We start from the raw sequence: 56,255 nt of genomic DNA on the forward strand, positions 1-56,255 counted from the left end.
GACCGCCGCTCGTCGCCGGGTCACCCCCGCCGGACCGGCAGACGAGGGCCCCGACGAGCGGGGCGCGGCGACGCCGGGCCGGGCCGACCGTCCGCAGCGCCCGGCGGAGTGGCTTCGCCAGGCCGGCCGGGGCAGCCACACCGACCCCGCCATGCCGATGGTCAACCGTGCCGCCGTTCCGCCTGCGCCGCTGACCGCCGTGCCCCCGGCCGCCGTGCCCCCGGTCGGGGAACCGACCGGTGCCCGCCGGGTCGTCGGCGACGCCGGGCGGGCGTCCGTCGGCCGGGGCCGGCCGGGTGCCGCGCCCGCCACCGGGGCGGGAGACACCGGCCCGCCCACCACCGCCCGGGCCGCCGCCCCGCCCCGCCCGCTGGCGGCTCCCCGCCCCGGCGAGGTCGGGCCGCCCCGGGATCCGGGTACAGGCGAGATCCGGCCGCCGCACGAACGCGTCGCCGGTGAGGCCCGGCCGCCCCGGGAACGGGCCCCGGGCGAGCCGGGCACCGGCGAGGTCAGTGGGCCCCGCGACCCCGGGACCGGCCAGCTCCGGCCGTCGGGTCCGGCGCGGGGGGCCGCCCGTCCCGGCGTGCCCGCCGACGTACCGCACCCGGGCCGGGCGGCCGTCCCCGAGGATCGCCGGTCGTCGGCCGGCCCGACCGGGCTTGTCCCACGCCCGGGCGCGGCCCTTCCCCCGGGTGCGGCCCCCGGCGCCCTGCCGGGTGCCCGGCCCGGCGCCGCAGGTCCGCGCCCGGGCGCCGAGTCCGCCCCCGGAGCCCCGCCGGAGGCCGGGGTCCGCCCCGGTGCCCCCGCAGGTCGGGCGACTCCGCCCGACGCGCCCGCAGGTCGGGCGACTCCGCCCGGTGCCCCCGCAGGTCGGGCGACTCCGCCCGACGCGCCCGCCGGCCCCGCCGGCCGTCCCCCCAAAGCCCGGGTGGCGGCCCCCGACGGCCGGCCCGACGGCGGGCCGGAGGACCGGGTGGCCGGTCGGGCCGCCCCGCCACAGCATGAGCCCGGTCGCGGCGAGCCCGCCGCCGGCCTGTCCCCGGCCCGGCCCGAGCAGCCACCCGCCGTGGCCCGGGCCAGCGTGGCGGTGACCCCCGCCCCGGCCCTCGCCGGTCGACCCGGGCCGGGGCCCGACGACCAGACCTCGGGCCGGGTGACGCTGCGGCCCGACGGCCCTGACGCCCCCGACGGCCCTGACGACCTCACCGGGGACGCCACCGCCGGCCCCGGTGGCCTGCGGGGTGCCCGCTCGGAGCTGCGTCGGCGGATGCGGGAGCGCCGCCGGCTCCGGATGGGCGTGCTCGCTCTGGTCAGCCTGGTGCTGCTCGGCGCGATCCCGCTCTACTTCGGTCTCCGGGCGCTGAGCCACGACCCGGTCTTCGACACCCTGGACGAGCTGGACGTGCCCGGCTGGGCGGCCACGGAGAGCGTCGACAACGTCAGCGGCAGCCGCTGGTGCCTGGCGGAGTGCCGGGTGCGTGAGCGCACCGTCGAGTCCGAGCGGCCGGTGAAGGAGACCACGCAGGCGTACGAGCGTGCCCTGGCCGGGGGCGGCTGGCGGCCGTGGAAGGTGAGCCGCTGCCCGGAGCAGCAGCCAAAGGGCGTGTACACGTGCTGGCGGCGCGACGAGTTGACCCTCGACCTGTGGGTGCGCGAGCCGACCTGCGTCCCGCCGCCGGTCGACGGCGCGCCCGCGCCGACGCCACAGGCCTCGCCCGCAGCGCCGGAGTGCGCCGGCTCGTTGGTGTCGGTGAAGGTCCGCAACGCGATCGACGACGAGCGGACCCGGCCGCAGCCGAGCACCGACCCGTCACTCACCGGCGAGGACCCCTTCCCGACTTTGAGCGAGGATCCGCTCGGCGAGTCGACACCCTCACCGTCGTGAGCCGGGTTTCATAACTGACGGTAGGGTCTGGGGCTGGCAAGCCCGCCTGGTCCCGCTGACCCGCTGAGGGTCGTCGAGCGCCGGTGGGGGTATGACGGTCGCGCGTTCCGGGACGTCGGGTCCCGGAACACTGCTTGAGGAGGACATGCGTGGATGGTGGACAGATCGCTGCGCTGATCGCGGCCGGCGCGTTCCTGATGCTGGTGCTCGTGCTGGCGGTGCCGATCCTGCGCCTGCGGCACACCGTGGACGCCACGACCCGGATGATCAACGACCTCAACGACCGCACCGCGCCGCTGCTCGGTGACGTCAACACCACGGTGAAGAACGTGAACACCGCGCTGGAGCAGGTGCAGACCTCGCTGGACGGGGTGAACCTCCAACTGGCCAAGGTGGACACCATGACCACCCACGCCCAGAACGTGACGGCGAACGTGGCGAACCTGGCCACCGTGGTCTCCGCCGCCGCGGCGAACCCGCTGGTGAAGGTGGCCGCGTTCGGCTACGGCGTGCGGCGGGCCGCCTCCGCCCGGCGCAACGCCGAGACCGAGCGTGACGTGCGCGACACCATCAAGCAGCAGCGTCGCGCGGCCAAGCGCGGCAACGGCTGAGCCGGCCGGCGACGGAGGGGATGAGATCATGAAACGCCTGTTCTGGCTGGGCATCGGATTGGCGGTCGGCGTGGTGGTGGTCCGCAAGGCCACCCGTACCGCGCAGGCGTACACGCCGGCCGGCATCGCCGGAGGCCTGTCACAATCCGCTGGCGGTCTGGTGGATTCGCTGCGTAGCTTCGTGGAGGACGTCCGGATCGGGATGGCCGAGCGGGAGCAGGAGATCCACGAGGCCTTCGCCCGGGGCGAGGCGTTCGACGACCAGTTCGCCGAGCTGCGGGAGGACCCGAGCATCGGCGACCGAGAGATCTTTCCGGAGGATCACCAGCGATGAAGACGGCGGAGATCAAGCGGCGGTACCTCGCGCACTTCGAGGCGAACGGCCATGCCGTGGTGCCGTCCGCTCCGCTGCCCGCCATCAGCGACCCGAACCTGCTGTTCGTCAACGCCGGCATGGTGCAGTTCGTCCCCTATTTCCTCGGGCAGCAGGCCCCGCCCTATTCCCGGGCGGTCAGCGTGCAGAAGTGCATTCGCACCCCGGACATCGACGAGGTCGGCAAGACCAGCCGGCACGGCACGTTCTTCCAGATGAACGGCAACTTCTCCTTCGGTGACTACTTCAAGGACGGGGCGATTCCGCTCGCCTGGGACCTGGTCACCAAGCCGGTCGCGCAGGGCGGCTTCGGGCTGGACCCGGAGCGCGTCTGGCCGACGGTCTACCTCGACGACGACGAGGCGTTCCGGATCTGGCGCTCCGTGGGCGTGCCGGCCGAGCGGATCGTCCGCCGGGGCCGGAAGGACAACTTCTGGTCGATGGGCATCCCCGGTCCGGCCGGGCCGTGCTCCGAGCTGTTCTACGACCGGGGCCCGGAGTACGGGCGCGCGGGCGGGCCGGAGGTCGACGAGGACCGGTACATGGAGTTCTGGAACCTCGTCTTCATGCAGTACGAGATCGCCGACGTCACCAGCAAGGAGCACTTCCGGATCGTCGGTGAGCTGCCGGCGAAGAACATCGACACCGGCATGGGCCTGGAGCGGATGGCCTCCATCCTCCAGGGCGTCGACAACCTCTACGAGATCGACGAGGTCCGGCCGATCCTGGACCGGGCCGCCGAGCTGACCGGCAAGCGGTACGGTGCGCACTCCGGCCAGGTGGCCAGCGAGTCGCACCCCGACGACGTGCGGCTGCGGGTGATCGCCGACCACGTCCGCACCGCGCTGATGCTGATCGGCGACGGGGTCACCCCGAGCAACGAGGGGCGCGGCTACGTGCTGCGCCGGATCATGCGCCGCGCGATCCGGTCGGTGCGCCTGCTCGGCTACCAGGATCGGGCGCTGCCCGAACTGCTGCCGGTGGCCCTGGACTGCATGGCCCCGTCGTACCCGGAGCTGGCGGCCGAGTTCGACCGGATCTCCCAGTACGCGTACGCCGAGGAGGACGCCTTCCTCTCCACGCTGCGCGCCGGCACCACGATCCTGGACACGGCGATCGCCGAGACCAGGTCGGCGGGGAAGGCGGCGCTGACGGGCGACAAGGCGTTCCAGCTGCACGACACCTACGGCTTCCCGATCGACCTGACCCTGGAGATCGCGGCCGAGCAGGGCCTGACGGTGGACGCCGAGGGCTTCCGCCGGCTGATGGCCGACCAGCGCAACCGGGCCAAGGCCGACGCGCGGGCCCGCAAGACCGGGCACACCGACGTGTCGGCGTACCGGTCGGTGCTGGACGCGGGCGGGCCGGTGGAGTTCACCGGGTACACCGAGCTGAACCGGGAGTCCCGGGTCCGCGCGGTGCTGGCCGGCGGTGGCGAGGTCGGCGCGGCGGTCGAGGGCGACACGGTCGAGCTGGTGCTCGACACCACCCCGTTCTACGCCGAGGGCGGCGGCCAGCAGCCCGACCAGGGCCTGATCACCGTCGGCGGCGGGCAGGTCGAGGTCTTCGACGTGCAGCAGCCGGTGCCGGGCCTGATCGTGCACCGGGCCCGGGTGGTCCGGGGCGAGGTGCGTGCCGGCGAGACCGGGTACGCCGAGATCGACGTGACCCGGCGGCGGGCGATCTCCCGCTCGCACACCGCTACCCACCTGGTGCACCAGACGATGCGCAACTTCCTCGGCGAGTCGGCCACCCAGGCCGGTTCGCTGAACGCCCCGGGCCGGCTGCGGTTCGACTTCAACACCCCGACCGGGGTGTCGCCCAGCGTGCTGCACGACGTGGAGCAGCAGGTCAACGAGGTGCTGTTGGCCGACCTGGAGGTGCACGCCTTCATCACCAGCCAGGAGGAGGCCCGCCGGATCGGCGCGATGGCGCTGTTCGGTGAGAAGTACGGCGAGCGGGTCCGGGTCGTCGAGGTCGGCGACTACGCCCGCGAGCTGTGCGGCGGCACCCACGTGGCCCGCTCGGCGCAGCTCGGCCTCGTGAAGATCCTCTCCGAGGCGTCGGTCGGCTCCGGGGTGCGGCGGATCGAGGCCCTGGTGGGCATGGACGCCTTCGGCTTCCTGGCCCGCGAGCACCTGCTGGTCTCCCGGCTCGCCGAGATGTTCCGGGTGCCCGGCGACCAGGTCGCCGACCGGGTGGAGCAGACCGTCACCCAGCTCCGCGACGCGGAGAAGGAGTTGGAGAAGCTGCGCGCCCAGCTCGTGCTCGGCGGCGCGGCGGCCCTGGCCGGGCAGGCGAAGGACGTCCGCGGGGTGGCGTACGTCGGCACCGAGGCGCCCGAGGGCGCGGCCGGCAACGACGTGCGGACCCTGGCCCAGGAGATCCGAGGCAAGATCGACCCGGCGCGGCCGGCTGTGGTGGCCGTGGCGGCCCGTTCGAACGGCAAGGCGTCCCTGGTGGTGGCCGTGAACGCCGCCGCCCGGAGCCGGGGGCTGGCCGCGAAGGACCTGGTCAAGGCCGCCTTCTCCGGTCGGGGTGGCGGCAGCGACGAGCTCGCCCAGGGCGGTGGCCTGCCGGCCGCCGAGGCACCGAAGCTGCTCGCCACCGTTGAGAAGGCGATCGCCGACGCGTGAGCGCATCGCACGTCGAGTCAGGGCGGACCATCCCGGTTCGCCCTGACTCGTGCCAGGACAGGGTGAAGGAATGTTGACCGAATCGTGGCACGGAGTCCGACTGGGGGTGGACGTCGGGCAGGTCCGGGTCGGGGTGGCCCGCTCGGACCCGCACGGGGTGCTGGCCACCCCGCTGGTCACCCTCGCCCGGGACCTGACCGCCGCCCCCGACGCCGTCCCGAGCGACATGGCCGAGGTGGCCGCGCTGATCGCAGAGCACGAGTGCGTCGAGGTCGTCGTCGGCCTTCCGGTCAATCTCGCCGGCCAACTCGGCCCGGCGGCGCGGAACGTGAAGGCGTACGCTGACCGGTTGGCTGATGTAATTGCGCCCGTTCCGGTAACGCTCACCGACGAGAGGATGTCGACCGTGGTTGCTTCTCGTAGGCTGGCCGAGCGTGGCGTCCGGGGAAAGCGCCAACGCGCGGTGGTAGACCAGGCTGCTGCGGTCGAGATCCTGCAGAGCTGGCTGGAAGCACAGCGGAGGCGGACGCGATGATCGACGATCTGGACCTCGGGTTCGACGAGTCGGATCGGGGCGGTGACAAGGGCAAGCACCGGAGCAGCTATGTGCGCAAGCGCAACGGCGAGTCGGGCGGCGGCCGCGGCAAGACCGTCCTCGCTCTGCTCATGGCCTTCGTGCTGCTCGGGGTCATCGGCGGCGGGGCCTTCTACGGCTTCGACCGGATCCAGGGCTACTTCGTCACCCCCGACTACGACGGGTCCGGCACCGGCGAGGTGACGGTGGAGATCAAGCAGGGCGCGCTGATCGCCGACATGGCCGACGCGCTCTACACCGCCGGGGTGATCAAGAGCTCCAAGGCGTTCATCGAGGCCGCCGAGGCGAACTCGCGCAGCAAGAACATCCAGCCCGGCACCTACAAGGTGCGCAAGCAGATGAGCGGCGAGCGGGCCCTGGTCATGCTGCTGGACCTGAAGAACAAGGTCACCAACGGGCTCACCATCCCCGAGGGCACCACGGCCAAGCGCGTCTACAAGCTGCTGTCGGAGAAGACCGGGATCCCGGTCAAGGAGTTCGAGGCCGCCGCGAAGGACCCGAAGGCGCTCGGCGTGCCGGACTTCTGGTTCAAGCGCACCGACGGCAAGCCGGTCAAGAAGTCGATCGAGGGGTTCCTCTACCCGGACACCTATGAGATCCCGCCGAAGGCCACCGCCGAGAGCATCCTCACCCTGATGGTGGAGAACTTCGTCGCCGCCACCGGCGAGATGAAGTTCGCCGACCAGGTTCAGAAGGAGCGCGGCGGCATCAGCCCGTACGAGGCGCTGATCGTCGCGTCGTTGGCCCAGGCCGAGGCGGGGAACAAGGACGACCTCGGGAAGGTCGCCCGGGTCGCCTACAACCGGGTGTACGGCGAGTTCTTCTGCAACTGCCTGGAGATGGACGTCACGGTCAACTACTACTTCGAGTCGATCGGCCAGGAGGGCAAGCGGTCGAAGGACATGACCGCGGCCGAGCTGGACGACAAGAAGAACCCGTACAACCGCAAGCTGTCCGGGATGATCCCCACCCCGATCAACAACCCCGGCAAGGAAGCCCTCCAGGGGGCGATGGACCCGCCACCCGGCAAGTGGCTCTACTTCGTGGCGATCGACAAGCAGGGGCACTCGGCCTTCGCCGAGACCTTCGAGGGCCATGAGAGGAACATGGCGAAGGCCAAGGAGGCCGGGATCATCTGATGACGACGCCTCGGCGGGCGGCGGTGGTCGGCAAGCCGATCAGCCACTCCCTCTCCCCGGTGATCCACAACGCCGGCTACGCCGCGGCCGGCCTCGCCGGGTGGTCGTACACGACGATCGAGTGCGCGGAGGCGGAGCTGCCGGCCATGGTCGCCGGCCTCGGCCCCGAGTGGGCCGGGCTGTCGGTGACCATGCCGTGCAAGGAGGCGACCCTCGCCCTCGCGGCCGAGGTGTCGCCGGTCGCCGCCGCGATGGGCGCGGCGAACACCCTGGTCCACCGGCCCGACGGCTCCTGGTACGCGGACAACACCGACGCCGCCGGGATGGCCGAGCTGCTCACGGCGGCGGACGTCCGGCCCGGGGCCCGGGTGACGGTGCTCGGCGCGGGCGGCACCGGCCGGGCCGCCCTGGCCGCCGCCGCCCGCCTCGGCTCGGGCACCGTGACCGTGGTGGCCCGGCGAGCCTCGGCGATCGACGAGCTGCGCCCGGCCGCCGACGCGCTCGGCCTGCGGCTGGCCGGCGCTGACTGGGCCGACGCCCTGCGCCACACCGACGCCGACGTGGTGGTCTCCACCGTGCCGAAGGGCGTCACCGACCAACTCGCCGCCGAGGCGCGGTGGCGGCCCGGCGCGGTCTACTTCGACGCGCTCTACGACCCGTGGCCCACCCCGCTCGCCGCCTCGGCCGAGGCAGCCGGGTGCCGGGTCGTCTCCGGGCTGGACCTGCTGGTCGCCCAGGCAGTCGGCCAGTTCGAGCACTTCACCGGCGTCCGCGCCCCGGTCCCGGCGATGGCTGCCGCGCTGTCGGCCGAGGTCGGCATCGATATCCGCCCGGTCCGGTAGCCCGGTCTCGCCGGCCCGGTCGAGCCGACGCTCGGCGACCAGCAAGATCATCTGTTGTGCATCCGCGGTCGGTGCCACGCCGGGAGCGGGCCTGGCACCGCGGCTCTCAGGACGAGGTCGACATGTCTTCCAGGCCATCGGCCGCCCCCGCTGAGCAGCGGGTCACCTCCGGCGAGCAGGCGTCGTCAGTGCTCGGAATGGGACTCAAGCGCAGGCTGGCGGTCGCAGCTGACCCCGAAGCGTCGCACGTCGTGGTCGAGGTGTTGATGGCTGATCCGGCACCGGCGGTACGTCGGCGGGTCGGGGGCCGTTTCGGGGTCCCGGAGGCTGTCCTGCGCCGCCTCGCTGCCGACCCGGACGACAAGGTGCGCCAGGCGGTGGCGGAGAACCCGGGCTGTCCGCCGGAACTGCTCGTAGTGCTGGTTGACGACCCGAACTTCCACGTCCGGTTCGCGGTCCTTGACCATCCCCGCGTCGACCGTCGAGTGCACGAGGCCGTCTGCCGATCCTCTGACGAGGACCTTCGTCGCGTCCTCGCTGAGTCGGGCTCGTTCGACGACGACATCGGCGTCGAACTGCTTGCCGATCCGTCGGCGGCTGTCCGGGCCGGTCTGGCCGCCAACACCACGGCGGCGCACACTCTCGCCGTTCTGCTACGGGATTCCGAGCCGAAGGTGCGGGCAGGCGCGGCCCTCAACCCCCGGACGACCGCCGAGGACCGTCGTGGTCTCGCCCGGGACAAAGCGGCGGCCGTGCGCATGGCGCTGGTGCAGTCCGTCGAGTTGGCGGAGGAGGACCTTCAGGCTCTCGCGGCTGACCGTTCCACCAACGTCCGGTGGTGGCTGGCGACCGTACCGTGGACACCTCGGGTGATCCTGCGCGTCTTGGCCGACGACAGGTCATCGGAAGTCAGCACGCAGGCGCGGATACGACTCGGACTCGCGGAGGGCTGAGCGCAACGGCGGGCGCGGCGTCCGCAGGGCGGGACACGGCGGGCGGTGCGGTGGGACGTAACCCGGTCGTGACAGACTTGCCGACGTGTTGCGCTGGCTGACTGCAGGTGAATCGCACGGTCCCGCCCTCGTCGCGATGATGGAGGGCGTGCCCGCCGGGATCGGGGTGACCACCGGCGAGATCGCCGGTGAGCTGGCTCGCCGCCGGCTCGGCTACGGCCGGGGCGCCCGGATGGCGTTCGAGCGGGACGAGATCGAGGTGATCGGCGGGCTCCGGCACGGTGTCACCCTGGGCAGCCCGGTGGCCATCCGGGTCGGCAACTCCGAGTGGCCCAAGTGGCAGACGGTGATGGCCGCCGATCCGGTGGACCCCGACGAGCTGGCCCAGCAGGCCCGCAACGCCCCGCTGACCCGCCCGCGCCCGGGCCACGCCGACCTGGCCGGCATGCAGAAGTACGGTCACACCGACGCCCGGCCGATCCTGGAGCGGGCCAGCGCGCGGGAGACCGCCGCCCGGGTCGCCGTCGGCACCGTGGCGAAGGCGCTGATCAAGCAGGCCCTCGGCATCGAGATCGTCTCGCACGTGGTGGAGCTGGGCCCGGTCGCGGTCAAGCCGGGGCTGCGCCCGACGCCGCAGGACGCCGAGCGGATCGACGCCGACCCGCTGCGCTGCCTCGACCCGGAGGCCAGCGCCCGGATGGTCGCCGAGGTCGACGCCGCGAAGAAGGCCGCCGACACCCTCGGCGGCGTGGTCGAGGTGCTGGCGTACGGGGTGCCGCCGGGCCTGGGCAGTCACGTGCAGTGGGACCGCAAGCTCGACGCCCGGCTCGCCACGGCGCTGATGTCCATCCAGGCGATCAAGGGCGTGGAGATCGGCGACGGCTGGCAGCAGGCCCGCTCGCGCGGCTCCGAGGCGCACGACGAGATCATCCCCACCACGACCGGGGTGCGCCGGGTCACCGACCGGGCCGGTGGCCTGGAGGGCGGCATCACCACCGGCGAGCCGCTGCGGGTGAAGGCGGCCATGAAGCCGATCTCCTCGTTGAACCGGGCCCTGGCCACCGTCGACGTGACCACGGGGGAGGCGGCGACGGCGATCAACCAGCGTTCCGACGTCTGCGCCGTGCCGGCCGCCGCAGTGGTCGCCGAGGCGATGGTGGCCCTGGTGCTCGCGGAGGCCGCCACGGAGAAGTTCGGCGGCGACTCGGTGGCCGAGATCCGCCGGAACCTGGCCGGCTACCTCGACTCTCTGGTGATCCGGTGAACCAGACGCGACCGGTGGTCGTCCTCGTCGGGTCGCCGGGGTCCGGCAAGACCACCGTCGGGACGGCGCTCGCCGCGCTGCTCGGGGTGGAGTTCCGGGACACCGACGCCGACATCGAGCGGCTGGCCGGCAAGCCGATCCCGGAGATCTTCGTCGACGAGGGGGAGGCGCACTTCCGTACCCTCGAACGGGCCGCCACCGCCGCGGCGCTGGCCTCCTGCGCGGGGGTGCTCGCCCTCGGCGGCGGCGCGGTGCTCGCGGAGGAGAACCGGGCCGCCCTGATCGGGCACACCGTGGTGCACCTGAGCGTCGAGCTGCCCGACGCGGTGAAGCGGGTCGGGCTGGGCGCCGGCCGGCCGCTGCTGGCGATCAACCCGCGGGCGACGCTGAAGTACCTGATGGACCAGCGCCGCCCGCTCTACGCCGAGGTGGCGACCGCGACCGTGGTCACCGACGGGCACGGCCCGGAGGAGATTGCCGCCGAGATCGCGGCCCTGCTCAAGCCCTGACCCCGCCCAGCCCCGGGATGAGGGGGTCAGGAACGGGCCGCCACCGGTCGCGCCGGCCGCGCCGGCCTCGGGCCCTTCCGCACCGGTCGCCAGGTGGCGAGCAGCGCCAGGGCGAGCGCGATCTCGGCGAGGTCGCCCCCGTAGTACATGACCGTCGCCCCGGCCCGGAGCTGGTCGGGCGGTCCCGGCACGTCCACGGCGAGCCCGGCGTACAGGAGTTGGGCGAGGGCGGCGTGGGCGGCGACGGCGACGCCGAGCACCACTAGCCGGGCCGGCACCCGGGGCCGGTGCGGGCCCGGGTCGGGGCCGGCGACCGACCAGGTGAACAGGCAGCCGGCGAGCAGGAAGTGCAGGTGCACCAGGTGGTGCAGCGGCGGCGACGTCAGGGTGGCCCGGTACAGCGGCGTCAGGTACAGCAGGTACAGCCCGCCGGCGGTCAGCGCCAGCCCGGTGACCGGGTGGGCGAGCGCGCCCAGCGCCGGCCGGCGCAGCAGCCGGACCAGCGCCCGGCCGCGCCGCCGGTCCACGGTGCGCAGCAGCAGGGTGCCCGGCGCGCCGAGCACCAGCCCCAGCGGCGCCAGCATGCCGATCAGCAGGTGCTGCCACGCGTGCCCGGCGAAGCCGCCCGCTGGCAGGCCGAGCCCGACCGCGAGCAGGCCCGCGCCGGCGCCGAAGGCCGCCGTCCGCCGGTGCGGCCACCCGCCGCCGCCCGGGCCCCGCTGCCGCAGCGCGGCGGCGAGGTAGACCCAGAACAGCGCCAGGGGTACGAGCAGCGCCGGCCCCGGGGCGAACCCGTCGTGGCCGGCGTGGGCCGGGGTCACCGCCGGTCGGCGCAGACGTCCACGGCCGTGCCGCGCCGCTGCACCAGCCAGCCGCCGGCGACCAGCGCCGCCCCGAACGCCAGGAACCCGAGGTCCCACCAGGTCTGGTATTCGCCGCCGCGCACGTGGTGGATGCCGAGCAGGTGGTGGTCGACGACCCCCTCGACGAGGTTGAACAGCCCCCAGCCGACCAGCGCCCAGCCCCACAGCACGGGGGAGCGCCACAGCCGGCCCCGGGACCGGGTCACCCGGGAGTAGAGCAGGGCCAGCCCGGCCAGCACCGCCACCCAGGTCACCACGTGGAAGATCCCGTCCCACAGGGTGTTGATCTCCAGCCCGGGCACCGTGTCCACCGGGTACGCCCGCACCCCGACGTTGTCGCTTCCGGTGCTGCTGAGCATGTGGTGCCACTGGAGCACCTGATGCAGCACGATGCCGTCGGCGAAGCCGCCGAGGCCGACGCCGAGGATGATGGCGGGCAACCGGATGTCGGCGCCGAGGACGGTGGCGGACCCCCGGATTTCGGTGCCGCTGGTCGTGGGTGTGCTCATCGGGGGAACCTCCGCCTCGTCGACTGGTCCGTGCTGCAACGCTGCCCCCGTTCTGCCCAGCTCAACGCCGACGGGTGCCCGCCGGTCACGCCCGGCGGCCACGGAGTGGACAGTCGCCGCCGGGCCCCCGCCGGCTGGACTAGGCTGCCGGGCGATGGACGAGGTGACCCGTATTCCGGTCGGCGGCGAGCGGCCGTACGACGTGCTGGTGGGACGCGACCTGCTCGACGCGCTACCGGCGTTGCTGCCCGACGCGACCCGGGTGGCGGTGCTGCACGCGCCGCCGCTGAAAGGGCTGGCCGACGCGCTCGGCGCCCGCCTGGCCGCCGTCGGGATGACACCGCTGACCGTGGAGGTGCCGGACGCCGAGGCGGGCAAGGCCGTCGAGGTGGCCGCCGCGTGCTGGGACCGGCTCGGCGAGGCGGGCTTCACCCGTACCGATGCGGTGGTCGGGGTGGGCGGCGGCGCGGTCACCGACCTGGCCGGCTTCGTCGCGGCCTGCTGGCTGCGCGGGGTGCGCTGGGTGGCGGTGGCGACCTCGCTGCTCGGCATGGTCGACGCCGCCGTCGGCGGCAAGACCGGGATCAACACCGCGGCCGGCAAGAACCTGGTCGGCGGCTTCCACCCGCCGGTCGGGGTGCTGTGCGACCTCACGGTGCTCGACAGCCTTCCGCCGGCCGACCTGGCCGCCGGCCTGGCCGAGGTGGTCAAGTGCGGGTTCATCGTCGACCCGGTGATCCTCGACCTGGTCGAGCGGGAACGGGCCGCGGCCACCGACCCGACCTCGCCGGTGGTGCGGGAGCTGGTCGAGCGGGCGATCCGGGTCAAGGCCGACGTGGTCTCCGGCGACCTGCGCGAGTCCGGGATACGCGAGGTGCTCAACTACGGCCACACCCTGGCCCACGCGATCGAGAAGGTGGAGGGGTACCGCTGGCGGCACGGGCACGCCGTCGCCGTCGGCCTGGTCTACGCGGCCGAGCTGGCCCGGCTGGCCGGCCGGCTGGACTCCGCGACCGCGGCCCGGCACCGCACGGTGCTCACGGCGCTCGGGCTGCCGACGGGCTACCGGGCCGACGCGTGGCCGCAGCTGCTGGCCGCGATGCGGGTGGACAAGAAGGCCCGGGGCTCGCGGCTGCGGTTCGTGGTGCTCGACGGCCTGGCCCGCCCGACGATCCTGGAGGGCCCGGACGACGAGCTGCTGCACGCCGCCTACGAGGAGATCACCTCATGAGGGTGTACGTGCTGAACGGGCCGAACCTGGGCCGGCTGGGCACCCGCCAGGTCGACGTGTACGGGGCGACCAGCTACGCCGACCTGGTGACGCTGTGCGTGCGGACCGGCCGGGAACTGGGGCTGGACGTGGTGGTCCGGCAGACCGACGCCGAGCACGAGCTGGTCGGCTGGCTGCACGAGGCGGCCGACGAGGGCGCGGCGGTGGTGCTCAACCCGGCCGCCTGGTCGCACTACTCGATCGCGGTCCGGGACGCCTGCGCGATGCTGCGGGCCCCCCTCGTCGAGGTGCACATCTCCAACATCCACGCCCGGGAGGAGTTCCGCCGGCACTCGGTGGTCTCCGCCGTGGCGACCGGGGTGATCTGTGGCCTGGGTCTCGACGGCTACCGCCTCGCCCTGCACCACCTGGCGGCCCGCCCGGGCGCGGCGGCGGCCGGCGGTTGACGGCGGGGACGGCCGGCGGCGGCAGGCAGTAGACTTGCCAGGTCTGTCCGCCAATTGATGATCAAGGCAGGAAATGGCCTCCACCAACGACCTGAAGAACGGCCTGGTACTCAACCTCGACGGAGAGCTCTGGTCCGTCGTCGAGTTCCAGCACGTCAAGCCCGGTAAGGGTGGCGCGTTCGTGCGCACCACCCTGAAGAACGTGCTGTCCGGCAAGGTGGTCGACAAGACCTTCAACGCGGGCACCAAGGTCGTAACCGCGACCGTGGACAAGCGCACCATGCAGTACCTCTACGCCGACGGCGAGGACTACGTCTTCATGGATCTGGAGACGTTCGACCAGATCACCGTCCCCGACGGCACCGTGGGGGAGGCGGCCAACTACCTCCTCCCCGAGGCCGAGGCGACCGTCGCCACCCACGAGGGCGTGCCGCTGTACATCGAGCTGCCGACCTCCGTCGTGTTGGAGGTCACCTACACCGAGCCGGGCCTGCAGGGCGATCGCTCCACCGGCGGCAACAAGCCGGCGACCGTCGAGACCGGCGCGACCGTGCCCGTCCCGCTGTTCATCACCACCGGCGAGAAGATCAAGGTCGACACCCGCGACGGCCGTTACCTCGGCCGCGCCTGATGGCCGAGGGCGCCAAGCAGCAGATGCCGGCACGCCGGAAGGCGCGCAAGCGGGCGCTGGACGTGCTCTACGAGGCCGACCTGCGTAACCAGCCTCCGGTGGAGGTGCTCGCCGGCTACCTCGAGCGGATCGAGAAGCCCCACCCGGAGCACCTCGGGTACGCGGTCGGCCTCGTCGAGGGGGTGGCCGCGCACCTGGACCGGATCGACGAGCTGATCGCCAGCTACGCCGAGGGCTGGACGCTGGACCGGATGCCGGTCGTCGACCGCAACCTGGCCCGGATCGCGGTGTACGAGCTGCTCTACGTCGACGAGCTCGACGACCCGGTGGCGATCAGCGAGGCCGTCGAGCTGGCCCGGCAGATGTCGACCGACGACTCGCCGCGCTTCCTCAACGGGGTGCTCGGCCGGATCGCCGAGTACGCCACCCGCTGAGCCGGCGGCGTCGCCACACCCGTACGACGATGGAAGGGCCCGTGCCGGACGGCACGGGCCCTTCCATCTGTCGACCGGGGTCAGGACGCGAAGAACGCCCGCGGGTCGGCGACGAGCACGCCGTGCTCGGTGAGGCGCTCGATCAGCCCGGACGGCGAGGCGTCGTAGACGATCGCCAGGGCGCGCAGGTCGTCGGCGCGGATGGAGAGCACCCGGCCGTTGTAGTCGCCGCGCTGCTGCTGGATGGCGCGGGCGTACCGGGCGACGTAGGCCAGCTCCTCGGAGGCCTCGTCGTAGAGCCGCTCCAGGTCCAGCACGATCTTGCTGGTGGGCTCGTGACGCACCCCGCTGCCGTCGGGCAGCAGCTCAGAGACGGGCACCCGGTAGAAGTCGGCCAGCTCGGCCAGGCGGGACACCGTGACGGCGCGGTCACCGCGCTCGTACGAGCCGACCACCACGGCCTTCCACCGCCCGCTCGACTTCTCCTCCACCCCCTGCAGGGACAAGCCCTGCTGCTGGCGGATGGAGCGCAGGCGGGCGCCCAGCGACTTGGCGTATTCAGAGGGCATTCGGACACTCCCAGTGCTGCTCGGGGTTCTCCCAGCGATCGCTACGGAGCGTGACGGTACGGGGATTGCGACACCTGGTCAAGTGGTCGTGACCCTACCGTTGAGGAGCGCAGGGTGAGTTATCCCGATTCGCCACCCTGATCCAGGGGTCAGTGCCGGCGGCGGAAGGCCCCGTGACCGCTGGTAACGTGGCGTGAGCCCCGGCCAGGCCGTTCGCGGTCCGCCGGAGGTGCCAGACATCCTTTAACGACCCGTCCCGTGAGGCGGGGAAGGAGGTCCGCCGTGGCCTACCCATCGGCTGCCCATCCGTCGCCACCGCGACAACCCTCGGTGAAGGTGATCCTCACCGCAGCGGACGTCTCGCGCGTGGTGGACCGCATCGCCCACCAGATCCTCGAAAAGACCCAGGGCGCCGCCGACACCGTGCTGCTCGGCATCCCCACCCGGGGCGCGCCGCTGGCGAGGCGGCTCGCCGCCCGGATCAGCACCTTCGAGGACGTCGCCGTCCCGGTGGGTGTGCTCGACATCACCCTCTACCGCGACGACCTGCGCCGCAACGCCACCCGCGCGGTCGGCCCGACCCAGCTTCCGCCCGGCGGGATCGACGGCAAGCGGGTCGTCCTCGTCGACGACGTGCTGTTCTCCGGCCGCACGGTCCGGGCCGCCCTCGACGCGCTCGGCGACGTCGGCCGCCCCGCCTCGGTGCAGCTCGCCGTGCTGGTCGACCGGGGCCACCGGCAGTTGCCCATCCGCGCCGACTACGTCGGCAAGAACATCCCGACCGCGCTGGCCGAGAGCGTGCGGGTCACCCTCGCCGAGACCGACGGCGCGGACGAGGTCCGGCTGTACGGAGAGGCGCTCCCCTCATGATCCGTCACCTGCTCTCCGCCGCCGACCTGGACGCCGCCACCGCCACCCAGATCCTGGACACCGCGGCCGAGATGGCCACCGTCGCCGGGCGCGAGGTCAAGAAGCTGCCCGCGCTGCGCGGCCGGACCGTGGTGAACCTGTTCTACGAGGACTCCACCCGGACCCGGATCTCCTTCGAGGCGGCGGCGAAGCGACTCAGCGCCGACGTGATCAACTTCTCGGCCAAGGGCTCCAGCGTGACCAAGGGCGAGAGCCTGAAGGACACCGCGCTCACCCTCCAGGCGATGGGGGCCGACGCGGTGGTCGTCCGGCACCCCGCCTCCGGCGCGCCGCACCGGCTGGCCGACTGGGTGGACGGGTCGGTGGTCAACGCCGGCGACGGCACCCACGAGCACCCCACCCAGGCGCTGCTCGACGCGTACACGATGCGCTCCCGGCTGGGCCGGCTCGCCGGCCTGCACGTCGCGGTGGTCGGGGACGTGCTGCACTCCCGGGTGGCCCGCTCCAACGTGCTGCTGCTGTCCACCCTCGGCGCGAAGGTCACCCTGGTCGGCCCGCCCACCCTCATCCCCGTCGACATCGCGGCGGCCCTCGCCCCCGGCACCGACGTCTCCTACGACCTCGACGTCGTTCTCCCCGACGTGGACGTGGTGATGATGCTGCGGGTGCAGCGGGAACGGATGAAGGACTCCTACTTCCCCTCCGCCCGCGAGTACGCCCGCCGCTACGGGCTCGACGGGCCGCGGATGCGCCGGCTGCCCGAGCACGCGATCGTCATGCACCCCGGGCCGATGAACCGGGGCATGGAGATCACGCCCGAGGTCGCCGACTCGCCCCGCTCCACCATCGTCGAACAGGTCGCCAACGGGGTCTCCGTGCGGATGGCCGTCCTCTATCTCCTGCTCGGGGGGAACAAGCTGTGACCGCGTACCTGATCACCAACGTGAGCGTCGTCGGCGCCGCGCCGACCGACCTGCTGATCCGCGACGGCGTCGTCGCCGCCACCGGCGCGGGGCTGAGCGCGCCGGACGCCACGGTGGTCGACGGCACCGGGCTGGTCGCCCTGCCCGGCCTGGTCGACCTGCACACCCACCTGCGCGAGCCGGGCCGCGAGGACGCCGAGACCGTCGAGTCCGGCTCCCGGGCGGCGGCGCTGGGCGGGTACACGGCGGTCTGCGCGATGGCCAACACCTCCCCGGTCGCCGACACCGCCGGGGTGGTCGAGCAGGTCTGGCGGCTCGGCCGGGAGGCCGGCCTGGTCGACGTGCAGCCGATCGGCGCGGTCACCGTCGGCCTGGCCGGCGAGCGCCTCGCCGAGCTGGGCGCGATGGCCGACTCGGCGGCCCAGGTGCGGATCTTCTCCGACGACGGGCACTGCGTCGCCGACCCGTTGCTGATGCGCCGGGCCCTGGAGTACGTCAAGGCGTTCGACGGGATCATCGCCCAGCACGCCGAGGAGCCCCGGCTCACCGAGGGCGCGCAGATGCACGAGGGCGAGGTCTCCACCCGGCTCGGGCTGACCGGCTGGCCGGCGGTCGCCGAGGAGGCGATCATCGCCCGGGACGTGCTGCTCGCCGAGCACGTCGGCAGCCGGCTGCACGTCTGCCACGTCTCCACGGCCGGCAGCGTCGAGGTGCTGCGCCAGGCCAAGGCACGCGGCGTCCGGGTCACCGCCGAGGTCACCCCGCACCACCTGCTGCTGACCGACGTCAAGGCGACCACCTACGACCCGGTGTACAAGGTCAACCCGCCGCTGCGCACCGCCACCGACGTCGCCGCGCTGCGCGTCGCGCTCGCCGAGGGCGTGATCGACATCATCGCCACCGACCACGCCCCGCACGCCGTGGAGGACAAGGAGTGCGAATGGGCGTACGCCCGGCCGGGCATGCTCGGGCTGGAGACGGCGCTGTCGATCGCCCTGGACGTGCTCGGCCCGCAGTGGGAGCTGATCGCCGAGCGGATGTCCCGCGCCCCGGCCCGGATCGCCGGGCTCGACTCCCACGGCCTCGACCCGGCCCCCGGCGTGCCGGCCAACCTCACCCTGGTCGACCCGGCCGCCCGGTGGGTCGTCGAGCCCGCCGAGCTGGCCAGCCACAGTCGCAACACCCCGTACGCCCGCATGACGCTGCCAGGTCGCATCGTGGCGACCTTCCTGCGCGGCGAGCCGACGGTCCTGGACGGAAAGGCTGTCAAGTGATTCGAGCGAGGAGTGCAGCGGAGCGGAGCCCCGCAGTCCGGACCGAAGGAAGTGCGGCATGAGAAGGCGTCCCGCGATTCTCGTCCTTGAGGACGGGCGCACGTTCCACGGCGAGGCGTACGGCAGCGTCGGGGAGACCTTCGGCGAGGCGGTCTTCAACACCGGCATGACCGGCTACCAGGAGACCCTGACCGACCCGTCCTACCACCGGCAGGTCGTGGTGCAGACCGCGCCGCACATCGGCAACACCGGCGTCAACGGCGAGGACGACGAGTCCGGCCGGATCTGGGTCGCCGGGTACGTGGTCCGTGACCCGGCCCGGATCGGCTCGAACTGGCGGGCCACCGGCGGGCTGGAGGACCGGCTCGCCGCCGAGGGCGTCGTCGGCATCGGCGGGGTGGACACCCGGGCGCTGACCCGGCACCTGCGCGAGCGCGGCGCGATGCGGGTCGGCATCTCCAGCGTCGACGACGACCCGCGCGCCCTGCTGGCCCGGGTCCGCCAGGCGCCGCAGATGGTCGGCGCGGACCTGTCCGCCGAGGTGAGCACGGCGCAGCCGTACGTGGTCGAGGCCGAGGGCGAGCACCGGTTCACCGTGGCCGCGCTGGACCTCGGCATCAAGCGCAACGTGCCGCGCCGGCTCGCCGCGCGCGGGGTCACCACCCACGTCCTGCCCGCCTCGTCGGGCATCGACGACCTGCTCGCCACGGGCGCGGACGCGGTGTTCATCTCGCCCGGCCCGGGTGACCCGGCCACCGCCGACGGCCCGGTCGGGCTCGCCCGGGAGGTGCTGCGCCGGCGAATCCCGCTGTTCGGCATCTGCTTCGGCAGCCAGATCCTCGGCCGGGCGCTGGGCTTCGGCACGTACAAGCTCGGCTACGGCCACCGCGGCATCAACCAGCCGGTGCTCGACCGGGTCACCGGCAAGGTCGAGGTGACCAGCCACAACCACGGCTTCGCGGTCGCCTGGCCGGGCCGCGACCAGGAGCCCGGCGCCGTGCAGGTCCCGGGCGTGGTCGTCCCCGACCAGGTGATCGAGACCGAGTTCGGCGGCGTCCAGGTGTCGCACGTCTGCCTCAATGACAACGTGGTCGAGGGGCTGCGGGCGAAGGACGTGCCCGCCTTCACCGTCCAGTACCACCCGGAGGCGGCGGCCGGCCCGCACGACGCGGACTACCTCTTCGACCGCTTCGCCGAGCTCATCGAGGGCCGGACCCACACCGAGGGGCGCACGAATGCCTAAGCGGACCGATCTCAAGCACATCCTGGTGATCGGCTCCGGGCCGATCGTCATCGGGCAGGCCTGCGAGTTCGACTACTCCGGCACGCAGGCGTGTCAGGTGCTGCGCAGCGAGGGGATCCGGGTCAGCCTGGTCAACTCCAACCCGGCGACCATCATGACCGACCCGGAGTTCGCCGACGCCACATACGTCGAGCCGATCACCCCGGAGTTCGTCGAGCTGGTCATCGCCAAGGAACGCCCCGACGCCCTGCTGCCCACCCTCGGCGGGCAGACCGCGCTGAACACCGCGGTCGCCCTGCACTCCGCGGGCATCCTGGAGAAGTACGGCGTGGAGCTGATCGGCGCGAACATCGACGCCATCAACCGGGGCGAGGACCGGCAGCTCTTCAAGGACGTCGTGGCGAAGGCCGGCGCCCGGATCGGCATCGCCGACCCGACCGGCCTGGTGCCGCGCTCCCGGGTCTGCCACTCCATGGCCGAGGTCGAGGCGACCGTCGCCGAGCTGGGCCTGCCGGTGGTGATCCGGCCGTCGTTCACCATGGGCGGCCTGGGCTCCGGCATGGCGCACACGGATGCCGACCTGGCGCGGATCGCCGGGGCGGGCCTGGCCGCCAGCCCGGTGCACGAGGTGCTCATCGAGGAGAGCGTGCTCGGCTGGAAGGAGTACGAGCTCGAACTCATGCGTGACCGCAACGACAACGTGGTGGTGGTCTGCTCGATCGAGAACATCGACCCGATGGGCGTGCACACCGGCGACAGCGTCACCGTGGCCCCGGCCATGACGCTGACCGACCGGGAGTACCAGGGCCTGCGCGACCTGGGCATCGCCGTGCTGCGCGAGGTCGGGGTGGACACCGGCGGCTGCAACATCCAGTTCGCGGTGAACCCGGCCGACGGCCGGATCGTCGTGATCGAGATGAACCCCCGGGTGTCCCGCTCCTCGGCGCTGGCGTCGAAGGCGACCGGCTTCCCGATCGCGAAGATCGCCGCGAAGCTGGCCATCGGATACACCCTCGACGAGATCCCCAACGACATCACGCGCAAGACCCCGGCGGCGTTCGAGCCGACCCTGGACTACGTGGTGGTGAAGATTCCCCGGTTCGCGTTCGAGAAGTTCCCCGGCGCGGACCCGGAGCTGACCACCACCATGAAGTCGGTGGGCGAGGCGATGAGCCTCGGCCGCAACTTCACCGAGGCGCTGAACAAGGCGATGCGCTCGATGGAAACCAAATCATCGGGTTTCTGGACCACCCCGGACCCGACGGGGGCAAGCCGGGAGGACACCCTCGCCGCGCTGCGCGTCCCGCACGACGGCCGGCTGTACACCGTCGAGCGGGCGCTGCGCCTCGGCGCGTCGATCGCCGAGGTCACCGCCGCGTCCGGCGGGATGGACCCGTGGTTCCTGGACCAGATCGCCGCGCTGGTGGAGCTGCGGGCGGAGATCGTGGACGCCCCGGTCCTCGACGGCGACCTGCTGCGCCGGGCCAAGCGGGCCGGCCTGTCCGACCGGCAGCTCGCCGCGCTCCGGCCGGAGCTGGCCGCCGAGGACGGGGTACGCACGCTGCGCCACCGCCTCGACATCCGGCCCGTCTACAAGACGGTGGACACCTGCGCCGCCGAGTTCGAGGCGACCACCCCTTACCACTACTCGACGTACGACTCCGAGACCGAGGTCGCGCCGTCGGACCGGCCCAAGGTGCTCATCCTGGGCTCCGGGCCGAACCGGATCGGCCAGGGCATCGAGTTCGACTACTCGTGCGTGCACGCCGTGATGGCGCTCAGGGCGGTCGGCTACGAGACGGTGATGGTCAACTGCAATCCGGAGACCGTCTCCACCGACTACGACACCGCCGACCGGCTCTACTTCGAGCCGCTGACCTTCGAGGACGTGCTGGAGGTCTGGCACGCCGAGGACTCGTCCGGCCGGGCGGCCGGCGGGCCGGGCGTGGTCGGGGTGATCGTGCAGCTCGGCGGGCAGACCCCGCTGGGCCTGGCACAGCGGCTGAAGAACGCGGGCGTGCCGGTGGTGGGCACCTCGCCGGAGTCGATCCACCTGGCCGAGGAGCGCGGCGCCTTCGGGTCGGTGCTGGCCCGGGCCGGGCTGCGCGCCCCCGCGCACGGCATGGCCACCTCGTACGAGGAGGCCAAGGCGATCGCCGAGGAGATCGGCTACCCGGTGCTGGTCCGCCCGTCGTACGTGCTGGGCGGGCGGGGCATGGAGATCGTCTACGACGACCCGACACTGCGCGACTACATCGGCCGGGCCACCGAGATCTCCCCGGACCGCCCGGTGCTGGTCGACCGGTTCCTCGACGACGCCATCGAGATCGACGTGGACGCGCTGTGCGACGCCGACGGTGAGGTGTACCTCGGCGGGGTGATGGAGCACATCGAGGAGGCCGGCATCCACTCCGGCGACTCGTCCTGCGCGCTGCCGCCGATCACCCTGGCCGGCTCGCACCTGGCGGAGGTGCGCCGGTACACCGAGGCGATCGCCCGGGGCGTGGGGGTGCGCGGCCTGCTCAACGTCCAGTACGCGCTCAAGGACGACGTGCTGTACGTGTTGGAGGCGAACCCGCGGGCATCCCGGACGGTCCCGTTCGTGTCCAAGGCCACGGCGGTGCCGCTGGCCAAGGCGGCGGCCCGGATCGCCCTCGGCGCCACCATCGCCGAGCTGCGCGCCGAGGGGCTGCTCCCGCCGACCGGCGACGGCGGCACGATGCCGGCCGACGCGCCGATCGCGGTGAAGGAGGCGGTGCTGCCGTTCAAGCGGTTCCGCACCCCGTCGGGCAAGGGCATCGACTCGCTGCTCGGCCCGGAGATGAAGTCCACCGGCGAGGTGATGGGCATCGACACGAACTTCGGTCACGCCTTCGCCAAGAGCCAGGCCGCCGCGTACGGGTCGCTGCCGACCGCCGGGCGGATCTTCGTCTCGGTGGCCAACCGGGACAAGCGCGGCATGATCTTCCCGATCAAGCGCCTGGCCGACCTCGGCTTCGAGATCGTCGCCACCACCGGCACCGCGGAGGTGCTGCGCCGGCACGGCATCGCCTGCGAGCAGATCCGCAAGCACTACGAGTCGGGCGCGGGCGAGGACGCGGTCTCGATGATCCTCGGGGGCGACGTGGCGCTGGTGGTCAACACCCCGCAGGGCTCCGGGGCGAGCGCCCGCTCCGACGGCTACGAGATCCGCAGCGCCGCCGTGACGGCCGACATCCCGTGCATCACCACCGTCCCGGGCGCGGCGGCGGCGGTGATGGGCATCGAGGCCCACATCCGCGGCGACATGCAGGTCCGCCCCCTCCAGGACCTGCACGCCACCCTCCGAGCCACCCGATGACCCCACCCGGATCGACGCGGCGGTGTGACCCGGGGAGGGTGTGGGCGTGGTGATGTTTGAGAAGGTCGTGCGGTCCGGGTTGTTCCGGGTGGGGGGCGGGGACGCCGAGGCGGCGCATGAGTGGACGCTGCGGCGGCTGGCCGCCGTGTCCCGGTCGCCCGTGGCGCTCGCCGGGCTGCGGGCCCGGTACGCCGTGCGGGCACCCCGGACGGTGTTCGGGGTGGAGTTCCCGAACCCGGTGGGGCTGGCCGCCGGGATGGACAAGGACGGCGCGGCGCTGCCGGCGTGGCCGGCGCTCGGCTTCGGCTTCGTCGAGGTCGGCACGGTCACCGCGCACGCCCAGCCGGGCAACCCCCGGCCCCGGCTGTTCCGGCTGCGCGACAGCGAGGCCGTGGTGAACCGGATGGGCTTCAACAACGCCGGCGCGGTGGCGCTGGCGGGCCGGCTGGCCGCGCTGCCCCGCCCGATCGGGGTGCCGCTGGGGATCTCGCTGGGCAAGTCCAAGGTGACCCCGCTGGACGAGGCGGTGCAGGACTACCTCGCCTCCTACCGGGCGTTGCGTGGGCACGGCGACTACTTCGCGGTCAACGTCTCCTCGCCGAACACCCCGGGCCTGCGCGCGTTGCAGGACCGGTCGCACCTGGACGCGCTCCTGGCGGCCCTGGTGGGGGAGAAGCCGGTGCTGGTGAAGATCGCCCCGGACCTGACCGACCAGGCGATCGCCGAGCTGCTGGAGGTCTGCCTGGCCCGGGGCGCGGCCGGGGTGATCGCCACCAACACCACCCTGGCCCGCGACGGGCTCGCCCCGGCCGACCGGGCGCGGGGCGCGGAGCAGGGTGGCCTGTCCGGCCGCCCGCTGGCCGCCCGCGCCCGGGAGGTGGTCTCCTTCGTCCATCGGGAGACCGGGGGGCGGCTCCCGGTGGTCGGGGTGGGCGGCATCGTCGACCCCGACGACGCAGCCCGGATGTTCGACGCGGGCGCGTCCCTGGTCCAGCTCTACACCGGGTTCATCTATCGGGGCCCTGCCCTGGTCCGGGCGGTGGCCCGCACGGCCGGCAGGGCGACAACACCGGCCGACACCCGGTGAACGGGGACCCGGCGACATCGTCCCCCCGCCCCCTTTGCTCTGCTGCCGCGGGCGCAACGGCTGCCGTCCCGCGGCCGGGCAGCGAGTGTTGCGTCCGTGGCAGCAGCGCAAAGGGGGGCGTGGGGGTCGGGGCCGGTCCGCGCGACACGCCCGCGAGGACACGGAGGAGGGCCCTGTGACGCCCGAGGAGATCCTCGCCGCCGACCGCGAGCACGTGTGGCACCCGTACGCGGCGCTGCCGCCGGCCACGGCGCCCTACGTGGTGGAGAGCGCCCAGGGGGTGCGGCTGCGGCTGGCCGACGGCCGGGAGCTGGTGGACGGGATGTCGTCCTGGTGGGCGGCCATCCACGGCTACCGGCACCCGGCGCTGGACGCGGCGGTCACCGACCAGCTCGGCCGGATGAGCCACGTGATGTTCGGCGGGCTGACCCACGAGCCGGCGGTGCGGCTGGCCGGCACGCTGGTCGAGCTGGCCCCGGAAGGGCTGGAACGGGTCTTCCTGTGCGACTCCGGCTCGGTGAGCGTCGAGGTCGCGGTGAAGATGTGCCTGCAGTACCAGCGGGCCGTCGGGCGGCCGGAGCGGCGCCGGTTGGGCACCTGGCGGGGCGGCTATCACGGCGACACGTTCCACCCGATGAGCGTCTGCGACCCCGAGGGCGGCATGCACCACCTCTGGGGCGACGTGCTGCCCCGGCAGGTGTTCGCGCCCGTGCCGCCGGGCGGCTTCGACTCGCCCCCCGATCCGGCGTACGTGACGGCGCTGACGGACGCCGTGCGGCGGCACGCCGACGAGCTGGCCGCCGTGATCGTCGAGCCGGTGGTGCAGGGCGCCGGCGGGATGCGCTTCCACCATCCGGAGTACCTGCGGGTGCTGCGCGAGGTGACCCGGGCCCACGGCGTGCTGCTGGTCTTCGACGAGATCGCCACCGGCTTCGGCCGCACCGGGACGATGTTCGCCGCCGAGCACGCCGGGGTGAGTCCCGACGTGCTCTGCGTCGGCAAGGCGCTCACCGGCGGGTACCTGACGCTGGCCGCCGCGCTGTGCACGGCGGAGGTGGCGTGGGGCATCTCCCGCGACGGGGTGCTGGCGCACGGGCCGACGTTCATGGGCAATCCGCTCGCCTGCGCGGTCGCCAACGCCTCCATCGGGCTGCTGCGGGCCGGAGACTGGGCCGCCGAGGTGTCGAGGGTGGGCGCGGGCCTGCGGGCCGGTCTGGAGCCGCTGCGGGGCGCGCCGGGGGTGGCCGACGTGCGGGTGCTCGGCGCGATCGGCGTGGTCCAGCTCGACCATGAGGTGGACCTCACGAAGGCCACCGCCGCCGCGGTGGAGCAGGGGGTCTGGCTGCGGCCGTTCCGCGACCTGGTCTACACGATGCCCCCGTACGTCACCGGCGACGCCGACGTCGCCCGGATCGCGGCCGGGATCGCCGCCGCGGTGGCGGTCGGCTGACCCGCGTCGCGGATCCACCGGTCCGGCGTGGCATGTCCCGGATCGGTCAGCCGCGCCGGTTACGGCGCGCATCGGGGTGCGGCGGGTGCCGCGCCCCGGGGAGAGATCGAGAGAGGGAGATGTCGGATGGAGAGCTTCGGTGGCCGGTTGCACCGGGCGGTGGCGGAGCGTGGGCCGCTGTGCGTGGGCATCGACCCGCATCCGGGGTTGCTGGCCCGGTGGGGCCTGTCGGACGACGTCAACGGGCTGGAGCGCTTCTGCCGCACCGTGGTGGAGGCGCTCGGCGAGCGGGTTGCGGTCGTCAAGCCACAGTCCGCGTTCTTCGAGCGCTTCGGCTCCCGCGGCGTGTCCGTTCTGGAGTCAACTATCCGACAGTTGCGGGATTCCGGCTCGCTCGTTCTGCTTGACGTCAAGCGTGGGGACATCGGCTCGACCGTCGCGGCGTACGCCTCCGCGTACCTCGATCCATCCAGCTCGCTGTATGTCGACGCGCTCACGGCGAGCCCCTACCTGGGAGTAGGGTCGCTGGCCCCGATGTTCGAGCTCGCCGCCACGCACGGCGGCGGGGTCTTCGTCCTGGCGCTGACGTCCAACCCGGAGGGGGCCGCCGTGCAGCGCGCCCGCGCCGCCGACGGGCGCACCGTCGCGCAGACGGTGATCGACGAGATTGCGCAGCTCAACCGGGGTGCCGAGCCGCTCGGCAGCTTCGGCCTGGTGGTCGGCGCGACCATCGGTGACACGGGTCACGACCTCTCCGCCGTGCACGGTCCGCTGCTCGCCCCGGGGCTCGGCGCGCAGGGCGCCACGGCGGCCGATCTGCGTACGGTCTTCGGTTCCAGCCTGCCGTCGGTGCTCCCGTCGTACTCCCGCGAGGTGCTGCACGCCGGGCCCGACGTGGCCGCGCTGCGGGCCGCCGCGGACCGGGTCCTGACTGAGTGTCGGGCGGCCCTCGGCGGGGCCTGACTGAGTGAAGGCTCGGTCACTTTGCCGTGGTCGCCGCGCGCCCACGTTGCCGAATGCGCCCGCGACCGCTAGTTTTCCCCGCGCTGGGAACCATGGACCCCTTTGGTTTCCGGCGACTTCACGTTTCACAGCTGCGGCGTGGCGTCCCGCCCGTCGCTATAGGGACCTGAGGAGAACTGGTGCCCCTCCCGTCACTGACCCCCGAGCAACGCGCAGCCGCGCTCGAAAAGGCTGCGGAGATCCGCAAGGCCCGTGCTGAGCTGAAGGAGCAGCTCAAGCAGGGCAAGACCACTCTCGCCTCCGTCCTCGCGCGGGCCGAGGGCGACGATGTCGTCGGCAAGCTCAAGGTTTCGGCCGTCCTGCAGGCGATGCCGGGCATCGGCAAGATCCGGGCCACCCAGATCATGGAGAAGCTCAAGATCGCCGACAGCCGCCGGCTGCGGGGCCTGGGCGAGCAGCAGCGTAAGGCGCTGCTCGGCGAGTTCGCCGCCAACTGAGCACGACGGGTTCGCCGTCACCTGACCACGGCAGCGTGTAGAAACGAGCCGTGAGCACGGATGACGAGGCGCGCCCGGCGGCCCGGCTCACCGTCCTGACCGGTCCCTCCGGGGCCGGCGTGGGCAGTGTCGTCGAGCTGTTCCGGGCGCGTTCTCCGTCGGTGTGGACGCCGGTGCCGGCCACCACCCGCCCTCGCCGGGCGGGTGAGCGGGACGGCGTCGACCGGCTGTTCCTCGACCCGGCGGAGTTCGACCGGCTGGTCGCCGCCGGCCGGCTGCTGGAGTGGGCCCGGGTCGGGCCGCACGCCTGCGGCACCCCGGCCGGGCCGGTCCTCGCGCGGCTCGCCGCCGGCCAGCCGGTGCTGCTCCCGCTCGACCTACGCGGCGCGCTCGCCGTCCGCGCGGCGCACCCGGACGCCCGACTGGTCCTGCTCGCCCCGCCCGGCTGGCGGCCGGAGCCGGCCGTCGCGGCCGTCGCCGAGCACGTCGTGGCGCACGACCTGACCGGGCGGGTGGTGGACGGACTGGTAGGCTTGCTCGGTTCTTCTTTCCCGGCTCCGGCTCAACCGCGTCTGCGTGGTTGAGCGACCCACCGCGTCCGCGCGGTAACAGAGACGCAGAGGTTATTTCGTGGGATCCATCGCCAACCCCGAAGGCATCACCAACCCGCCGATCGACGAGCTCCTTGAGAAGACGACGTCGAAGTACGCCCTGGTGATCTTCGCCGCCAAGCGGGCCCGCCAGGTCAACGCCTACTACAGCCAGCTCGGCGAGGGCCTGCTGGAGTACGTCGGCCCCCTCGTGGAGACCACCCCCCAGGAGAAGCCCCTCTCCATCGCCATGCGCGAGATCAACGGGGGCCTGCTCACCGCCGAGCCCACCGACCAGCCGTAGTCTCGCCGCGCGTCGATGTCCGCCGAGATCGTCCTCGGGGTGGGCGGCGGCGTCGCCGCCTACAAGGCGTGTGAGCTGCTGCGGTTGTTCACCGAGTCGGGGCACCGGGTCCGCGTCGTGCCGACCGCGTCGGCGCTCCGCTTCGTCGGGGCGCCGACCTGGGCCGCCCTGTCCGGCCAGCCGGTCGCCGACGACGTCTGGTCCGACGTGCACGAGGTGCCGCACGTCCGGCTCGGGCAGCGGGCCGACCTGGTCGTGGTCGCCCCCGCCACCGCCGACCTGCTCGCCCGCGCCGCCCACGGGCTCGCCGACGACCTGCTCACCAACACGCTGCTCACGGCCCGTTGCCCGGTGCTGCTCGCCCCGGCGATGCACACCGAGATGTGGGAGAACGCGGCCACCGTGGCCAACGTCGCCACGCTGCGCTCCCGGGGCGTCCGGGTCATCGAGCCCGCCGTCGGCCGGCTCACCGGCGCCGACAGCGGCAAGGGGCGGCTGCCGGACCCGGCCGAGATCTTCGCCGTCGCCCGGCGGGCGCTGGCCCGCGGCGTCGACTCCCCGGCAGACCTGGCCGGCCGCCACGTGGTGGTGACCGCCGGCGGCACCCGGGAGCCGCTCGACCCGGTCCGGTTCCTGGGCAACCGCTCGTCCGGCAAGCAGGGGTACGCCTTCGCCCGCGCCGCGGTCGCCCGCGGCGCCCGGGTCACCCTGGTCTCCGCCAACGTGACGCTCGCCGACCCGGCCGGCGTCGACCTGGTCCGGGTCGGCACCACCGAGGAGCTGCGCGAGGCCACCCTGAAGGCCGCCGCGGCGGCCGATGCGGTGGTGATGGCGGCGGCGCCCGCCGACTTCCGGCCCGCCACCTATTCACCGGGCAAAATCAAGAAATCGGATGCCGGGCCACCTACGATCGAACTCGTCACGAACCCGGATATCGCCGCCGAGTTGGGCCGGCGCCGCCGACCGGAACAGGTGCTGGTGGTGTTCGCGGCCGAGACCGGCGACGCGGAGGCCAACGGCCGGGCCAAGCTCGCCCGCAAACGGGCGGACCTCGTCGTCGTCAACGAGGTCGGCCCGGACAAGGTCTTCGGTGCCGAGACCAACGCGGCGACCGTCATCGGCGCGGACGGCGCGGTGCACACCCTGCCCGAACAGTCCAAGGAGGACCTCGCCGACGGCGTCTGGGACCTCGTGGTGACGCGGCTGGTCGGAGTGTCCGCATAGTGATGGCGACCTGACCGATCGATTGCTGTGCGAGTGTGGGTGACTACACTCCACAGAACGACCTTTCACATACTTAGGAGTGCCGTGACACGCCGCCTCTTCACGTCCGAATCGGTCACGGAAGGCCACCCGGACAAGATCGCCGACCAGATCAGCGACGGCATTCTCGACGCACTGCTCGCCCAAGACGCGCACAGTCGCGTAGCCGTCGAGACCCTGATCACCACCGGCCAGGTGCACGTGGCCGGCGAGGTGACGACCAAGGCGTACGCCGACATCCCCACCATCGTCCGGGAGACGATCCTGGATATCGGCTACGACTCCTCGAAGAAGGGCTTCGACGGCGCCTCCTGCGGCGTGAGCGTGTCCATCGGGGCCCAGTCCCCGGACATCGCGCAGGGCGTGGACAACGCGATGGAGCTGCGCACCGGCTCGTCGGAGAGCGCCCTGGACGCCCAGGGCGCCGGCGACCAGGGCATGATGTTCGGCTTCGCCTGCTCGGAGACTCCCGAGCTGATGCCGCTGCCGATCGCCCTGGCGCACCGGCTGGCCCGCCGGCTGACCGCCGTGCGCAAGGACGGCACGATCCCGTACCTGCGGCCGGACGGCAAGACCCAGGTCACCATCGAGTACGAGGGGCTGCGCCCGGTCCGGCTCAACACGGTCGTCGTGTCCAGCCAGCACGCGGCCGACATCTCGCTGGACAGCCTGCTCACCCCGGACGTGCGCGACCACGTCATCGCCCCGGAGCTGGACAGCCTCGGCCTCGACACCGACGACTACCGGCTGCTGGTCAACCCGACCGGGCGGTTCGAGATCGGCGGCCCGATGGGCGACGCCGGCCTGACCGGCCGGAAGATCATCGTCGACACCTACGGCGGGTACGCCCGGCACGGTGGCGGCGCGTTCTCCGGCAAGGACCCGTCGAAGGTGGACCGCTCGGCGGCGTACGCGATGCGCTGGGTGGCCAAGAACGTGGTGGCCGCCGGCCTCGCCGAGCGCTGCGAGGCGCAGGTCGCGTACGCGATCGGCAAGGCCCACCCGGTGAGCCTGTTCATCGAGACGTTCGGCACCGAGACGGTGGCGGTCGCCGCGATCGAGAAGGCCGTGTCCGAGGTCTTCGACCTGCGCCCGGCCGCCATCATCCGGGACCTGAACCTGCTCCGCCCGATCTACCGGCAGACCGCGGCGTACGGCCACTTCGGCCGGGAACTGCCCGACCTGACCTGGGAGAGCACCGACCGGGCCGCCGACCTCAAGTCGGCCGCGGGAGCCTGACCGGCACCAGGCGCAGCGACCGGCGACCCGCGGACGGGTCGCCGGTCGCTCGTGTCTGCGTGGACGTCCCGCTGGCCCACCTCGACCGCCCCTTCGACTACCTGGTCCCCGCCGAGCTGGACGAGGCTGCGGCCCCCGGGACGCGGGTGAAGGTGCGCTTCGCCGGCCAGCTCGTCGACGGCTGGCTGCTTGAGCGGGCCGACGACTCCGGGCACACCGGCAAGCTGGCGTACCTGGAGAAGGTCGTCTCGCCGGAGCCCGTGCTGGCCCCCGAGGTCGCCCGGCTGGCCCGGGCCGTCGCCGACCGGTACGCCGGCAGCCTCGCCGACGTGCTCCGGCTGGCCGTGCCGCCCCGGCACGCCCGGGTGGAGAAGGAGCCACACACCCCGCCCGAGCCCCCGGCCCCGCTGGATCCCCCCGAGGCGGACGGCTGGCGGGCGTACCCGGCCGGGCCGGCGTTCCTGCGCGCCCTGACCGAGGGCCGGCCCGCCCGCGCGGTCTGGTCCGCCCTGCCCGGGGAGGACTGGCCCGCCCGGTACGCCGAGGCGGTCGCCGCCACCGTGGCCGGCGGCCGGGGCGCCGTCGTCGTGGTTCCCGACGCCCGGGACCTCGACCGCCTCGACGCGGCGCTGACCGTCGCCCTGGGTGACGGCCGGCACGTCGCCCTGGCCGCCGCCGCCGGCCCGGCCCGCCGTTACCGCGCGTTCCTGGCGGCCCGGCGCGGGGACGTGTCCGTGGTGATCGGCACCCGGGCCGCCATGTTCGCCCCGGTGGCCCGGCTCGGCCTGGTCGCCGTCATCGACGACGGCGACGACCTGCACGCCGAGCCGCGTGCGCCCTACCCGCACGCCCGCGAGGTGCTGCTCACCCGCGCCCAGCTCGCCGACGCGGCGGCCCTGGTCGGCGGGTACGCGCGCAGCGCCGAGGCGCAACTGCTGGTGGAGACCGGCTGGGCCCGGGAGGTGGTCGCCGACCGGGCGACCGTGCGGGCGCGTACCCCCGCCATCGCCCCGACCGGCGACGACCCGCAACTGGCCCGCGACCCCGGCGCGGCCACGGCCCGGCTGCCCAGCCTGGCCTGGACCGCCGCCCGCGACGCGGTCCGTGCCGACGCGCCGGTGCTGGTCCAGGTGCCCCGCCGCGGCTACCTGCCCTCGATCTCCTGCGCCGAGTGCCGGACCCCGGCCCGCTGCCCGCACTGCGCCGGCCCGCTCGCCCTGCCGTCGGCCGACGGCCCGCCCACCTGCCGCTGGTGCGGCCGGATCGCCGCCGCATATGCCTGCCCGGAGTGTGGGGGGCGGCGGCTGCGGGCCTCCGTCACCGGCGCCCGGCGCACCGCCGAGGAGCTGGGCCGGGCCTTCCCCGGCGTGCCCGTGCGCACCTCCGGGCGGGAGGAGGTGCTCACCACGGTGCCCGGCGGGGCCGGCCTGGTGGTGGCCACCCCCGGCGCCGAGCCGGTCGCCGAGGGCGGCTACGGCGCGGTGCTGCTGCTCGACTCGTGGGCCCTGCTCACCCGGGCCGACCTGCGGGCCGGCGAGGAGGCGCTGCGCCGCTGGCTGGCCGCCGCCGCGCTGGCCCGCCCCGCCGGGGCCGGCGGCCGGGTGGTGGTGGTCGCCGACGGCGCCCTCGTCCCGGTGCAGGCACTGCTGCGCTGGGACGCCGCCTGGTTCGCCGCCCGGGAACTGGCCGAGCGCCGCGAGCTGGGCTTCCCCCCGGCGGTGCGGATGGCCAGCGTCACCGGCTCGGCCGACGCGGTGGCCGACCTGCTGGCCGAGGCCCGGCTGCCCGAGGAGGCGGAGCTGCTCGGCCCGGTCCCCGCCGACGGCGACCGGGAACGGATGCTGGTCCGGGTGCCCCGGGCCCGGGCGGCGGCCCTGGCCGGGGCGCTGCACTCGGCCGCCGGGGTCCGCGCCGCCCGCAAGGCGGCCGACCCGGTGCGCCTCCAGGTCGACCCACTGACCATGTTCTGAGCGCCGCCGTCCGGGCCCGCCGCCGCCTACGTGCGCCATCGCCCGGGCACGCCGCCGCTCGCGTGCCGGTTACGCCCCGCGTGCCGCAAAGGGCCCGCCGTCGCCCCCGGCCCGGCCGGGCGGGCGGGCGGTGGAGGCTCGGGTGACGGCGACCGGTTCCGAGCGCCGTCACGGTCCGTGCTGGTGCCTGCGTGATAGCATCGCCCGTCATGCCTGGGCGCACGGATCGCGCGACGATGGCGGAAGCGCGTCGGTAGGACGCCATGTCGATGATGTCAATCAGCCGGTGATCAGGGGTGGATCAGTCGTGACCGTTCGTCAATCGATCGTCTTCAACGGTGACCTCGGCAGCGGCAAGAGCACCGTTTCCGTCGAGATCGCCAAGCGGCTGGAGTTGCGCCGGGTGAGCGTCGGCGACCTCTACCGCCAGATGGCGCAGGAGCGGGACATGACCGCGCTCCAGCTCAACCTGCACGCCGAGCTGGACCAGGCCGTCGACGGCTACGTCGACCAGCTCCAGCAGGACATCGCCGCCTCCGGCGAGAGCCTGGTGATGGACTCCCGGCTGGCCTGGCACTTCTTCACCGACGCGCTCAAGGTGCACATGATCACCGAGCCGACCGAGGCCGCCCGCCGGGTGCTGGCCCGCCCCTCCGGCCCGGCCGAGAGCTACGCCTCCCTGGAGGAGGCGAAGGCCAAGCTGCGCGAGCGCAGCGAGAGCGAGCGGGGCCGGTTCGTCGTCCGCTACGGCGTCGACAAGGCCCGGCTGCGCAACTACGACCTGATCTGCGACTCCACCCGGGCCAACCCGGAGCAGGTGATCAAGCACATCATCGACGTGTACGAGGGTCGGATCGGCGCCGACGTGCTCCGCGACGCCCCGCCGCTGCTGCTGCTCGACCCGGCCCGGGTCTACCCGACGGAGGACATCGGCACGCTGCGCGGGCTGTGGGACGCCGGGTTCGTCGGTGAGGTCGCCCACGGCGGTGACGAGTCGCTGGAGCCGCTGACCATCGGCTTCACCGGGGAGTACTTCTTCGTCGTCGACGGCCACCGCCGGCTCAGCGCCGCCCTGCAGAACGGGTTCCCGCTGGTCCCCGCGCGGCTGGTCGCCGAGGTGGAGGAGCCGGTGGTCGGCGGGATGAGCGCGGTGGACTACTTCGCCGCCCAGGTCCGCCCCGGCCTCGTGTACGACTGGGAGGCGGCCCACAAGATCCAGCTCCCGCTTCCGGAGCACTGCCTGCGCGCCGGGGACACCGTGCTCGCCGGCGACCCGGCCTCGATCGCCTGAGGGCCGGCCCCGCGAGCCGGCTCCCGGGGCTGACGCGGGCCGGCGTGCGAGCGCCGGGCCCGGCTGACCCCGCTCGGCTACGCCACTCTGCCAGTCACCCTGCGCGACGAGTCCCCGGCTACCGATCGCGGTACGCCGGCCGGCGTCACCGAGCGCACTCCGTAGACTGGTACGGCACGACCATCGTCCGACCGAAGGAGCACCCCCGAGTGACCGTCCAGCCCATCCGTCTGTTCGGGGACCCGGTGCTGCGCACACCGGCCGATCCGGTGGTCGACTTCGACGTCGAGCTGCGCAAGCTCGTCGCCGACCTGACCGACACGATGCGTGAGCAGAACGGCGCCGGCCTGGCCGCGCCGCAGCTCGGCGTGGGCCTGCGGGTGTTCGCCTTCGACGTCGACGACGTGCTCGGCCACCTGGTCAACCCGGTGCTGGAGTTCCCCGACGCCGAGGAGCAGGACGGCCCGGAGGGCTGCCTGTCCATCCCCGGGCTCTACTTCGACACCAAGCGCCGGCAGAACGTGATCGCCAAGGGCTTCAACGGCTACGGCGACCCGGTGCAGATCGTCGGCGCCGGCCTGATGGCCCGCTGCGTCCAGCACGAGACCGACCACCTCGACGGCGTGCTCTTCGTCGACCGGCTGGACCCGGAAGGCCGCAAGGAGGCGATGAAGGCGATCCGCCAGGCGGACTGGTACGACCCGACCACCCCGCCGACGGTCAAGCTCAACCCGCACGCCGCCGGCAGCCCCTTCGGTCTGGGTCGGTGACGCCGATGCGCCTCGTCTTCGCCGGTACCCCGGCCGTCGCCGTCCCCGCACTGGCCGCCGTCGCGGCCTCCGACCACGAGCTGGTCGCCGTCGTCACCCGTCCCGACGCCCCCGCCGGCCGTGGCCGGGGCCTGGTCCGCTCGCCCGTCGGCGCGTGGGCCGACGAGCACGGCGTCGAGGTGCTCACGCCGGCCCGTCCGCGCGAGCCGGAGTTCCTCGACCGGCTGCGCGAGCTGGCCCCCGACTGCGCCCCGGTGGTCGCGTACGGCGCGCTGGTGCCCCCGGCCGCGCTGGAGATCCCCCGGCACGGCTGGGTCAACCTGCACTTCTCGCTGCTGCCCGCGTGGCGCGGCGCGGCCCCGGTCCAGCACGCCGTGCTGCACGGCGACGAGCTGACCGGCGCCAGCGTCTTCGAGCTGGAGGAGGGGCTGGACACCGGCCCGGTCTACGGCACCCTCACCGACGAGGTCCGCCCCACCGACACCTCCGGGGACCTGCTGGAGCGCCTCGCCCACTCCGGCGCCGGCCTGCTGGTGGCCGTCCTCGACGCGATCGCGGCGGGCACCGGCCGGGCCGAGCCGCAGCCGGCCGACGGGGTGTCGCTCGCGCCGAAGCTGACCGTCGAGGACGCACGGGTGCGCTGGGGCGACCCCGCGTTCGCGGTGGACCGGCGGGTCCGCGCGTGCACCCCGGCCCCCGGCCCGTGGACCACGTTCCGGGGCGAGCGGGTCAAGCTCGGCCCGGTCGTCCCGGTGCCGGACGGCCCCGAGCTGAAGGCGGGCGAGCTGTTGGTGGAGAAGTCCCGGGTGCTGGCCGGTACGGGCACCGTCCCGGTGACCCTCGGCGAGGTGCGGGCGGCTGGCAAGAAGGCCATGCCGGCGAGCGACTGGGCGCGCGGCGTCCGGGTCTCCGCCGGGGAGGAGCTCGCATGACCGGGCCGACGGAACGGCCGGCGCGCCGGTACGACGAGCAGCGCGACCCGCGCCCCGAGCGGTCGTCGGGCGGCCCGCGAGGTGACCGGCCCGGCTACGGTGACCGGTCGGCCCGGGGCGGTCGGGGCGGCGAGGACCGGCAGGGCGGCCGGCGGCCGGTGCGGCCCGCCGTGGACCTGCCCCGGCACGTCGCGTACCAGGCCGTCGCGGCGGTGCACCGGGACGACGCGTACGCCAACCTGGTGCTGCCGGCGATGCTGCGCGAGGAGGGGCTGACCGGCCGGGACGCCGCCTTCGCCACCGAGCTCACCTACGGCTCGCTGCGGCACACCGGCACCCTCGACGCGATCCTCACCGACGCCGCAGGCCGGGACGTGGCCCGGATCGACCCGCCGGTGCGCGACGCGTTGCGGCTGGGCGCGTACCAGCTCCTGCACACCCGGGTGCCGGCGCACGCGGCGGTCTCCTCGACGGTCGACCTGGTCCGCACGGTCGCCATCAGCGCCACCGGCTTCGCCAACGCGGTGATGCGCGAGGTGTCCAGCCGGGATGCCGACGCCTGGGTGGCGAAGCTCGCCCCGGCGTTCGAGACCGACCCGATCGGGCACCTGGCCCTGGCCTACAGCCACCCGCAGTGGATCGTGCGGTCGTTCGCCGAGGCGCTCGGCGGCGACCTGGGCGAGACCACCCGCCTGCTGATCGAGAACAACGAGCGCCCACCGGTGCACCTGTGCGCCCGGCCGGGCCGGGCCGATCCGGTCGAGCTGGCCGACGAGGCCGGGGGCGCCCCCGGGGCGTTCTCCCCGTACGCGGTCTACCTCGGTGGCGGTGCCCCCGGCGACCTGCCGGCGGTGGTCGAGGGCCGGGCGCACGTCCAGGACGAGGGCTCCCAGCTGGTGGCCACCGCCCTGGCGGTCGCCCCGTTGGACGGCCCGGACGGCCACTGGCTGGACCTGTGCGCCGGGCCCGGTGGGAAGGCCGCGCTGCTCGGGGCGCTCGCCGCCCAGCGCGGTGCCCGGCTTACCGCCGTCGAGGTCTCCGAGCACCGGGCCCGGCTGGTCAGCCAGGCCACCCGGGGGCTGCCGGTCGACGTGCTGCACACCGACGGGCGCACCGTCGGCGCCGACTCGGAGCTGCCGGAGGCGCACTTCGACCGGGTGCTGGTCGACGCGCCGTGCACCGGGCTGGGCGCGCTGCGCCGCCGGCCGGAGGCCCGTTGGCGCAAGCAGCCGTCGGACCTGCCGCCGCTGACCCGGTTGCAGCGGGAGCTGTTGGTGGCGGCGCTGCGGGCGGTCCGCCCGGGCGGCCTGGTGGCCTACGTGACCTGCTCCCCGCACACCGTGGAGACGCACGTGACGGTGACCGAGGCGGCCCGGCGTGCCGGGGTGCCGGCGGACTTCGTCGACGCCCGGCCGCTGCTGCCGGCCGGGATGCCGGGGTTGGGTGACGGGCCGTCGGTGCAGTTGTGGCCGCACCGGCACGGCACGGACGCCATGTTCCTCGCCGTGCTGCGCCGGGGCTGAGCGACACGTGAAGGAGGGGGCGGCCCGCTGGCCGCCCCCTCCTTCTGCGTCAGTTCCCGCCGCCCCCGGCGGGTCGGGTCACTGGACCGGCAGGACCTTGGCCCCGGCGCCCTTCGCCGAGCGGGTGAGGTTGCGGTCGACCCAGAGGAAGCACTGGACCCCCCGGACGCCGTCCTTCCACTCCTCTTCGCTGGGGTGGTAGAAGATCGTCCCCGCCCGGTACTGCAGGTCGCCGTTGTTGGGCACCTTGGCGTACGAGGCGATCAGGGAACGGCACCCCCGGTGGATGCGCAGCCGGTTCTTGTCGAGCTGGTTGTAGGCCACGTCCGGGGCCTTGTAGACCCCGACGAACTCGGCCCGGTGCTTGCTGGTGCACGGGGTGGGGGCCATCGACTTGATGTCGTCCTTGACGATCTTCGGGTTGAAGCAGCGGTAGACCAGGGTGGAGCTCCCGGTCAGCGCGCCCTTGAGGCTGCCGCTGCGGGGCACGACGCTGGAGTCGTCGACGCTCTCCAACTCGTTGAGGTCGCAGCGGAACCACCGCGCCCCGCCCTCCCACGCCTGCCGGGACGGGAAGACCACGGACAGGAACAGCCGGCCCCCGCGCCACTCGGCGCCGACGGCCTTGTTGACCTCCCGGTCGCACTCGCCACGGGTGGTCTTCATCCCGGCCGACCCGGCGGGCGGGGAAGCGCTCAGCTCGGCGACCGCGCCGGTCAGCGTGCCGACGTGGATGGTCTCCACCCGGTGGGTCGTGCCGCAGTCCACCGGGTTGTAGCCGCTGAGGTAACCGACGTCGGAGAACGTGGTGTGGCAGGTCCCGGCGGCCGGCACGAACTGCGTCGGCGCGGCCATCGCCCGCCAGTCGTCGGCGAGGTCACCGTCCACCCCGGCGGGTGTGCCGCAGCCGGCCAGCGCCACCACCGCGCCCGCACCCACGGCCACCGCCGTCCACCATCGCCGCATCCGTCCGACCTCCCCGTCGCCGATGGTCGCGGAACATCGGTCTCCGTCGCCGATCGCGCCACGGTGCGGGAGCATACGGCACCAGCGCCCAACTCGCGGGTAGTCCCTGCGGCCCGGCACCCCGCGCCGAACGGCTGAGTTTGCGGTCGTCGCTCCAGGGCGGACAGCGCACGCCCCGGTCGCCATTTTTCCCATTCCCGCCCTGCCGGCGGGTAGCAGATGGGCCCCGCCCGCGTGCGGCTCAGGTGACCGTCCTGCTTGGACGCTCACCACGTTCCGGGCGATCGGCGGGGGGCTGCCGGGCCGCCCGGGATCTTCCGCCGGGCCCGGATGGTTCCCCACCAGCGGTCACGACCGGATCACAACGCGTCCCGCATGGTGCCGTGCTGCTGGCGGCGGACGACCGCATTCGTACACTGGCCCGGTGACCGTACCGCCGCTGATCGTCGCGCCCAGCATCCTCGCCGCCGATTTCGCCCGTCTGGCCGAGGAGGTTCGCGCCGTCGAGGGGGCGGCGGACTGGCTGCACGTCGATGTCATGGACAACCACTTCGTGCCGAACCTGACCATCGGGCTGCCCGTGGTGCAGAGCCTGCGGGCGGCGACCGAGCTGCCGTTCGACGTGCACCTGATGATCACCGACCCGCACCGCTGGGCCCCCGGGTACGCCGACGCGGGGGCGTACAACGTCACGTTCCACGCCGAGGCGTGCGACAACCCGGTGGCGCTGGCGAAGGACCTGCGGGCCGCCGGGGCGAAGGCCGGGCTGGCCATCGACCGGGACACCCCGATCGAGCCGTACCTGGAGCTGCTGCCCAGCTTCGACACGCTGCTGATCATGACGATCAAGGCTGGGTTCGGTGGGCAACGGTTCCTCCCGGAGCTGCTGGACAAGGTGAGCGCCGCCCGGCGGCACGTCGACGCGGGCCACCTGGAGCTGCGCATCGAGGTCGACGGCGGGATCGCCGCGGACACCATCGAGCAGGCCGCCGCCGCCGGGGCGGACGCCTTCGTCGCCGGCACCGCGGTCTACGGCGCCGACGACCCCGCCGAGGCGGTCCGCCGCCTGCGGGGCCTGGCGGAGCGCGCGGCCTCCGGGGTCTGAGGTGGAGCCGGCCGAGGAACGACCCGACGTCATCCTCGTCGTCGACGACGACGCCGACATCGCCCGGTTCGTCGAGTTCAACCTGCGGCTGCACGGCTTCGAGGTGATCCACGCCGGCGACGGCCAGGAGGCACTCGAGGTGATCGAGCGGCAGCGGCCGGACCTGGCGGTGGTCGACCTGATGATGCCGCGCATCGACGGGCTGGAGCTGACCCGGCGGCTGCGCGCCGACCCGATGACCTCAGCCCTGCCGGTGATCATGCTGACCGCCAAGGGGATGACCGTGGACAAGGTCCACGGGCTCAGCGCCGGCGCGGACGACTACCTGGTCAAGCCCTTCGACACCGCCGAGCTGGTGGCCCGGGTCAGCTCCACCCTGCGGCGCAACAAGGAGTTCCGCGAGGTCTCCCCGCTGACCGGCCTGCCCGGCAACTCCCGGATCCGGCGGGAGATCACCGACCGGGTGCGCAGCGGCGTCGACTACGCGGTCGGCTACGTCGACATCGACCGGTTCAAGAGCGTCAACGACCGGTACGGCTTCGTCCGGGGCGACGAGTTCATCTCGGCGCTGGCCCGCAGCCTGCACCGGGCGGTCGTCGCGATCGGGCTGCCACCGGCCTTCCTCGGTCACGTCGGCGGCGACGACTTCGTCATCGTCTGCACCCCCGAGCAGGTCCGGCCGCTGACCTCCCGGGCGGTGGTGGACTTCGAGACCGCCGCCGACCGGCTCTACGACCCGTCCGACGCCGAGCGCGGCTACGTCGAGCTGAAGGACCGCCGGGGCAACATCCAGCGCGCGGCGCTGGTCACCCTGTCGATCGGGGTGTCCGTGTCCGACGCGGGCAAGCGGCTGATCAACCCGTTGGAGGCGATCGCGGCCGCCTCCGAGATGAAGTCCGTGGCCAAGAGCCAGCCGGGTTCGTACGTGGCGGTCGACCGGCGACGCAGTCTTTCTTGAATATTGCCTACCTGTGTGAGGTAGCTCCCCCGAGGGCAGACGCGTGACGCGTACCGTGCCACACTTCTGGGGTACCCACCACGCGCTGGCGGGACTCGGTGTAATTCCGAACCGGCGGTGATCCACGGTGTGACCGTGGTAAGCCCGCGACCCGGACGGCGACTGCCGCCCGGTGGACCTGGTGAGATTCCGGGGCCGACGGTTGGGGGCGGGTCAACCCACCCCCAGAAAGTCCGGATGGGAGACAGCGCGCGGGACGGGGCGGGCCCTGCCGGCCGCTGACCTCAGCGCTGTCCGGGCTTCCCCCGGGTCGGCTTCGCCGTCCCCGGACTCCGCCACCGCCTGCCCGTGCCCTCCCGACCCGCCCGCGCGCGGACCGGCGAGCGAGAGGGTGAGGGCGATGGCCAGCGGCTCCGTGGACGAGGCGATGCGTCGGGCGATCGCGCTCGCGGCCCGCGGGCTCGGCACCGCCAGCCCCAATCCCGTGGTCGGCTGCGTGCTGCTCGATCCGGACGGCGAGGTCGTCGGGGAGGGATTCCACGCGTACGCGGGCGGACCGCACGCCGAGATCGTCGCGCTCGCCCAGGCCGGCCGGCGGGCCCGGGGCGGCACCGCCGTGGTCACCCTCGAACCCTGCGATCACACCGGCCGCACCGGCCCGTGCAGCCACGCCCTCATCACCGCAGGCGTCGCCCGGGTGGTCGTCGCCGTGCCCGACCCCGACCCGGTCGCGGCCGGCGGCGCCGCCACCCTGCGTGCCGCCGGCGTGCGGGTCGAGTTCGGGGTGCGCGCCGCCGAGGCCGAGGCCGGGAACGTCGCCTGGCTCACCTCGGTGCGCCGGGGCTGGCCGTACGTGGTGTGGAAGTTCGCCGCCACCCTCGACGGGCGCTCCGCCGCCGCCGACGGCACCAGCATGTGGATCACCTCGGAGGACGCCCGGGCGGACGTGCACGCGCTGCGCGGCACGGTCGACGCGGTTGTCGCCGGGGTGGGCACCGTCCTCGCCGACGACCCCCGGCTCACCGTGCGCAACCTGCGCGACGGCACCCTGGCCATCCGCCAGCCGCTGCGGGTGGTGGTGGACAGCCTCGGGCGTACCCCCGCCGGGGCCCGGGTCCGCGACGGCGCCGCCGAGACGTGGATCGCGACCGCCGCGCAGGTCGGCGCCGACCCGGACGGCCGGGTCGACCTGCCGGCGCTGCTGGCGGAGCTGCACCGCCGGGGGGTGCGGGCCGCGCTGCTGGAGGGCGGCCCGACCCTGGCCGGCGCGTTCCTCGCCGCCGGCCTGGTCGACCGGGTCGTCGGGTACGTCGCACCGAGGTTGCTCGGCGCCGGGCCGACCGCATTGGCCGGCGCCGGGGTGACGACCATCGCCGACGCCATCGATCTGGAGATCACCGACGTTACGCAGATCGGTCCCGACCTGCGGATCACCGCGCTGCCCCGGAAGAGGGAGGGCTGACATGTTCACCGGCATCGTCGAGGAGCTGGGCGAGGTCGTCGCAGTGACCGAGACCGGGGGTGACTCGGCGCTGGTCGCCGTCCGCGGCCCGCTGGTCACCGCCGACGCCCGGCACGGCGACTCCATCGCGGTCAACGGAGTCTGTCTCACCGTGGTCGACGTCGACGCCGGCGTCTTCACCGCCGACGTGATGGGGGAGACGCTGCGCCGCTCCGCCCTCGGCGGGCTGCGCCCCGGCGCCCCGGTCAACCTGGAACGCGCCGCCGCGCTGAACAGCCGGCTCGGCGGGCACATCGTGCAGGGCCACGTCGACGGGGTCGGCGAGGTGCTGTCCCGGGAGCCGGCCGAGCAGTGGGAGACGGTCCGCTTCCGCCTGCCCGCCACCCTCGCCCGGTACGTGGTGGAGAAGGGCTCGATCACCATCGACGGGGTGTCGCTGACCGTGGCCGACGTCGGGCCGGACTGGTTCGCCGTCGGGCTGATCCCCACCACCCTCAAGCTGACCACCCTCGGCGCCCGCGCCGTCGGCGACCCGGTCAACCTGGAGGTGGACGTGCTGGCCAAGTACGTCGAGCGGCTGCTCGGCGACCGGGTCGCCGGTGGGGGCCAGCGGTGACGGAGCCGGTCGGCTGGCTGCTCGACGCCCAGCTGCACGTCGCCGGCTCGCCGGTGCTGGTGCGGGAGATCGTCGGCAACGTCTTCGGCCTGGCCTCGGCGCTGCTCGGCCTGCGCCGCGTGGTCTGGGCCTGGCCGGTCGGCATGGTCGGCAACGCGCTGCTGCTGACCGTGTTCCTCGGCGGGGTGTTCGTCACCCCGCAGGCGCACGACCTCTACGGCCAGGCCGGCCGGCAGGTGTTCTTCTTCGCCGTCAGCCTCTACGGCTGGTGGCGCTGGTCGCGCAACCGCCGTCTCGACGCCGACGGCGACCACGCCGCGGTTTCGCCGCGCTGGGCCACCGGCCGGGAACGACTCGGCCTGCTGGTGGCCGGCGCCGTCGGCGTCGCCGTCGCGTACCCGGTGCTGGCCGCGCTCGGCTCGTGGGGGCCGCTGCCGGACGCCTGGATCCTCACCGGCAGCCTGCTGGCCAGCTACGGCATGGCCCGCGGCTGGGTGGAGTTCTGGCTGATCTGGATCGCGGTGGACGCCGTCGGCGTGCCGCTGCTGCTGCGCGGCGGGTTCTACCCGTCCGCCGTCATGTACCTCGTCTACGGCGCCTTCTGCGCCTGGGGCTTCGCCGCCTGGTGGCGTGCCTCACGTGCCGTCCGCCCGGCCCGCGTCCCGCTCCCGCCCAGCTACTCGGAGGCCGTCGCATGAGCACTTTCGCCAGCATCGAGCAGGCGGTGGCGGACATCGCCGCCGGCCGGCCCGTCGTCGTGGTCGACGACGCGGACCGGGAGAACGAGGGTGACCTGATCTTCGCGGCCGAACTGGCCACCCCGGAGCTGGTCGCGTTCATGGTCCGCTACACCTCGGGCTACATCTGCGTGCCGCTGACCGAGGGCGAGTGCGACCGGCTGGACCTGCCGCCGATGCACCACACCAACCAGGACCGGCGGGGCACCGCGTACACGGTGACCGTGGACGCCCGGGAGGGCATCAGCACGGGCATCTCGGCGGCCGACCGGGCGCACACCATCCGGCTGCTGGCCGACGCGTCCACCGACCCGACCGACCTGGCCCGGCCCGGGCACGTGGTGCCGCTGCGGGCCCGCGAGGGCGGGGTGCTGCGCCGGGCCGGGCACACCGAGGCGGCGATCGACCTGACCCGGCTGGCCGGGCTGCGTCCCGCCGGCGTGCTCTGTGAGCTGGTCAACGACGACGGCACCATGATGCGGGTGCCCGACCTGGAGAAGTTCTGCGCCGAGCACGGCCTGACCCTGGTGACGATCGCCGACCTGGTGGCCCACCGACGGCGCACCGAGAAGCAGGTGGAGCAGGTCGCGGCGGCCCGGATGCCCACCCCGTACGGGGTGTTCCGGGCGCTCGGCTACCGCGCCGAGCACGACCCGGCCGAGCACATCGCCCTCGTCATCGGGGAGCTCGGCGACGGGGAGGACGTGCTGGTCCGGGTGCACTCGGAGTGCCTCACCGGCGACGTGTTCGGCTCGCTGCGCTGCGACTGCGGCCCGCAGTTGCAGGCCGCGCTGGCCCGGGTCGCCCAGGAGGGCCGCGGGGTGGTGCTCTACGTGCGCGGGCACGAGGGGCGCGGGATCGGCCTGCTGCACAAGCTTCAGGCGTACCAGTTGCAGGACCTGGGCCGGGACACCGTCGACGCGAACCTCGACCTGGGGCTGCCGGCGGACGCCCGAGACTACGGCACGGGCGCGCAGATCCTCTACGACCTGGGCGTGCGTTCGATGCGGCTGCTGACCAACAACCCGGCCAAGCGGGCCGGGCTGGAGGGGTACGGCCTGACCGTCACCGGCCGGGAGGGGCTGCCGGTGCAGCCGCAACCGGAGAACGTCCGCTACCTGCGCACGAAGCGTGACCGGATGGGCCACCTGTTGGACGAGTTGGACGAGGTGACGGAGGCCCCGATGGGCCGCCCGGTCGCCGGCGACGAGATCGGAGCATAACCATGGCGGGATTCGGTGAGCCCGGGGTGACGGCGGTGGACGCCGCCGGGATGACGGTGGGGGTCGTCGCCGCGCGCTGGCACGGCGAGCTGACCGACCACATGGCCGACCGGGCGGTCGCCGCAGCCGAGGCGTGCGGCGCCCGCGCCGTGGTGGCCCGGGTGGCCGGCTCGGTGGAGCTGCCGGTGGTCGCCCAGGCGATGGCCCGCCGCTTCGACGTGGTGGTCGCCCTCGGCGTGGTGGTGCGCGGTGCCACCGCCCACTTCGACTACGTCTGCCGCTCGGTCACCGACGGGCTGACCCGGGTCGCCCTCGACGAGGGCAAGCCGGTCGCGCACGGGGTGCTCACGGTGGACAGCATCGAGCAGGCCCGGGACCGGGCCGGGCTTCCCGGCTCGGCGGAGGACAAGGGCTGGTCGGCCACGGTGGCGGCGCTGGACGCCGCGCTGGCCGTGCGCGGCCTGGCCGCCGCCGCCCACCGCGTCGGCTTCGCCCGCTGACCCCGCCCGCGCTGCCGCGCGAACCCATCGGGGCAAATTCACGGAAAGAGTGGCTAATCGGCGTGGATTAGCCACTCTTTCCGTGAAAGCGGGGCTCGGCGGTGCGTTCGGGTCAGGCCCTGGGTGGGGTGGGGAGAAGGAGGGGCGGACAGGCAGCGTCAGAGGCGGCCGGCCTCGATGATCCGGTGTAGGAACTGGCGGGTGCGCGGCTCGGTCGGCTCGCCGAGCACCCGTTCCGGTGGCCCGGTTTCGATCACCCGTCCGCCGTCGAGGAAGCAGACCTGGTCGGCGACCTCGCGGGCGAAGCTCATCTCGTGGGTGGCCAGCACCATGGTCATCCCGTCGGCCTTCAGGTCGCGGATCAGGGCCAGCACCTCGCCGACCAGCTCCGGGTCCAGCGCCGAGGTGACCTCGTCCAGCAGCATCAGCCGGGGCGAGTTGGCCAGCGCCCGGACGATCGCCACCCGCTGCTGCTGCCCGCCGGAGAGCCGGTCGGGGTAGGCGTCGGCCTTCTCACCGAGCCCCACCCGGTCCAGCAGTTCCCGGGCCTGCGCCTGCGCCTCGGCGCGGGCCCGCCCGTGCACCCGCACCGGGGCCAGGGTGACGTTCTCCAGCACGCTCAGGTGCGGGAAGAGGTTGTACGACTGGAAGACCATCCCGATCCGCCGACGCACCCGATCGGGGTCGACGCGGGGGTCGGAGATGTCCTCCCCGTCCAGCTCGATGGTGCCGTCGTCGAGCTCCTCCAGCAGGTTCACGCAGCGCAGCAGCGTCGACTTGCCCGACCCGGACGCCCCGATCAGCGCCACCACCCGGTGCTCGTCCACGGTCAGGTCCAGCCCGTCGAGCACGACGTGGCCGCCGTACGTCTTGCGCAGCCCCCGGCACCGCAGCAGCGACATCGTCAGCTCCTTCCCTGGCGGCGGGCCGCCCGCAGCGTCACCGCGTCGGTGATCGCGATCAGCGGGATCGCCAGCAGCACGAACAGCACCCCGGCCACCACGTACGGCGTGTAGTTGAACGTCTCGGCCGTGGCGATCTGCGCGGCGCGGACCGCGTCGATCGGCCCGGCGAGGGAGACCAGCCCGACGTCCTTCTGCATCGCCACCACGTCGTTGAGCAGCGGCGGGGCGACCCGGCGGACGGCCTGCGGCAGCACCACGTGCCGCATCGTCTGCCGGTAGGTCAGCCCGAGCGAGCGGGCCGCCGCGAGCTGGCTCGGGTGGACGGACTCGATGCCGGCCCGGAACACCTCGGCCAGGTACCCGCCGTAGGTGAGCACCAGCGCCAGCCCGCCGAGCACCAGCACGGACGGCATGCCCCCCAATCGCAGGCCGGGCACGCCGAGGGTGAGCACGTACAGCACGATGATCAGCGGCAGGCCCCGGAAGGTGTACGTGTACCCGGCGGCGAGCGCCCGGACCGGGAAGAAGACCGGGCCGCGCAGCGTGCGCAGGAGTGCGACGAGCAGCCCGAGCAGCAGCGCGCCGGCCGCGCAGCAGACCAGCAGCCGGACGTTGAGCCACAGGCCGGTGAGCACCGCCGGCAGCGCGTCCCGGGCGATCGCCGGGTCGGCGAAGGACTCCCGGACCCGGTCCCAGCCGGGTGCGCCGGTCACGGCGACGACCAGCAGCGTGCCGAGCGCCGCTGTGGACGCGGCGGCGACCAGCACGCTGGTGACGGTCTGCCGACGGCGGTACGCGGCCCGCCGCCGCTGCGCCTCGGAGGGGAGGTGGGGTGCCAGGGTCACGTGAGCTCGGCCGCCCCCGCGACCTGGGCCAGCCACTTCTGCTCCAACTGCTTGAGCGTGCCGTCGGCGGTGAGCTGGCCGACCGCCCCGCTGACGCAGGGGGTGAGCGGGGAGTTGCGGTCCAGCAGCAGCCCGAACGCCTCGGGGGTGCCGACCTGGGGAAGCTGCCCGACGATCTTCGTATCGGTGAGTTCCGCGCCGGTGATGTAGAAGGCGGTCGGCAGGTCCACCACGAGGCCGTCGATCTGCCCGTTCTGCAGGGCCTTCTTGGCGTCGTCGTTGCTGTTGTAGACCTGCGGCTCGGCCGTCGGCCTGATGACCTGGGTGATCGCCTGGTAGCTGGTGGTGCCGACCTGGGCGCCGAGCTTCGCGTCGCGCAGGTCGGCCAGGGACGTCCGCCCGGCGATCTTCGCGGACTTCCGGGCGACCACGGCCTGCCGGACCAGGTAGTACGGGCCGGAGAAGTCGACCGCCCTCTTGCGCTCCTCGGTGATGGAGAACTGGTTGATGTCGAAGTCGAACTCCTTCGGGCCGGGGGCGATGGCGGTGTCGAACTTCACCCGGGCCCAGGTGACGTCGGTCCTGGCGTACCCGAGCCTCTCCGCCACGGCGTACGCCACGGCGGCCTCGAAGCCCTCGCCGTTGGCTGGCTTGTTCCCGGTGAACCACGGCGCGTACGCCGGCTCGTCGGTGGCCACGGTGAGCTTGCCCGGCGTACGGGTCGGCAGGTTGTCCCTGGTGCAGGCCGGCCCTGCGGTGGCGGCGGGGGTGACGGTGGCGGTGGGGGCGTCGTCCTGGGGCGCACAGGCGGCGACCGCGACGAGGACGGTGCCGGCGGCGGTGAGCGCGAGGGCGCGGGGGCTGCTGGGCATGGCGGACAGCGTAGGGCTATCGATGGGCGTCGTGCAGCACTGTTCCACCGTTGCGGTAGGGAATTCCGGCCGGCGGCCCGCCGCCGCCGTGTCAACAGCCGGACCGGCGGGGACCCGCCGCGCGCCCCGGCGGGCCGGTGCTGGAAGAATCGCACCCCGTGAAGACGTTCGAGGAGTTGTTCGCCGAGCTGCAGGCCAAGGCCGCCGCCGGCACCCCCGGCTCGGGCACGGTGGCCGCGCTGGAGAAGGGGGTGCACTTCATCGGCAAGAAGGTCGTCGAGGAGGCGGCCGAGTCGTGGATGGCGGCCGAGCACGAGGGCCCGGAGCGGGCGGCCGAGGAGATCTCCCAGCTGCTCTACCAGGCGCAGGTGCTGATGCTGGCCACCGGTCTCGAACTCAAGGACGTCTACCGACATCTGTGAGTGCCCCGTCCGCTGATCTTCTCCACCGATCGAGGGAGCACTCCGCCATGCTGCGTGTCGCCATTCCGAACAAGGGCACCCTGGCCGAGCCGGCCGCCGGGATGCTGCGCGAGGCCGGTTACCGGCAGCGCCGCGACCCCAAGGACCTGGTCTGCCGGGACGAGGCCAACGACGTCGAGTTCTTCTACCTGCGTCCCCGCGACATCGCCACCTACGTCGGCTCCGGCGACCTGGACCTCGGCATCACCGGCCGGGACCTGCTGGTCGACTCCGGCGCCCCGGCCGAGGAGGTGGTGGACCTCGCCTTCGGCGGGGCCACCTTCCGGTTCGCCGCCCGCCCCGACACCATCGCCTCGCCGAAGGAGCTGGGCGGGCACCGGATCGCCACCGCGTACCCGGGGGTGGTCCGCCGCTACCTCGACGACCACGGGCTGGCCGCCGACGTGATCCGGCTCGACGGCGCGGTGGAGAACGCCGTCCGCCTCGGCGTGGCCGACGTGGTGGCCGACGTGGTCTCCACCGGGGCGACCCTGCGCCAGGCCGGCCTGGAGATCGTCGGCGACCCGCTGCTGGTCTCCTCGGCGGTGCTGGTCCGTCGGGCGGAGGCCCCCGAGCACGCCCAGGAGGCGCAGCTCCTGCGCCGGCTGCACGGGGTGCTGGTGGCCCGCCGCTACGTGATGCTCGCGTACGACGTGCCGGCCGGGCTGCTCGACCGGGCCAGCTCGCTCACCCCCGGCATCGAGTCGCCCACCGTCTCGCCGCTGCACCGCGAGGGCTGGGTCGCGGTGCAGGCGATGGTGCGGAGCGACGACGTGCACCGGATCATGGACGAGCTGTACGAGCTGGGCGCCCGCGCCATCCTGGTCACCAACATCCACGCCTGCCGGCTGTGAGACCGCCGCCCCCGGCGGTCGCCCTCGCCCTGGTGGTGCTCGGCGGGGCGGCGTCCGCGGCGCAGGGGGCGGGCAACGCCACGCTGGGGGAACGGGCCGGCGATCCGGTGCTCGGCGCGCTGGTCAACAACATCGGCGGGTGCCTGGTGGTCCTCGTTGGCCTGCTCGGCCTGCCGTCCACCCGGGCCGGGCTCGCCGCGCTGCGCCGGGCCCGGCTGCCGTGGTGGTCGTACCTCGGTGGGCTGGGCGGGGCGGTGATCGTGACGGCCGCCACGTACGTCGTCCCGGTGCTCGGGATCGCGGTGTTCACCATCGCCCAGGTGGCCGGGGGCAGCCTCGGCGGGCTCGCGGCGGACCGGGCCGGGCTGGCCCCGCTCGGGCGGCTGCGGCTGACCGGCCCCAGGGTCGCCGGGGCGCTGCTCGGCGTGCTCGCCGTCGCCCTGGCCCAGGTCGGCCGGCCGGTCGCCGGCGTCGCCGTCGGCGGGGTCCTGCTCGCCGTCGTGGGCGGGGCGGCGGTCGCCCTCCAGTCCGCGCTCAACGGCCGGGTCGCCGCCGCCGGCACCACCACGGCCGGCATCGCGATCAACTTCGCCGTGGGCACCCCGGTCATCGTGGCGGTGGCCGCGCTCGCCGGGGTCTTCACCGGCCCCGAGCCGACCTGGCCGGGCGACTGGTACCTGTATCTCGGCGGCCTGTACGGCGTCGGCATCGTGCTGGCCCTGATGCTCGGGGTCCGGGCGGTCGGGGTGCTGCGCACCGGGCTGGCCCTGGTCGCCGGCCAGCTCGGCGGCGCCCTGCTGCTGGACGTCGCACTGCCGGGCGGGGCGGGGCCCCGGTGGCCGGTGCTGGTCGGTGCGCTGCTCACCCTGCTGGCGGTGGTGGTCGCCGGCCGCGGCACCCGCCCACCGACGCCGGCCGGTCCGGTCGTCCCGGCGCCCCGGACGGGCCCCGCATTCCCGGCGGGTCCAGCGGCCCCGGTGCGCCCGGGGGATTCCCGGGGCCGGGGCCGTTCCGACGCCGTGGATCGTCGGCGCGCCGGGCCTGCCGGCCGCCCGGGTCCACCTCCTGAATCCCGGTGACCCGGTGACCCGGGCCGGAGGCGCGGGCAGGTGGTCGCGTGTGGCGGTGGGTGGGCCGGCGGTCCCGGATGGCAGACTGGTGGGGTGAGCGATACCGAACCGGTGATCCTGCGGCCCCGCCGGATCCGGCTGGTCTGCTGGGTGTCGGCCGCCGTCCTGTTGGTGGTGTTCGGCCTGGTGGCCACCTCGTTGACCGGCGGGACCGGCAACGGCTACGGCACCTTCCAGCGCGGCGACCAGCTTGCCATGATCGGCCTCGGCGTCTTCGGCGCGCTCGGCATTCTGCTGTTCACCCGCCCCCGGGTGGAGGCGGACGCGCGCGGCGTGCGGGTGCGCAACGTCATCGGCTCGCACGAGCTGCCCTGGGAGGTCGTCCGGGGGGTGCGCTTCGACCGGGGCGCGCCGTGGGCGAGCCTGGAGCTGCACGACGACGACCTGCTGCCGATGGTGGCCCTCCAGGCGGCCGACAAGGAGCTGGCGGTCGAGGGGGTCCGCGCCCTGCGCCGGCTGCACCAGGCCCATCTCGCGTCCCTCGCCGCCCGCTGAGCCGTCCCGGGCAGCGTCCCGCGCAGCCCGCCGCGCCGTCCCGCGCCGCCGCTGAGCCTTCCCGGGCAGCTGGTTGAGCCGTTCCGGGCAGCCTCCGGGCCGCATGGGTGGCCGACCCGAGGGCTGATCTGCGCGCCCGGTTTGGGGTCGGATCGGGGGGAGGTGTAGTCTTGCTGAGTCGACCAGACTGCCCCCGTGTCCCACGTGCGGGTGGTCTTGAAGCGGAGCGCCTGCTCCCACCCGAGTTGCCCCAGTCGGTGGCCGGGTCCGGTCACCGGTTCCGGGCACACCCCGGTTCCGGATGCGCGATCATGTGATCGTGCCGACCGGTCGAGCGGGCCCTGGCATATGCCGGGGCCTTCTGCTTTCCGGATCGGCCCCCACCACGGGGGCCGCGGAGTCGGCCACGCAGGAGAGATTTCGACTCGAGGAGGCCCCATCAGCGTCGAACCACGCGTGAACGAGCAGATCCGGGCACGTGAGGTCCGACTGGTCGGCCCCGAGGGTGAGCAGGTGGGCATCGTCCCGCTGGAGCGCGCCCTTCAGCTGGCCGCGGACGTCGACCTGGACCTGGTCGAGGTTGCGCCGATGGCGCGCCCGCCGGTGTGCAAGCTCATGGACTTCGGCAAGTTCAAGTACGAGAGCGCACTCAAGGCGCGCGAAGCGCGGCGTAACCAGCAGCAGACCGTCATCAAGGAGATGAAGCTCCGGCCGAAGATCGACCCGCACGACTACGAGACCAAAAAGGGTCACGTGGTGCGGTTCCTCAAGGCCGGCGACAAGGTCAAGGTGACGATCATGTTCCGCGGTCGCGAGCAGAGCCGCCCGGAGCTGGGCTACCGGCTCCTGCGTCGGCTCGAATCCGAGATCACGGAGCTGGGATACGTCGAGGCCGCTCCGAAGCAGGACGGTCGAAACATGATCATGGTTCTCGCTCCGCACCGGGCCGTCAAGGCCTCCGCGGTCGCCGCGACGGCGTCCCGCGGTGCACCCCGGGACAGGGCCGCGGACGAGTCCGCCGCTCCGGAAGCCGGTGAGACCGTGGCGGTCGGCGAGACCGCACCAGCCGGTGAGACCGGCGCAGTCGCCGACAACAGCGGCGAGTAACAGGGGAGAAGACGTTTCAATGCCGAAGATGAAGAGCCACACGGGCATGGGCAAGCGGGTCAAGGTGACCGGCAGGGGCAAGATCGTTGCCCAGCAGGCCGGCCTCCGCCACAACCTGGAGAAGAAGCCCTCCACCCAGACCCGGCGGCTGACCGGCACGGTCGAGCTGGCCAAGGCTGACGTCAAGCGAATCAAGAAGCTGCTCGGCCGCTGACGCGCGCCACCTTCACGGATACAAGGAGTTGAGATGGCACGCGTCAAGCGGGCTGTAAACGCCCAAAAGAAGCGTCGTACCCTGCTGGAGTCCGCAAGCGGCTACCGCGGTCAGCGCTCCCGGCTGTACCGCAAGGCCAAGGAGCAGGTGCTGCACTCGATGCAGTACGCCTACCGGGACCGTCGCGACCGCAAGGGCGACTTCCGGCAGCTGTGGATCACCCGGATCAACGCGGGAGCCCGCGCCAACGGGATGACCTACAACCGGCTGATCCAGGGCCTGCGCCTGGCCGGCGTCGAGGTCGACCGGAAGATCCTGGCCGACATGGCCGTCAACGACGCCGCCTCGTTCGCCGCGATCGTCGAGATCGCCCGCGTCGCCGTGGCGGCCGAGGGCACCGGCGGCGCGGCGGCCCAGGCCGCCTGATCCGCCAGCATCCTGCCGAGGCGCCCCCCGTGTCGTCCACGACGCACGGCGGGCGCCTCGGTCGCGCTGTGGAGCCGAACACCATGCCCTTCACCCCACGTACCCCCAGGGTCGTCGCCGCCCGTCGGCTGCACCGGCGCCGCGACCGCGACGCCGCCGGCCGGTTCCTCGCCGAGGGGCCGCAGGCCGTCCGGGAGGCCCTCGCCCGCCCCGACACCGTCGTCGAGCTGTTCGGCACCCCGGCAGCCCTCGACCGGTACGCCGACCTGGCCGCCCGCGCCGCCCACGCCGACGTGCCGGTCTCCGAGGTCACCGACGACGCCCTCGCCGCGCTCGCCGAGACCGTCGCCCCGCAGGGACTGGTCGCCGTCTGCCGGCACCTGGACGTGCCGCTGGACGACGCGCTCGCCGCCGGCCCCCGCCTCGTCGCGGTGCTCGCCGAGATCCGCGACCCGGGCAACGCCGGCACCGTGCTGCGCACCGCCGACGCCGCCGGGGCCGGTGCCGTGGTCTTCGCCGGCGACGCGGTCGACCCGTACAACGGCAAGTGCGTGCGGGCCTCGGCCGGCAGCCTCTTCCACGTCGACGTGGTCCGCGCGCCGGACCCCCTCACCGTGGTCGAAGCGCTGCGTGCCGCCGGGCTCTCGATCTTCGCCACCACCGGGTACGGCGACAGCGACCTCGACGACCTCGCCGACGCCGGCCGGCTGGCCGCCCCTACCGCCTGGTTGTTCGGCTCGGAGGCGCACGGGCTGCCGGAGGACTTGGCCGCCGCCGCCGACGCCCGGGTGCGGGTGCCGCTGCACGGGCGCGCCGAGAGCCTGAACCTGGCTGCGGCTGCCGCCGTGTGCCTGTACGCTTCAGCGAGAGCACTGCGCTGACGCCCGAGCGCGCCCGCACCCGATGTCGGGTGCCCGGCCGGCGGCGCGGTCCCACCACAGGGGAGTCGACCACATGATGAACGCGCCACGGCGTTCGTTTAGCCAGCCCGCCGGTGTCGGCGGGCGGCGGGCCTGACCCTTCCCCCTGCGCGATCTCCCACCGGCGGGCTGCGGCACAGCCGCGCGTCCGTAGACTCGCTTCGCCGCCCGTGCAGGGCCGGTGCCGCCGTGAGGGAGTGCCCGTACGCCATGACCTATCGCAACGATCCGTACGACCCGAAGCAGGTCGCCCTGCTCGCCCCGGACGCCCTGGACGGGGCCGTGGCCGACGCCGAGCAGGCGTTCGCCGCCGCCGCCGACCCGGACGCGCTGACCGCGCTGCGTCCCGCGCACCTCGGTGACCGGTCCCCGGTCTCGCTGGCCCGCCGGGAGATCGGCGCGCTGCCCCCGGCCGCGAAGTCCGACGCCGGCAAGCGGGTCAACGAGGCCCGCCGGGCGATCGAGGCCGCCTACGCCGCCCGCGCCGAGGTCCTCGAACGCGAGCAGGCCGAGCGGGTGCTGGTCACCGAGCGGGTCGACGTCACGCTGCCCTACGACCGCCGGCCGCGCGGTGCCCGGCACCCGCTGAGCGTGCTGATGGAGCAGATCAGCGACCTGTTCGTCGGAATGGGCTACGAGGTGGCCGAGGGGCCCGAGGTCGAGCTGGAGTGGACCAACTTCGACGCCCTCAACATCCCCGCCGACCACCCGGCGCGCGGCCTGATGGACACCTTCCACATCGCACCGCCGCCGGGCGCGGAGAGTTCCGGGCTGGTGCTGCGCACCCACACCTCACCGGTGCAGGCGCGCACCATGCTGACCCGTAAGCCGCCGATCTACGTGGTGGTGCCCGGCCGGGTGTACCGCACCGACGAGCTGGACGCCACCCACGCCCCCGTGTTCCACCAGGTCGAGGGCCTGGTGGTGGACCGGGGGATCACCATGGCGCACCTGCGCGGCACCCTCGACCACTTCGCCCGGGCCATGTTCGGCGAGGGCGCGAAGACCCGCTGGCGGCCGCACTACTTCCCGTTCACGGAGCCGTCCGCCGAGTTCGACGTGTGGTTCCCGGAGCACCGCGACGGGCCGCGCTGGGTCGAGTGGGGCGGCTGCGGGATGGTCAACCCCCGGGTGCTGCGCGCCTGCGGGATCGACCCGGAGACCTATTCCGGCTTCGCCTTCGGCATGGGCATCGACCGGACCGTGATGTTCCGCCACGGGGTCAGCGACATGCGGGACATGGCCGAGGGCGACGTGCGGTTCACCCGCGCGTTCGGGGCCGGGGCGTAGACGGTGCGGGCACGAGTAACGGAAACGGTGATCTGAGTCATGCGAGTTTCTGTCAGCTGGCTGCGGGAGTGCGTCGACCTCCCGGCCGACCTGCCCGTCGAGGACCTGGAGCAGGCGCTTGTCGACCTCGGCATCGAGGTCGAGTCGATCGTGGACCTGCGGGCCACGGTCACCGGCGCACTGGTCGTCGGCAAGGTCCTGGAGATCGAGGAGCTCACCGGCTTCAAGAAGCCGATCCGGTTCTGCCGGGTCGACGTCGGCGCGGCCAACGGCACCGGTGAGCCGCAGGAGATCGTCTGCGGGGCGCGCAACTTCGCCCCCGGCGACCGGGTGGTGGTGATCCTCCCCGGCGGCGTGCTGCCCGGCGGCTTCGCCATCGGCGCGCGCAAGACGTACGGGCGCAACTCCCACGGCATGATCTGCTCCGCGAAGGAGCTGGGCCTGGGCGACGACCACTCGGGCATCATCGTGCTGCCCGGGGACGTCAAGGCGCTGCCCGGCGACGACGCCCGCCCGGTGGTCGGGCTCGACGACGTGGTCGTCGAGGTGGAGATCACCCCGGACCGGGGGTACGCCCTGAGCGTCCGCGGCATCGCCCGGGAGCTGGCGCACGCCCTCGGCGTGCCGTTCCGCGACCCGGGCCTGGTGCCCGCCCCGGCCGGGACGGCCGAGCCGGCGTACCCGGTCGAGGTGCGGGACACCGTCGGCTGCGACCGGTTCGCCGCCCGGATGGTGCGCGGGATCGACCCGACGGTGTCGACCCCGGGCTGGATGCGGCAGCGGCTCACCGTGGCCGGCGTGCGCAGCATCTCGCTGCCGGTCGACGTCACCAACTACGTGATGCTCGAACTGGGCCAGCCGATGCACGCCTTCGACGCCGACCGGATCTCCGGGCCGCTGGTGGTGCGCCGGGCCGAGGCGGGGGAGAAGCTGACCACCCTCGACGGGGTGGCCCGCACCCTGACCGCCGAGGACATGGTGATCTGCGACGACAGCGGGCCCATCTCGCTCGCCGCGGTGATGGGCGGCGAGACCAGCGAGGTCCTCGCCTCCACCACCGACGTGCTGTTCGAGGCCGCGCACTGGGACCCGGTGATGGTCGGGCGTACCGCCCGCCGGCACAAGCTGTTCAGCGAGGCGGCGAAGCGCTGGGAGCGGGGCGTCGACCCGGCCCTGGCGCTGGTCGCCGTCGAGCGGGCGGTCCGGCTGCTCACCGAGCACGCCGGTGGCACCGCCGGGGCGGAGATCCTCGACCTGGACCACGTCCGGCCGCGTACCCCGGTCACCCTGCCGGCGGGCCTGCCGAGCCGGCGGGTCGGGGTCGCCTACTCCCCGGAGCGGGTGGTGTCCCTGCTGGAGCAGGTCGGCTGCCACGTGACCCGGGGCGCCGACCGGCTGGGCGAGGACCCGGGCGTCGCCGGGGTCCCGGCCGCCGGGGGTGCCGACGTGCTCACCGTCGTCCCGCCGACCTGGCGTCCGGACCTCACCGACCCGGCCGACCTGGTCGAGGAGGTGGTCCGCCTCGACGGGTACGACCGGGTCCCGTCGGTGCTGCCCACCGCGCCGCCCGGCCGGGGCCTGACCTGGCAGCAGCGCCGCCGCCGGGCCGTGGCCCGCTCGCTCGCCGAGCGCGGGTACGTCGAGGTGCTCGCCCACCCGTTCGTCGCCGGTGAACTGGCCGACCTGCTCGGCCTGCCCGCCGACGACCCGCGCCGGCCGGCGGTGCGGGTGGCCAACCCGCTGTCGGAGGAGGAGCCGCTGCTGCGCACCGCGCTGCTCGGCCCGCTGCTCGGCATCCTCAAGCGCAACCTCGGCCGGGGACACCGTGACGTCGCCGTCTACGAGATCGGGGCGGTCTTCCACCCGCGCCCCGGCGTCGGCGCCCCGCCCGCGATGGGCGTGGACCGGCAGCCCACGGCCGCCGAGTTCGCCGCCGCCGACGCGGTCGTGCCCGACCAGCCCCGGCACGTCGCCGTGGCGCTGACCGGTGACATCGACCCGGCCGGCTGGTGGGGCGCCGGCCGGCCGGCCGGTTGGGCCGACGCGGTCGAGGCCGCCCGGGCGGTGCTCGCCGCCGCCGACATCCCCGCCGACCGGGTCGAGGTGCGGGCCGCCGAGTACGCGCCCTGGCACCCGGGCCGCTGCGCCGA

56 protein-coding genes and 1 riboswitch (1 of these 57 running past the window's edge) are annotated in these 56,255 nt (G+C 73.8%); of the genes, 49 read left to right on the plus strand and 7 right to left on the minus strand.

Translation table 11 applies throughout. The features are described 5' to 3' along the window. The first annotated feature begins 1,267 nt into the window (after nucleotides 1-1,267). From GVV04_RS26015 to GVV04_RS26060, 10 genes are all read left to right on the plus strand, one after another. Complete coding sequence (locus tag GVV04_RS26015; RefSeq protein WP_161691608.1) at nucleotides 1,268-1,885, plus strand: hypothetical protein; 618 nt, start codon at nucleotides 1,268-1,270, stop codon at nucleotides 1,883-1,885. Between the two features lie 149 nt (nucleotides 1,886-2,034). Further along, nucleotides 2,035-2,496, plus strand: coding sequence for a DUF948 domain-containing protein (locus tag GVV04_RS26020; protein ID WP_161691421.1), 462 nt, complete (start codon nucleotides 2,035-2,037; stop codon nucleotides 2,494-2,496). A 28-nt stretch (nucleotides 2,497-2,524) separates the two neighbouring features. Then, nucleotides 2,525-2,830 carry a hypothetical protein gene (locus GVV04_RS26025; protein WP_161691423.1) on the plus strand — a complete coding sequence of 102 codons (306 nt, stop codon included), beginning with the start codon at nucleotides 2,525-2,527 and terminating at the stop codon, nucleotides 2,828-2,830. Beyond that, nucleotides 2,827-5,505 (plus strand): alanine--tRNA ligase, encoded by a 2,679-nt coding sequence (gene alaS / locus GVV04_RS26030; RefSeq protein ID WP_161691425.1) that lies wholly within the window; start codon nucleotides 2,827-2,829, stop codon nucleotides 5,503-5,505. Before GVV04_RS26025 ends, alaS begins: the two co-directional genes overlap by 4 nt. Nucleotides 5,506-5,575: 70 nt before the next feature. Next, nucleotides 5,576-6,040 (plus strand): Holliday junction resolvase RuvX, encoded by a 465-nt coding sequence (gene ruvX / locus GVV04_RS26035; protein WP_161691427.1) that lies wholly within the window; start codon nucleotides 5,576-5,578, stop codon nucleotides 6,038-6,040. Beyond that, nucleotides 6,037-7,239 (plus strand): endolytic transglycosylase MltG, encoded by a 1,203-nt coding sequence (gene mltG, locus GVV04_RS26040; protein ID WP_161691429.1) that lies wholly within the window; start codon nucleotides 6,037-6,039, stop codon nucleotides 7,237-7,239. Before ruvX ends, mltG begins: the two co-directional genes overlap by 4 nt. Then, nucleotides 7,239-8,081 carry a shikimate dehydrogenase gene (locus GVV04_RS26045; protein WP_161691431.1) on the plus strand — a complete coding sequence of 281 codons (843 nt, stop codon included), beginning with the start codon at nucleotides 7,239-7,241 and terminating at the stop codon, nucleotides 8,079-8,081. Before mltG ends, GVV04_RS26045 begins: the two co-directional genes overlap by 1 nt. A 266-nt stretch (nucleotides 8,082-8,347) precedes the next feature. Beyond that, a complete protein-coding gene (locus tag GVV04_RS26050; protein ID WP_235967059.1) occupies nucleotides 8,348-9,034 on the plus strand; it encodes a hypothetical protein in 687 nt (228 codons plus the stop codon). Between the two features lie 85 nt (nucleotides 9,035-9,119). Beyond that, nucleotides 9,120-10,298, plus strand: a complete 1,179-nt coding sequence (aroC, locus tag GVV04_RS26055; protein ID WP_161691435.1) for a chorismate synthase — start codon at nucleotides 9,120-9,122, stop codon at nucleotides 10,296-10,298. Continuing rightward, nucleotides 10,295-10,807, plus strand: a complete 513-nt coding sequence (locus GVV04_RS26060) for a shikimate kinase (RefSeq protein ID WP_161691437.1) — start codon at nucleotides 10,295-10,297, stop codon at nucleotides 10,805-10,807. The genes aroC and GVV04_RS26060 overlap by 4 nt, the downstream gene beginning before the upstream one ends. A gap of 26 nt (nucleotides 10,808-10,833) precedes the next feature. Here GVV04_RS26060 and GVV04_RS26065 read toward each other — a convergent pair whose 3' ends face one another. Both GVV04_RS26065 and GVV04_RS26070 read right to left on the minus strand, forming a co-directional pair. Beyond that, nucleotides 10,834-11,628, minus strand: coding sequence for a cytochrome c oxidase assembly protein (locus GVV04_RS26065; protein ID WP_161691439.1), 795 nt, complete (start codon nucleotides 11,626-11,628; stop codon nucleotides 10,834-10,836). Next, nucleotides 11,625-12,179: a DUF2243 domain-containing protein gene (locus tag GVV04_RS26070; RefSeq protein WP_235967001.1), complete on the minus strand. Its 555-nt coding sequence runs from the start codon at nucleotides 12,177-12,179 to the stop codon at nucleotides 11,625-11,627. The genes GVV04_RS26065 and GVV04_RS26070 overlap by 4 nt, the downstream gene beginning before the upstream one ends. A 154-nt stretch (nucleotides 12,180-12,333) precedes the next feature. Between GVV04_RS26070 and aroB the strand changes: the two genes are divergently transcribed. From aroB to nusB, 4 genes are all read left to right on the plus strand, one after another. Next, a complete protein-coding gene (gene aroB, locus GVV04_RS26075) occupies nucleotides 12,334-13,410 on the plus strand; it encodes a 3-dehydroquinate synthase (protein WP_161691441.1) in 1,077 nt (358 codons plus the stop codon). After that, complete coding sequence (gene aroQ, locus GVV04_RS26080) at nucleotides 13,407-13,856, plus strand: type II 3-dehydroquinate dehydratase (RefSeq protein ID WP_161691443.1); 450 nt, start codon at nucleotides 13,407-13,409, stop codon at nucleotides 13,854-13,856. Before aroB ends, aroQ begins: the two co-directional genes overlap by 4 nt. 73 nt (nucleotides 13,857-13,929) lie before the next feature. After that, a complete protein-coding gene (gene efp, locus GVV04_RS26085) occupies nucleotides 13,930-14,487 on the plus strand; it encodes an elongation factor P (RefSeq protein WP_161691445.1) in 558 nt (185 codons plus the stop codon). A gap of 23 nt (nucleotides 14,488-14,510) precedes the next feature. Beyond that, complete coding sequence (gene nusB / locus GVV04_RS26090; protein WP_201754183.1) at nucleotides 14,511-14,921, plus strand: transcription antitermination factor NusB; 411 nt, start codon at nucleotides 14,511-14,513, stop codon at nucleotides 14,919-14,921. Between the two features lie 80 nt (nucleotides 14,922-15,001). Here the strand turns inward: nusB and bldD are convergent, their stop codons facing one another. Then, nucleotides 15,002-15,490: a transcriptional regulator BldD gene (gene bldD / locus GVV04_RS26095; RefSeq protein WP_161691449.1), complete on the minus strand. Its 489-nt coding sequence runs from the start codon at nucleotides 15,488-15,490 to the stop codon at nucleotides 15,002-15,004. Nucleotides 15,491-15,772: 282 nt separating this feature from the next. Between bldD and pyrR the strand changes: the two genes are divergently transcribed. The 18 genes from pyrR (at nucleotide 15,773) to GVV04_RS26185 (ending at nucleotide 37,019) form a co-directional block, all read left to right on the plus strand. Next, a complete protein-coding gene (gene pyrR / locus GVV04_RS26100) occupies nucleotides 15,773-16,360 on the plus strand; it encodes a bifunctional pyr operon transcriptional regulator/uracil phosphoribosyltransferase PyrR (RefSeq protein ID WP_161691451.1) in 588 nt (195 codons plus the stop codon). Continuing rightward, complete coding sequence (locus tag GVV04_RS26105) at nucleotides 16,357-17,283, plus strand: aspartate carbamoyltransferase catalytic subunit (protein ID WP_161691453.1); 927 nt, start codon at nucleotides 16,357-16,359, stop codon at nucleotides 17,281-17,283. The genes pyrR and GVV04_RS26105 overlap by 4 nt, the downstream gene beginning before the upstream one ends. After that, complete coding sequence (locus tag GVV04_RS26110; RefSeq protein WP_161691455.1) at nucleotides 17,280-18,557, plus strand: dihydroorotase; 1,278 nt, start codon at nucleotides 17,280-17,282, stop codon at nucleotides 18,555-18,557. The genes GVV04_RS26105 and GVV04_RS26110 overlap by 4 nt, the downstream gene beginning before the upstream one ends. Nucleotides 18,558-18,615: 58 nt before the next feature. Further along, nucleotides 18,616-19,800: a glutamine-hydrolyzing carbamoyl-phosphate synthase small subunit gene (gene carA / locus GVV04_RS26115; protein WP_161691457.1), complete on the plus strand. Its 1,185-nt coding sequence runs from the start codon at nucleotides 18,616-18,618 to the stop codon at nucleotides 19,798-19,800. Next, a complete protein-coding gene (gene carB / locus GVV04_RS26120) occupies nucleotides 19,793-23,140 on the plus strand; it encodes a carbamoyl-phosphate synthase large subunit (protein ID WP_161691459.1) in 3,348 nt (1,115 codons plus the stop codon). Before carA ends, carB begins: the two co-directional genes overlap by 8 nt. A gap of 49 nt (nucleotides 23,141-23,189) precedes the next feature. Beyond that, the gene (locus GVV04_RS26125) at nucleotides 23,190-24,227 is read left to right on the plus strand and encodes a quinone-dependent dihydroorotate dehydrogenase (protein ID WP_161691612.1); all 1,038 of its coding nucleotides are present in this window, start codon (nucleotides 23,190-23,192) and stop codon (nucleotides 24,225-24,227) included. 175 nt (nucleotides 24,228-24,402) lie between these two features. Continuing rightward, nucleotides 24,403-25,677, plus strand: a complete 1,275-nt coding sequence (locus tag GVV04_RS26130) for an adenosylmethionine--8-amino-7-oxononanoate transaminase (RefSeq protein ID WP_161691461.1) — start codon at nucleotides 24,403-24,405, stop codon at nucleotides 25,675-25,677. Nucleotides 25,678-25,803: 126 nt separating this feature from the next. Then, the gene (gene pyrF / locus GVV04_RS26135; RefSeq protein WP_161691463.1) at nucleotides 25,804-26,640 is read left to right on the plus strand and encodes an orotidine-5'-phosphate decarboxylase; all 837 of its coding nucleotides are present in this window, start codon (nucleotides 25,804-25,806) and stop codon (nucleotides 26,638-26,640) included. Nucleotides 26,641-26,819: 179 nt separating this feature from the next. Then, nucleotides 26,820-27,137 carry an integration host factor, actinobacterial type gene (gene mihF, locus GVV04_RS26140; protein WP_161691465.1) on the plus strand — a complete coding sequence of 106 codons (318 nt, stop codon included), beginning with the start codon at nucleotides 26,820-26,822 and terminating at the stop codon, nucleotides 27,135-27,137. A gap of 50 nt (nucleotides 27,138-27,187) precedes the next feature. After that, nucleotides 27,188-27,721 (plus strand): nucleoside/nucleotide kinase family protein, encoded by a 534-nt coding sequence (locus tag GVV04_RS26145; protein ID WP_161691467.1) that lies wholly within the window; start codon nucleotides 27,188-27,190, stop codon nucleotides 27,719-27,721. Nucleotides 27,722-27,767: 46 nt separating this feature from the next. Then, entirely contained in the window at nucleotides 27,768-28,031 is a 264-nt protein-coding gene (gene rpoZ, locus GVV04_RS26150; RefSeq protein WP_074318577.1) for a DNA-directed RNA polymerase subunit omega, read from the plus strand. A gap of 15 nt (nucleotides 28,032-28,046) precedes the next feature. Next, nucleotides 28,047-29,255: a bifunctional phosphopantothenoylcysteine decarboxylase/phosphopantothenate--cysteine ligase CoaBC gene (coaBC, locus tag GVV04_RS26155; RefSeq protein ID WP_161691469.1), complete on the plus strand. Its 1,209-nt coding sequence runs from the start codon at nucleotides 28,047-28,049 to the stop codon at nucleotides 29,253-29,255. Nucleotides 29,256-29,339: 84 nt separating this feature from the next. Next, nucleotides 29,340-30,533, plus strand: a complete 1,194-nt coding sequence (gene metK, locus GVV04_RS26160; protein ID WP_161691471.1) for a methionine adenosyltransferase — start codon at nucleotides 29,340-29,342, stop codon at nucleotides 30,531-30,533. Next, nucleotides 30,530-32,503: a primosomal protein N' gene (locus tag GVV04_RS26165; protein WP_161691614.1), complete on the plus strand. Its 1,974-nt coding sequence runs from the start codon at nucleotides 30,530-30,532 to the stop codon at nucleotides 32,501-32,503. The genes metK and GVV04_RS26165 overlap by 4 nt, the downstream gene beginning before the upstream one ends. 307 nt (nucleotides 32,504-32,810) lie before the next feature. After that, the gene (locus GVV04_RS26170; RefSeq protein WP_161691473.1) at nucleotides 32,811-33,794 is read left to right on the plus strand and encodes an AAA family ATPase; all 984 of its coding nucleotides are present in this window, start codon (nucleotides 32,811-32,813) and stop codon (nucleotides 33,792-33,794) included. Between the two features lie 209 nt (nucleotides 33,795-34,003). Next, on the plus strand, nucleotides 34,004-34,564 hold the full coding sequence (gene def, locus GVV04_RS26175; RefSeq protein WP_161691475.1) for a peptide deformylase: 561 nt from the start codon (nucleotides 34,004-34,006) through the stop codon (nucleotides 34,562-34,564). A 5-nt stretch (nucleotides 34,565-34,569) separates the two neighbouring features. Then, a complete protein-coding gene (gene fmt, locus GVV04_RS26180; RefSeq protein WP_161691477.1) occupies nucleotides 34,570-35,496 on the plus strand; it encodes a methionyl-tRNA formyltransferase in 927 nt (308 codons plus the stop codon). Beyond that, the gene (locus GVV04_RS26185; protein ID WP_161691479.1) at nucleotides 35,493-37,019 is read left to right on the plus strand and encodes an RsmB/NOP family class I SAM-dependent RNA methyltransferase; all 1,527 of its coding nucleotides are present in this window, start codon (nucleotides 35,493-35,495) and stop codon (nucleotides 37,017-37,019) included. The genes fmt and GVV04_RS26185 overlap by 4 nt, the downstream gene beginning before the upstream one ends. A 78-nt stretch (nucleotides 37,020-37,097) precedes the next feature. Here the strand turns inward: GVV04_RS26185 and GVV04_RS26190 are convergent, their stop codons facing one another. Continuing rightward, nucleotides 37,098-37,985 (minus strand): septum formation family protein, encoded by an 888-nt coding sequence (locus tag GVV04_RS26190; protein ID WP_161691481.1) that lies wholly within the window; start codon nucleotides 37,983-37,985, stop codon nucleotides 37,098-37,100. Between the two features lie 424 nt (nucleotides 37,986-38,409). Here GVV04_RS26190 and rpe point away from each other — a divergent pair, with 424 nt between their 5' ends. From rpe to ribH, 7 genes are all read left to right on the plus strand, one after another. Next, nucleotides 38,410-39,090 (plus strand): ribulose-phosphate 3-epimerase, encoded by a 681-nt coding sequence (gene rpe, locus GVV04_RS26195; RefSeq protein ID WP_161691483.1) that lies wholly within the window; start codon nucleotides 38,410-38,412, stop codon nucleotides 39,088-39,090. A gap of 1 nt (nucleotide 39,091) precedes the next feature. Beyond that, complete coding sequence (locus GVV04_RS26200; protein ID WP_161691485.1) at nucleotides 39,092-40,048, plus strand: response regulator; 957 nt, start codon at nucleotides 39,092-39,094, stop codon at nucleotides 40,046-40,048. Nucleotides 40,049-40,128: 80 nt separating this feature from the next. Continuing rightward, a riboswitch (FMN riboswitch) is annotated at nucleotides 40,129-40,301 on the plus strand. 147 nt (nucleotides 40,302-40,448) lie between these two features. Further along, complete coding sequence (gene ribD / locus GVV04_RS26205; RefSeq protein ID WP_161691487.1) at nucleotides 40,449-41,510, plus strand: bifunctional diaminohydroxyphosphoribosylaminopyrimidine deaminase/5-amino-6-(5-phosphoribosylamino)uracil reductase RibD; 1,062 nt, start codon at nucleotides 40,449-40,451, stop codon at nucleotides 41,508-41,510. 1 nt (nucleotide 41,511) lies between these two features. Continuing rightward, nucleotides 41,512-42,126, plus strand: coding sequence for a riboflavin synthase (locus GVV04_RS26210; RefSeq protein WP_161691489.1), 615 nt, complete (start codon nucleotides 41,512-41,514; stop codon nucleotides 42,124-42,126). Then, nucleotides 42,123-42,824, plus strand: coding sequence for a nicotinamide riboside transporter PnuC (gene pnuC / locus GVV04_RS26215; RefSeq protein ID WP_161691491.1), 702 nt, complete (start codon nucleotides 42,123-42,125; stop codon nucleotides 42,822-42,824). Before GVV04_RS26210 ends, pnuC begins: the two co-directional genes overlap by 4 nt. Then, nucleotides 42,821-44,086 (plus strand): bifunctional 3,4-dihydroxy-2-butanone-4-phosphate synthase/GTP cyclohydrolase II, encoded by a 1,266-nt coding sequence (locus tag GVV04_RS26220; protein ID WP_161691492.1) that lies wholly within the window; start codon nucleotides 42,821-42,823, stop codon nucleotides 44,084-44,086. The genes pnuC and GVV04_RS26220 overlap by 4 nt, the downstream gene beginning before the upstream one ends. A 2-nt stretch (nucleotides 44,087-44,088) precedes the next feature. Then, nucleotides 44,089-44,586, plus strand: coding sequence for a 6,7-dimethyl-8-ribityllumazine synthase (ribH, locus tag GVV04_RS26225; protein ID WP_161691494.1), 498 nt, complete (start codon nucleotides 44,089-44,091; stop codon nucleotides 44,584-44,586). Between the two features lie 158 nt (nucleotides 44,587-44,744). On the opposite strand, the gene GVV04_RS26230 is transcribed toward ribH, so the two are convergent. The 3 genes from GVV04_RS26230 to GVV04_RS26240 are packed head-to-tail and all read right to left on the minus strand — an operon-like array spanning nucleotide 44,745 to nucleotide 47,208. Continuing rightward, entirely contained in the window at nucleotides 44,745-45,488 is a 744-nt protein-coding gene (locus tag GVV04_RS26230) for an amino acid ABC transporter ATP-binding protein (protein ID WP_161691496.1), read from the minus strand. A gap of 2 nt (nucleotides 45,489-45,490) precedes the next feature. Beyond that, nucleotides 45,491-46,336, minus strand: coding sequence for an amino acid ABC transporter permease (locus tag GVV04_RS26235; protein WP_161691498.1), 846 nt, complete (start codon nucleotides 46,334-46,336; stop codon nucleotides 45,491-45,493). After that, complete coding sequence (locus GVV04_RS26240) at nucleotides 46,333-47,208, minus strand: ABC transporter substrate-binding protein (RefSeq protein WP_161691500.1); 876 nt, start codon at nucleotides 47,206-47,208, stop codon at nucleotides 46,333-46,335. Before GVV04_RS26240 ends, GVV04_RS26235 begins: the two co-directional genes overlap by 4 nt. Before the next feature lie 158 nt (nucleotides 47,209-47,366). Here GVV04_RS26240 and GVV04_RS26245 point away from each other — a divergent pair, with 158 nt between their 5' ends. The 10 genes from GVV04_RS26245 to pheT form a co-directional block, all read left to right on the plus strand. Beyond that, nucleotides 47,367-47,630, plus strand: a complete 264-nt coding sequence (locus GVV04_RS26245) for a phosphoribosyl-ATP diphosphatase (protein WP_036375234.1) — start codon at nucleotides 47,367-47,369, stop codon at nucleotides 47,628-47,630. A 47-nt stretch (nucleotides 47,631-47,677) separates the two neighbouring features. Continuing rightward, entirely contained in the window at nucleotides 47,678-48,523 is an 846-nt protein-coding gene (gene hisG, locus GVV04_RS26250; protein ID WP_161691502.1) for an ATP phosphoribosyltransferase, read from the plus strand. Further along, nucleotides 48,520-49,602: a DMT family transporter gene (locus GVV04_RS26255; RefSeq protein WP_161691504.1), complete on the plus strand. Its 1,083-nt coding sequence runs from the start codon at nucleotides 48,520-48,522 to the stop codon at nucleotides 49,600-49,602. The genes hisG and GVV04_RS26255 overlap by 4 nt, the downstream gene beginning before the upstream one ends. A gap of 84 nt (nucleotides 49,603-49,686) precedes the next feature. Next, complete coding sequence (locus GVV04_RS26260) at nucleotides 49,687-50,148, plus strand: PH domain-containing protein (protein ID WP_161691506.1); 462 nt, start codon at nucleotides 49,687-49,689, stop codon at nucleotides 50,146-50,148. Between the two features lie 456 nt (nucleotides 50,149-50,604). Then, entirely contained in the window at nucleotides 50,605-51,255 is a 651-nt protein-coding gene (infC, locus tag GVV04_RS26265) for a translation initiation factor IF-3 (RefSeq protein ID WP_161691508.1), read from the plus strand. Between the two features lie 19 nt (nucleotides 51,256-51,274). Further along, on the plus strand, nucleotides 51,275-51,469 hold the full coding sequence (gene rpmI / locus GVV04_RS26270; RefSeq protein WP_161691510.1) for a 50S ribosomal protein L35: 195 nt from the start codon (nucleotides 51,275-51,277) through the stop codon (nucleotides 51,467-51,469). Between the two features lie 33 nt (nucleotides 51,470-51,502). Beyond that, nucleotides 51,503-51,895 (plus strand): 50S ribosomal protein L20, encoded by a 393-nt coding sequence (rplT, locus tag GVV04_RS26275; protein ID WP_161691512.1) that lies wholly within the window; start codon nucleotides 51,503-51,505, stop codon nucleotides 51,893-51,895. Nucleotides 51,896-51,924: 29 nt separating this feature from the next. Then, the gene (locus GVV04_RS26280) at nucleotides 51,925-52,776 is read left to right on the plus strand and encodes a TrmH family RNA methyltransferase (protein WP_407938837.1); all 852 of its coding nucleotides are present in this window, start codon (nucleotides 51,925-51,927) and stop codon (nucleotides 52,774-52,776) included. 249 nt (nucleotides 52,777-53,025) lie between these two features. Next, nucleotides 53,026-54,105, plus strand: coding sequence for a phenylalanine--tRNA ligase subunit alpha (gene pheS / locus GVV04_RS26285; RefSeq protein WP_161691516.1), 1,080 nt, complete (start codon nucleotides 53,026-53,028; stop codon nucleotides 54,103-54,105). A gap of 39 nt (nucleotides 54,106-54,144) precedes the next feature. Continuing rightward, nucleotides 54,145-56,255, plus strand: the 5' portion of a protein-coding gene (gene pheT / locus GVV04_RS26290; RefSeq protein WP_161691518.1) for a phenylalanine--tRNA ligase subunit beta. The gene runs 439 nt beyond the window's last position; 2,111 of the gene's 2,550 nt are visible here — the first part of the coding sequence; its start codon is at nucleotides 54,145-54,147; its stop codon lies beyond the right edge, outside the window.

The organism is Micromonospora rubida (assembly GCF_009908295.1).
Taxonomy (GTDB): domain Bacteria; phylum Actinomycetota; class Actinomycetes; order Mycobacteriales; family Micromonosporaceae; genus Micromonospora; species Micromonospora rubida.

Excerpts from the sequence above, each read along its gene's own strand:
- GVV04_RS26015 (WP_161691608.1), top strand. The coding sequence starts at position 1,268 with ATGCGGGAGCGCCGCCGGCTCCGGATGGGCGTGCTCGCTCTGGTCAGC.
- GVV04_RS26025 (WP_161691423.1), top strand. The coding sequence starts at position 2,525 with ATGAAACGCCTGTTCTGGCTGGGCATCGGATTGGCGGTCGGCGTGGTG.
- alaS (WP_161691425.1), top strand. The coding sequence starts at position 2,827 with ATGAAGACGGCGGAGATCAAGCGGCGGTACCTCGCGCACTTCGAGGCG.
- ruvX (WP_161691427.1), top strand. The coding sequence starts at position 5,576 with ATGTTGACCGAATCGTGGCACGGAGTCCGACTGGGGGTGGACGTCGGG.
- mltG (WP_161691429.1), top strand. The coding sequence starts at position 6,037 with ATGATCGACGATCTGGACCTCGGGTTCGACGAGTCGGATCGGGGCGGT.
- GVV04_RS26045 (WP_161691431.1), top strand. The coding sequence starts at position 7,239 with ATGACGACGCCTCGGCGGGCGGCGGTGGTCGGCAAGCCGATCAGCCAC.
- GVV04_RS26050 (WP_235967059.1), top strand. The coding sequence starts at position 8,348 with ATGGCTGATCCGGCACCGGCGGTACGTCGGCGGGTCGGGGGCCGTTTC.
- GVV04_RS26070 (WP_235967001.1), bottom strand. The coding sequence starts at position 12,179 with ATGAGCACACCCACGACCAGCGGCACCGAAATCCGGGGGTCCGCCACC.
- aroB (WP_161691441.1), top strand. The coding sequence starts at position 12,334 with ATGGACGAGGTGACCCGTATTCCGGTCGGCGGCGAGCGGCCGTACGAC.
- aroQ (WP_161691443.1), top strand. The coding sequence starts at position 13,407 with ATGAGGGTGTACGTGCTGAACGGGCCGAACCTGGGCCGGCTGGGCACC.
- efp (WP_161691445.1), top strand. The coding sequence starts at position 13,930 with ATGGCCTCCACCAACGACCTGAAGAACGGCCTGGTACTCAACCTCGAC.
- nusB (WP_201754183.1), top strand. The coding sequence starts at position 14,511 with ATGCCGGCACGCCGGAAGGCGCGCAAGCGGGCGCTGGACGTGCTCTAC.
- bldD (WP_161691449.1), bottom strand. The coding sequence starts at position 15,490 with ATGCCCTCTGAATACGCCAAGTCGCTGGGCGCCCGCCTGCGCTCCATC.
- GVV04_RS26105 (WP_161691453.1), top strand. The coding sequence starts at position 16,357 with ATGATCCGTCACCTGCTCTCCGCCGCCGACCTGGACGCCGCCACCGCC.
- carA (WP_161691457.1), top strand. The coding sequence starts at position 18,616 with ATGAGAAGGCGTCCCGCGATTCTCGTCCTTGAGGACGGGCGCACGTTC.
- carB (WP_161691459.1), top strand. The coding sequence starts at position 19,793 with ATGCCTAAGCGGACCGATCTCAAGCACATCCTGGTGATCGGCTCCGGG.
- pyrF (WP_161691463.1), top strand. The coding sequence starts at position 25,804 with ATGGAGAGCTTCGGTGGCCGGTTGCACCGGGCGGTGGCGGAGCGTGGG.
- coaBC (WP_161691469.1), top strand. The coding sequence starts at position 28,047 with ATGTCCGCCGAGATCGTCCTCGGGGTGGGCGGCGGCGTCGCCGCCTAC.
- fmt (WP_161691477.1), top strand. The coding sequence starts at position 34,570 with ATGCGCCTCGTCTTCGCCGGTACCCCGGCCGTCGCCGTCCCCGCACTG.
- GVV04_RS26185 (WP_161691479.1), top strand. The coding sequence starts at position 35,493 with ATGACCGGGCCGACGGAACGGCCGGCGCGCCGGTACGACGAGCAGCGC.
- GVV04_RS26190 (WP_161691481.1), bottom strand. The coding sequence starts at position 37,985 with ATGCGGCGATGGTGGACGGCGGTGGCCGTGGGTGCGGGCGCGGTGGTG.
- ribD (WP_161691487.1), top strand. The coding sequence starts at position 40,449 with ATGGCCAGCGGCTCCGTGGACGAGGCGATGCGTCGGGCGATCGCGCTC.
- GVV04_RS26210 (WP_161691489.1), top strand. The coding sequence starts at position 41,512 with ATGTTCACCGGCATCGTCGAGGAGCTGGGCGAGGTCGTCGCAGTGACC.
- GVV04_RS26220 (WP_161691492.1), top strand. The coding sequence starts at position 42,821 with ATGAGCACTTTCGCCAGCATCGAGCAGGCGGTGGCGGACATCGCCGCC.
- ribH (WP_161691494.1), top strand. The coding sequence starts at position 44,089 with ATGGCGGGATTCGGTGAGCCCGGGGTGACGGCGGTGGACGCCGCCGGG.
- GVV04_RS26230 (WP_161691496.1), bottom strand. The coding sequence starts at position 45,488 with ATGTCGCTGCTGCGGTGCCGGGGGCTGCGCAAGACGTACGGCGGCCAC.
- GVV04_RS26240 (WP_161691500.1), bottom strand. The coding sequence starts at position 47,208 with ATGCCCAGCAGCCCCCGCGCCCTCGCGCTCACCGCCGCCGGCACCGTC.
- hisG (WP_161691502.1), top strand. The coding sequence starts at position 47,678 with ATGCTGCGTGTCGCCATTCCGAACAAGGGCACCCTGGCCGAGCCGGCC.
- rpmI (WP_161691510.1), top strand. The coding sequence starts at position 51,275 with ATGCCGAAGATGAAGAGCCACACGGGCATGGGCAAGCGGGTCAAGGTG.
- rplT (WP_161691512.1), top strand. The coding sequence starts at position 51,503 with ATGGCACGCGTCAAGCGGGCTGTAAACGCCCAAAAGAAGCGTCGTACC.
- pheS (WP_161691516.1), top strand. The coding sequence starts at position 53,026 with ATGACCTATCGCAACGATCCGTACGACCCGAAGCAGGTCGCCCTGCTC.